The sequence below is a fragment of the Actinoplanes sp. ATCC 53533 genome, from assembly GCF_003947245.1.
In genome coordinates this window covers 1-55,922 of record NZ_QHHV01000115.1, presented here as the reverse complement: position 1 = coordinate 55,922, position 55,922 = coordinate 1, and the positions used below count along the sequence as shown (strand labels likewise).

The window sequence follows — 55,922 nt, the reverse complement described above, 5'->3', positions numbered from 1 at the left end:
CGAGCATCAGGCCGGACAGGGCCTGGATGACCTCGCCGTGCGACATCTTCCCCGCACTTTCCGCGGGCACCGGGTCGTCGGCTACCTCGGCTTCCAACTGGGTCGCGGCGGTGTCGGGTTCCTTTTCGGGCGGCATCAGACTTCCTCGTTCGTAGGGGCGGCCAGGCCGGTGGCGAGCACGCCGAAGGCCTCGTGCACTAGCTCGGTAAGGGGTCGCACGCCGTCGGCCGCGCACCAGCGCATCATCGCCACGCGCAGGGCGGCCGCGGTGACAGCGGCCACCACCTGCGGAAACGCCGAGGTGGGCGCGGTCGCGGTGCGCTCGGCGAGCGCCGCGACGAACTCCCGCTCGGCGGCGGCGCCGCGGGCCATCAGGGTCGGCAGCAGGGCCGGGTTCCGCTCGATCACCCGCATCCGGATCAACCACACCTCCCGGTCGGCCTGCAGCTGCGCGATCGCCGGTGCGAGCGCCAGCAGCAGCGCGGCGATGATCGGGGTCTCCGCCGGAACGGCGGCGAGCCGATCGCGCATCTCCTGGGGCTCCACCAGGGGATCACCGATCAGCGGGTCGTCCTTGCCGGCGAAGTAGTTGAAGAACGTGCGCGGGGAGACGTCGACAGCCGCGCTGATCTCCTCGACGGTGACCCGTTCCAGGCCGCGCTCGTCGACCAGGTGCAGCGCCGCGGCGATCAACGCCTCGCGGGTCTGCTGCTTCTTGCGATCCCGGCGACCAGGCTCCCGTCGCGGGGGCACGGGCTCGACGTCGATCACCGCGACAAGCTACGGCCTAACTTGCAGCCACTGCAATCTTTTTATCCGTCGTCTACCGTTGGCGGATCATGGTGCGGCGGCTGACGGTCACGATCTTTTTCCTGTATGCCGTGAGCGTCGTCGCCATCACCGTCTTCCCGATCCGGGTGCGGCCCGCCGACTACTGGGCCGGCGAGCCGTGGTGGACGGTGCTGCGCTGGATTCCCGGCGACGTCGACGCGCCCAGCTTCGTGCTCAACGTCATCATGTTCATTCCGCTGGGCGTGCTGCTCCCGCTGCTCCGGCCGGCCCTGGACGCGGTCCGCCGGCTCGCCGCGCACGCGGTCGTGGCGAGCCTGGCCATCGAACTGACCCAGCTCACGCTCGGGCTGACACTGGGCAGCCGCCGCACCGTCGACGTCAACGACCTGATCGCCAACCCCGCCGGAGCGTTGCTCGGGCTGCTCATCCTGCGGCTGGCGGTCCCGTCACGGCAGCACCGCGCAAGGTACGGCGCAGGAAGCTCGCCGTCGCCGATACCGCCTGGCTGACGTACGGCTCCCGGTCGTACAGGTCGATGTGCTGCCCGGCGTCCAGCCAGACGATCTCCCTGTCGCCGGGGGTCTCGTCGTGCATCCGGGTGGCCAGTTCGGGACTGCAGTAGTCGTCCTTGCGGCCGTGCACGATCAGCAGCGGCGTCTCGGCGAGCAGGGCCGCCCGGCCGAGTGCGTCGAAGGTCAGCAGGGCGTGCAGGGACCCGCGGGTCACCCTGTTCTCCCAGCTAGCGGCGGTGGAGCGGGCAGTGCCGTAGTAGGACCACGGCTCGTCGCCGGCCATCGCCGCCTCGCCGCCTCCCGGCGCCACGGCCGGCAGGAAGTCGTCGTAGGAGTCGATGAAGCCCCGGAGCCCGGCGCGGTAGCCGGCCGGGTCGCGGGCGAACCAGGCCGGGCTGTTGTAGGCGCCGGCGATCCCGGCGACCGCGCGTACCCGGGGATCGGTGGCGGCGGCGCTGACCGCGTACCCTCCGCCCAGGCAGATGCCCACCAGGCCGATCCGTTCCGCGTCCACTTCGGACCGCGACCGCAGCAGGCTCACGGCCGACCGCAGGTCGGCGAGCTTGCCCTGGGTGTCCTCGTGCCCGCGGCGCCCCGCGCTGGCGCCGAAACCACGATGGTCGAAGGCGAGCGTGACCAGGCCCGCCCGCGCCAGCCGGTCGGCGTACAAGCCGGTGACCTGCTCGCGGACGCTGGTGAACGGCCCGGTCAGCGCGACCGCGCTGCCGTCCGCGCCGGCCGGGACGCGCAGGGTGCCGCGCAGGGTGAGACCCTCACTGGTGAAGCTGACCTCTTCGGTACGAATGTCGTCCACACGTCGACGCTAGGCTCGGCGCAGGTCGCTGCAAAGAAGGCACTTCGCGGTGCCCATCGGGCTCGGGGGTACGGACGATGACGCTGGTGATCCCGGACGTGCTCGAGGAGTCCTGCGCGACGAGGCAGGCCCTCGAACGCCTCGCGGCGAAGTGGCGGGTCCTGCTGATCTACGCGTTGCTGGCCGGGCCGCAGCGCCCGGCAGCGCTGCGCCGCAGGCTGCCGGGAATCACGCAGAAGGTGCTCACCGAGACGCTGCGCGCGATGGCCGCGGACGGCCTGGTGGAGCGGCGGGTCCTGAAGGAGGAGCCGCCGCAGCACGTCGAGTACGCCCTCACCCCGCTGGGCCGGACGCTCGAAGAGCCACTGGCCGCGATCTGCGGCTGGGCGCTGGCGCAGACCTCCGCCTGAACCGGACGCGTCGCCCGCCATGCCCCCGCGGGTCAGGCGTCGGCGCTGGTCATGCCGCTGCGGCCGGGCGTCGGCGCTGGTCATGCCATGCCACCGCGGGCCGGGCGTCGGCGCTGGTCAGACCATCAGGTCCGGCTCGACCTGGTGGATCTTGATCGGCATCCCCTCGGGCGTTTCGACGTGCAGTCGGGTGCCGAGATCACGGTCCGTGGCCACCTCGACGACGGTGACGCCGCGCTCACGCAGCATCCGCTCGAGCCGGGCGAGCGGCATCGTCGCGGTGAAGTTCAGCTCGACCGTGCTCTCACCGCGCGAGGCGTCCGGCGGCCGGGTGACCAGGCCGATCTGGGCGGTGCCGACCTGCATCAGCACCCAATCGCCGTCCCGGTCGCCGTGGTTGACCTCCCCGCCCAGCTTCTCGTAGAAGTCGACTGCCGAGGCCATGTCGTCGACGTGCACCATCGGCTGCAGTTGCAGGCCGGGCAGCATCGGGTTGACCAGCAGCGGGCGGGGCGTCGGCGCCCCGGCGACACCGGCGGTCCCGGGCCGGTGAGCGGGGGCCGGGCCGAAGGTGCGCTGGTTGCCGCCGTGGGCCTGGCCCGGCTCGGTGGGATGCGAGTTGGATCGGCCGGGTCTATCGGCGAACGTCCGGCCCGGGTCCGCCTGCGGTATCGGTACTGCGGCGGACGTCGGTCTCGGGCGCGGGGTCGGGCCGGCCGACGCTGCCGGCGCAGCGGTAGGTCCCCCGGCGGGCGGGTCGAGCGGCTCGGCAGCCGACGGGCCGGGGTGGGCCGCCGCCAGAGCCGCTTCCTCCGCCGGCGGCGTGCGCCGCGGACCCGGCATCGGCCGACCGGGAGTCCGGGCTGGTGGCGTCGCGCCGGCCGCTGCGGGATCGACCGGCTGGTGGTCCGGACCGGGCCGGGGGACAGGGGCCGGGTGTTGCGTGAACGGGGCCGCGATGGGGCGTGGGTCGGACGGGTCTCCCGAGGACGGCCGGCGGGGGCCGGGCGGCGCGGCCTCTTGGCGTGCCGGGTTGGCCGGTAGGTCCCGGGCGTTCGCCGACTTCCTGCCACCGGGCGGGACCGGTCGTTGTCTGGCCATGGCGAGCTCCTGTCGAGCGGGCTTTCGGCGCCGGCGAGGTACCGCCGCCGAAGTGCTCAACGACCCGTGGCGCTCATCGATACATCCCCGTCCTCGCGGCCGGGACCCGGACGACGCCGCAGCCGGCGCAGGACGAGAAGCCCGCCGACCCCCGGCACGACCGCCGTGAGCCGGCTGCGCAGATCCCCGGTCACCTGCACGGTCGCCCCGATCACGAGCAGGTACGCGCCTCCGTGCACCGGTCCGAGCAGCGCCGCGACGGGCGCCCAGTGCACCGTCGCGAGGTTGGCCAGCAGCAGGATCAGGCTGGCGAGCTCGGCCAGCGCGGCGGTACGCAGCAGCCGGAGGGACATGGTCACGCCCCCGTGGTCGAGCCCGGCCGGACGATCATCAACACGACGACCACCGCCCAGAGCAGGTTGAAGATCCCGGTGACGATTCCGAGCCGGGCCGCCGCCCGCCGTCCCCGGATCGCCCCGTCGGGTGACCGACCTGGGCCGCTGGCCGGGTGCTCGCTGGCCGGGTGCTCGCTGGCCGGGTGCTCGCTGGCCGGGCGTTCGTCGGCCGGGCGTTCGTCGGCCGGGCGCCCGTTGGCTGGGCGTTCGTCGGTCGGGCGCCCGTTGGTCGGGCGTTCGTTGGTCGGGGGTTCGTTGGCCAGGTGTTCGTCGGCCAGGATCGCTGCCTGGCCGGGCAGGACCAGGATGATCAGCACCGCGGCCGCGCCGACCGTCACGATGATCGAGGTGATCAGCCAGGCGTCGCCCAGGACGTCCAGGCTGCGGGCGGTGGCCAGGCCGAAGACCGGGACCAGCACGCCGAGGGCCGCGTAGACCCGGCAGATCCGGTGCAGATTCCGCAGGACGGCCACACCGCGGGGGTCTGCCGGCTCGGCCAGGGCGCGCCGGGTCGCGGCCGGGAACATGCTGGCCGCCACCGTCACCGGCCCGATGGCGACGATCGCGGCCAGGACGTGGATCGACAGGAGCAATTTTGTCACGGTCGATGACGCTATGCGGGCCGGCGACCGGCGCACAGTGGCTGGAATGCCATATCCCAACGGAATCTCGCCAGGCCTGCGTTAGGCTTCCCGGTCATGCACATCGTGGCCGTGCTCGCGCTCGACGGGGTCATCGCCTTCGACCTCTCGACACCCCTGGAGGTCTTCGCCCGGACCCGGCTGGCCGGCGGTGCCGCCGCCTACGAGGTGCGTGTCTGCGCCGTGGCTCCGGAGGTCGACGCCGGCGCCTTCGTGTTGCGGGCGCCGTGGGGGCTGGAGGCGCTCGACACTGCCGACACGATCATCCTGCCGGGGCTCGCCGACCCCGCCGCGCACGTACCGGAGGAGGTGGTGGCCCGGCTGCGCTCGGCCGCGGGGCGCGGCACCCGGATCGCCTCCATCTGCGTCGGCGCGTTCGTGCTCGCCGCGACCGGGCTGCTGGACGGGCGGCGGGCGACCACCCACTGGCTGGCCGCCGCCCGGCTCGCCGAGCGGTTTCCGGCGGTCGACGTCGACCCGGATGTGCTCTACGTGGACAACGGGCAGTTCCTGACCTCGGCCGGCGCGGCCGCCGGGCTCGACCTCTGCCTGCACCTGATCCGCCGGGACCACGGCTCGGCGGTGGCCGCCGACGCGGCCCGGCTCTCCGTCATGCCGCTGGAACGCGAGGGCGGACAGGCGCAGTTTGTCGTGCCGGAGCAGCCACCGGCGCCGCTGGGCTCCACGATGGAGCCCCTGCTGCGCTGGCTCGGCGAGAGCGCCGGACGCGACCTGACCATGGCCGACATCGCGGCGCACGCGGGGATGAGCACCCGCACGCTCAATCGTCGCTTCCGGGAGCAGACCGGGACGACACCGCTGCGGTGGCTGCACCGCGCCCGGGTCCGGCAGGCCCAGCACCTGCTGGAGAGCACCGCCGAGGGGGTGGACCGGATCGGCGAGCGGGTCGGCTTCGGCTCACCGACCGCCTTCCGCGAGCGCTTCAAGCAGATCGTCGGCACCAGCCCGCACGCCTACCGGCACGCCTTCCGCTCGACCCGCTGAGCCACCGGAGAAGGCCCGGTCAGTGACCGGCAGGCCCGGCTCTCGCCAAGGCGATGGCTCGCCAGGCCTCGGCCTGCGACAAGACGGCGAGGGTCAGCGGGATCGGGCCGGCGGCATGACCCCGCACCCTAGTCATTGAGCTGGGCTCTCTCGATCTCGCCGAGCGCCATCGTCATCAGCTCCGGCAGCGCCCGCGCGCCGAGCAGGTGGGCGATCAGCAGCGTCGAATGCCGGGCCAGCGCCTCCGGTTTCAGCGCCGGCTCCTCGTCGTCGTGCACGCCCAGCGCGCCCGCCAGCAGGACCAGCACGACGTGCGGATCCACCTCGGGCTGCCACGCGGCCGCCGACCGGACGCTCTGCTCCAGGACCGTGCGGATGTCGTCGCCGTCCAGGCCGTCCGGGTGCGTCAGCTCCAGCAGCAGCCGCACCGTCGTGCCCAGGATCAGGCCCACCTGGGCCTGATCCTGCGCGGCCAGCTCGCCGATCGCCGAGGTCAGCGCCTCGGTGTCGTGGTCGCGCGCGGCCACGACCGCGGCGTCGGTGGCCGCGGCGATCGGCCGTGCGGGTGCGGGCAGGTGCCGCCACTGATTGGTCACGAGCCGACGTTAGCCCGGGGGTCCGACAAGACCGCGGAGCCCGGGAAGCGGTCGATGTTGTCGACCACCCAGTGCCTCAGCAGCGCCAGCGGCTCGCACGCGTCCCTGCCCAGGTCGGTCAGCGAATATTCGACGTGCAGCGGCACCGCGGGGTAGACCGTGCGGTCGATCAGGCCGTGCTCCTCGAGCCGGCGCAGGGTGGCGGTGAGCACCTTCGGGCTCACCCCTTCGAGCTTCGTGCGGATGACGCCGAACCGGCGCGGGCCGTCCTCCAGCGCTCCCAGCGCCAGCGCGCTCCACTTGTTGGCCAGCAGATCCAGCATGTCGCGGCACGGACACGCGGCCGCGTAGACGTCGTGCGGCTTGCCGCAGGAGGTGGTCGCCATCGGGCCATCGTAGTTCCCATCGGAAACCAGTATCCGTTGACGGTAACTAGGGTCTCAGGCATAGCGTCGTTGACATGGCTGAACTCATGCGCGCGGTGGGCTACCGCAGGAATCTCCCGATCTCCGACCCGGCGAGCCTGGTCGACCTCGAGCTGCCGGTGCCGGTGCCCGGCGAGCACGATCTGCTGGTCCGGGTCGAGGCCGTCTCGGTCAACCCGGTCGACGTCAAGGTCCGGGCGAACAGCGACCCGGGCGGGAAACCCAAGATCCTCGGGTACGACGCGGCCGGCGTCGTGGTCGCGGTGGGCGACGCGGTCACCCTCTTCCGGCCCGGCGACGAGGTCTGGTACGCGGGTTCGATCGCCCGTTCCGGCACGAACGCGCAGTTCCACCTGGTCGACGAGCGGATCACCGGCCCCAAGCCCGCGTCGCTGGACTTCGCCGCGGCCGCCGCCCTGCCGCTGACCACCCTGACCGCCTGGGAGGCGCTCTTCGACCGGCTCCGGCTCACCGACACGAGCACGGGCACCCTGCTCGTCCTCGGCGCGGCTGGCGGCGTCGGCTCGATCCTGGTCCAGCTCGCCCGAAGCCGCACCGACCTCGAGATCATCGGTACGGCCTCGCGCCCCGAGTCGCAGCGGTATGTCCTCGACCGCGGCGCGCACCGGGTGGTCAACCACCACGAGGACCTGGCGGCGGCGCTGCCCGACGGTGTCGACTACGTCTTCTCCCCGCACTCCGCCGGGATGGTCGACACGTTCGCGCGGATCGTGCGCCCGTTCGGGGCGATCGTGGCGATCGACGAGCCCGCGGGGCTGGATCTGCGGCCGCTGAAGTCCAAGAGCATCGCCTGGCACTGGGAGCTGATGTTCACCCGCGCGCTGTTCGACCCGGCGAGCACCGCGCAGCACGACATCCTGCGGCAGGCCGCCGAACTGGTCGACAAGGGTGTGCTGCACACCACACTGACCGAGCGGATCGACGGCGTCAACGCCGCCAACCTGCGCCGGGCGCACGGCATCGTCGAGCGCGGCTCGGCGATCGGCAAGACGGTCGTCGCCGGGTTCTGATTTTTGTCGGCCCCGAATGGCAGGGTGTCGGTCATGCAGACCTCTTCGGTGCGGCAGACGATGGCGGCGCGGGTCGAGCGTGGCGAGTTCCCCGGCATAGTCACGCTCGTCGCGCGCGGCGACGACGTCCGGGTCGAGGCGATCGGCGCGACGGCGTTCGACGGCGGCGTGCCGATGCGCCGCGACACGATCTTCCGGATCGCGTCGATGACCAAGCCGATCCTCGCGGCCGCCACGATGATCCTGGTCGAAGACGACGTGATCGACCTTGAGGAGCCGGTCCACAAGGTGCTGCCCGAGCTGGCCGGCCAGCGGGTGCTCGCCCGCGTCGACGGCCCGCTGGCGGAGACCGTCCCGGCGCGCCGGCCGGTGACGGTGGAAGACCTGCTGAGCTTCCGAAACGGCTTCGGCACCCTCCTCGAGCCGACCATCGACCCGCCCTTCCCGATCGTCGCGGCCGCCCAGGAGCTGCACCTGGAGCTCGGGTCGCCCTATCCACGCACGCCGCACACCCCCGACGAGTGGGTCCGGCGCTTCGGCACCCTCCCGCTGATGTATCAGCCCGGCGATCGCTGGCAATACAACACCGGCACCCAGATCCTCGGCGTGCTGCTCGCCCGGGCGGCCCGGCGGCCGCTCGGTGAGCTGCTGCGCGAGCGGCTGTTCGAGCCGCTGGGCATGGCCGAGACCGGCTTCTGGCTGCCGGCCGAGCGGGCCGCGCAGCTCCCGGTCCACCTCATGACCGACTCCGCGACCGGCAAGCTCACCGAGCAGCCGACCAGCGACTGGAGCGACCCGCCGGTCTTCCCGTCGGGCTCGGGTGGCCTCGTGTCCACCGTGGACGAGTTCCACGCGTTCGCGCGCATGCTGCTGCGGCGCGGCGTGCACGGCGGCACCCGCCTGCTGTCGGAGCAGTCCGTCGAGCTGATGACGACCAACCGGCTCACCCCGGAGCAGATCGCCAGCGGCGGCATGTTCCTGGGCGGCAGCGGCTGGGGCCTCGGCATGGCCGTGACCGTGACTCCGCAGCCACCCGCCGTCCTGCCGGGTGGCTACGGCTGGTCCGGCGGCTACGGCACGACCTGGCTCAACGACCCGCACGAGGAGCTGACCGCCATCGCGCTGACCCAGGTCAGCGACTTCCTGTGGAGCGGGGCCCTGACCGAGTTTCAGCAGTCGGCCTATGCCGAGCCGGCTCGGTAGGCTGACGACGTGGTTCCCGCGGAAGGGGAGACGCCATGACCAGCCTCGACGCCGTCACCGCCTGGGTGCGAAACTACCGGCGAGCGTGGGAGTCCAACGACCCCGAGCACATCGGCGGGCTGTTCGCCGACGACGCGGCATATTTCACCGAGCCGTTCGCCAAGCCCTGGCTCGGCCGGGACGAGATCGTGGCGCAGTGGCTGCGGCGGCGCGACGAGCCGGGGGATGCGACCTTCGAGTGGCACCCGATCATCGTCACCGAGGATCTCGCCGTCATCGAGGCCACCACGGTCTACCGCGAGCCACCCCGGACGTACAGCAACATGTGGGTGCTGCGGCTGGACAATCTTGGTCAGGCCCGGCAGTTCACCGAGTGGTGGATGAAACACCCGCAGCCGAAGCCCGAGTAGGCCGCGCGGACGGGTCGTACGTGAATATTCTCCTCATCTGCAAGTTTTCCTAGTGATCAGCCGCTCACTTTCCGATTTGAGCGCTCTGTCACCGGCGCGAGGCAACGTGAGCCGCGCTTATCGGCGGAGCACTGTGCGAATCTGCGTCTTTGCAGGCAGACTGCCTCGGATGGAGGTTCAGCAGCAGATGCTCGGCGGCCGCTACACGCTGCTGGACGAGCTCGGCCGGGGCGGCATGGCCGTCGTCTGGCACGCCCGCGACGAGGTGCTCGGCCGCTCGGTGGCGGTCAAGGTGCTCGCCGGCCGGTATGCCGGGGACGCGCAGTCCCGCGCCCGGATCCGGGACGAGGCCCGCGCCGCCGCCACGCTGTCACACCCCAACATCGCCCAGGTCTACGACTACGGCGAGTCCGACGAGCACGGGCGCCCGGTCCCGTACGTGGTCATGGAGCTCGTCCACGGCATCACGCTGCAGCAGCGGATGCAGTCCGGGCTGATCCCGCCGGCGCAGATCTTCCGGATCTGCGGCCAGGTGGCGGCGGCGCTGGCCGCCGCCCACGCCGACGGTCTGGTGCACCGCGACATCAAGCCGGGCAACGTCATGGTCACCCAGGAGGGCGCGAAGGTCGTCGACTTCGGCCTGGCCGCGGTCGCCGGGCCGGCCGATCCCGAGGCCGCGCTGTTCGGCACGCCCGCCTACCTGGCGCCGGAGCGGCTCACCGGCGGCCCGGTGGAGCCCGCTTCCGACGTGTACGCGCTCGGGGTGCTGATGTACCGGCTGCTGGCGGGCGAGTCGCCGTGGACCGTCGACAGCACGACGCAGATGCTGTCCGCGCACGTCTACGTCGAGCCGGCGCCGCTGCCCCGGCTGAGCGAGGTCCCGCCGCAGGTCGCCGACCTGGTCAACCGGTGTCTGCGCAAGGAGCCGGCGGAGCGGCCGAGCGCGGCGCAGGTGGCCATGACCCTGGCCCGGGCCGCCGTGCTGAAGCCGCCGTCGCCGTTGCCGTCGCCGGCCGAGTCGGTCGCCCCGATCCGGCCGCGGAAGCGCCTGGTCCTCGGCGGGATCGCGGCAGCGGTCGCCGCAGCCGTCCTGCTGTGGCTGTTCCTGCCGGAGGGGGCCGGGAACGGCGCCGACGTGGCGACCTCCGCGCCTCCGTTGATCTCCGGGCGATCGGCGACCGGTGCGGCCCCGGGCGGACCGGCCGCGACACCGACCCAGCCGGCGGCCGTCGCGCCCGACCGGAGCCGTGCTGTCCCGTCCGTGGCGGCCTCCTCCTCCGCCGCCGTTTCGCCGCCGCCCGCCGAGACCGGCGAGCCAACCGTGCCCGCGACGGGGCCGAACCCGACGACCGAGCCGACCCCGGCGGAGCCGATCGCCGACGTGCGGACTTTCACGTCTCGCGGCGGAACGATCGACGCGCGCTGCGTCGCCGGCCGGGCCGAGTTGGTGTCGTGGACGCCGACGGACCCGTACGTCGTGCAGAGGGTCAATCAGGGGCCCGCGGTCGCCGCGGTGATCGTCTTCAAGAAGCCCGCGAGCCGCATCCGGATGACGGTGACCTGTGTCGCGGGCGTGCCGACGGTGGTCACCCTGCCGTTGTGACCGCCTCCGCCTCGAAACCCTGACCCTCGCCGCCTCGCCGCCGTGCCGCATCACCGCCGCGCGGCCTCGCCGCCTCGCCGCCTCGCGGCGTTGCCGCGTTGCCCGGCTGCCGCAGGACGGCGGGCCATGGCTGGTTCCCCACGCGCCGTAGTCGAACGCGCCCAAGGCGCGGCTCGCCGCGCGTCACAGGTGTTTCGGGCGTTGACGAACCAGTGACATATCTGAAACATTGAATGCCCCGCGCCGCAAGAACTTGGCAGACACCACGTAATTTCCGTGGAGCAGGCCGAAATATCGTGGCAGTCGTTCATCCGCCCTTCCCCTCAATGCGCGGTCATCCCTCTGTCGTTCTCACAGAACAAGGACGCCATGAAACGGAAGCAGCTCAGAAGACGGCTGTTCAGCAGCCTCTTCGCGGCCGGCCTGGTCGTCGCCGCCGCGCTCGTCCCCACGCCCGCCCTCGCGGCCGGCGGTCCCAACCTCTCCGTCGGCAAGCCGGCCTCGGCCAGCGGCGCCAACGGGCCCTACACCGCGGCCAACGTCACCGACGGCAACGCACAGACCTATTGGGAGGGCCCGGCCAACGCGTTCCCGCAGTGGGTGCAGGTCGACCTCGGCGGCGGCGTCGCGGTTGATCAAGTGGTCCTGAGGCTGCCGCCCGCGACCGCGTGGGGCGCGCGTACCCAGACACTCAGCGTGCAGGGCAGCACCGACGGCAGCAGCTTCGCCGTCCTGTCCGGCTCGGCCGGACGGATCTTCGATCCGGCCGCGGCCAATACCGTGACGATCAACTTCTCCGCGTCGACCGCCCGGTATCTGCGGGTGACCATCACCGGCAACACCGGCTGGCCCGCGGCGCAACTGTCCGAACTGGAGGTCTACGGCGTGGCGGGCGGCGAGGACCCCGGCGATCCGGGTGACCCGCCGACCGGCACGAACCTGGCGGGCGGCAAGCCGATCGAGGCGTCGTCGTCGGTCTTCGCGTTCGTGCCCGGCAACGCCAACGACAGCAGCCCGACCAGTTACTGGGAGTCCAACGGCTTCCCGGCGTCGCTGACCGTGCGGCTCGGCTCCGACGCCGATGTCACCGCGGTCGTGGTCAAGCTCAACCCCGACCCGATCTGGGGTACGCGTACCCAAAGCATCCAGGTCCTCGGCCGCGCCCAGGCCGCCACCGAATTCGTCTCGCTGAAGGCCCGGGCCGATTACGTCTTCAATCCGGCGACCAACCAGAACTCGGTCACCATCCCGGTCGCCGGCCGCGCCGCGGATCTGCGACTGCAGATCTTCAGCAACACCGGCGCGCCCGGCGGGCAGGTCGCCGACCTGCAGGTGTTCGGCGGCTGGGCGCCCAACCCGGACCTGGTCGTCACCGCGGCGACCTGGACGCCCGCGGCGCCGAACGAGGCGTCCCCGGTCACCCTCGCTTCCACGGTGCGAAACCAGGGCACCGCGGCCGCCGCCGCGACCAAGGTGGACTTCCGGCTGGGCGGCACCGTCGTGGGCAGTGCCCCGGTGGGCGCGCTCGCCGCCGGCGCGTCGGCCACGGTCTCCGCGAACGTCGGGGCGCAGCCGATGGGCAGCTACAGCGTGGCGGCGGTGGCCGACCCGGCCAACACGGTCGCCGAGCAGAACGAAGGCAACAACACCTTCACCTCGGCCACCCAACTGGTGGTCGGGCAGGCGCCCGGCCCGGACCTGGAGGTCGCCGGCATCACCTCGAACCCGGCGAACCCGGCCGTCGGCGCGGCGGTCTCATTCAGCGTCGCGGTCCACAACCGCGGCACCTCCGGCGCCGGCGCGTCCACCACCCGCCTGGTGGTGGGCGGCAGCACGCTGAACGGCACCACCGCGGCGATCGCGGCGGGCGCCACCGCGACCGTCGCGGTCAGCGGCACCTGGACCGCGACCAGCGGCGGTGCCACCCTGACCGGCACGGCGGACGCGACGAACGCGGTCGCGGAGACCAATGAGAACAACAACACGCTCGCCCGGTCGATCGTCGTCGGCCGCGGCGCCGCCGTGCCGTACGTCGAGTACGAGGCCGAGGCCGCCCGCTACCAGGGCACGCTGCTGGAGGCGGACGCGCTGCGGACGTTCGGGCACACCAACTTCGCCACCGAGTCCTCGGGTCGCAGGTCGGTGCGGCTGACCGGCACGGGCCAGTTCGTCGAGTTCACCTCGACCAACCAGGCCAACTCGATCGTGGTGCGCAACTCCATCCCGGACGCGCCGGGCGGTGGCGGTCAGACGGCGAGCCTGAGCCTGTATGTGAACGACACGTTCGCGCAGAAGCTGACGCTGTCGTCGCGGAACAGCTGGCTCTACGGCACGACCGACGACACCGAGTCGCTGTCAAACTCGCCGTCGGCCGACGCCCGCCGGCTCTTCGACGAATCGCAGGCGCTGCTCGCGCAGTCGTACCCGGCCGGCACGAAGTTCAAGCTGCAGCGGGACGCGGGCGACAACGCGGCGTTCTACATCGTCGACCTCATCGACCTGGAGCAGGTGGCCCCGGCGGCGAGCAAGCCGGCCGACTGCACCTCGATCACCACCTACGGCGCGGTGCCGAACGACGGTGTCGACGACTCGGCCGCGCTCCAGCGGGCGGTGACCGACGACCAGAACGGCGTGATCAGCTGCGTCTGGATCCCGGCGGGGCAGTGGCGCCAGGAGCAGAAGATCCTCTCGCCGGACCCGGCCCGCGGCCAGTACAACCAGCGGGGCATCCGCAACGTGGTGATCCGCGGCGCGGGCATGTGGCACTCGCGGCTCTACACCGACACCGAGCCGCAGAACGTCACGGGCAACATCAACCATCCGCACGAGGGCAACGTCGGCTTCGACATCGACGACAACACCCAGATCTCCGACCTCGCGATCTTCGGCATGACCACGAACCGGGCCAACCGGGGCCACGGCCTCAACGGCCGGTTCGGCAAGAACACGAAGATCAGCAACGTCTGGATCGAACACGTCAACGTCGGCGCGTGGGTCGGCCGCGACTACTCGGACACCCCGGCCTACTGGAACCCGGGCGACGGCCTGGAATTCTCCGGCATGCGGATCCGCAACACCTACGCGGACGGGATCAACTTCTCCAACGGTACGCGGAACTCGAAGGTCTTCAACTCGTCGTTCCGCACCACCGGCGACGACTCGCTGGCGGTCTGGGCCAACCCGTACGTGAAGGACCAGGCGGTGGACATCGCCCACGACAACCACTTCCTGAACAACACGATCCAGCTGACCTGGCGCGCCAACGGCGTGGCGATCTACGGCGGCTACAACAACTCGATCGAGAACAACCTCGTCTACGACACGATGAACTACCCGGGCATCATGCTGGCGACCGATCACAGCCCGCTGCCGTTCTCGGGCACCACGCTGATCGCCAACAACGGCCTGTACCGCACGGGCGGCGCCTTCTGGAACGAGGACCAGGAGTTCGGCGCGATCACCCTGTTCCCGTCCACGAAGGACATCACGGGTGTCACGATCCGCGATACGGACATCGCCGACTCGACGTATGACGGCATCCAGTTCAAGAACGGCGGCGGCAACATGCCGAACGTCGCAATCACCGGCGTCACCATCGACAAGTCGAACAACGGCGCGGGCATCCTGGCCATGAGCGGCGCCCGAGGAAACGCGACCCTGTCGAACGTGACCATCACGAATTCGGCCGACGGCGACGTCGTGATCCAGCCGGGCTCGCAGTTCACGATCGCGGGCGGCTAGCCATTGTCAGCAAGGGCCTCGGCCGGAGCGCCGGGGCCCTCCGGCTGCGCGGCGGTTCATACCTGACAGGCATCCACAGCTGGCGCACAGCCGCGCGATAGCCGGTTGATAAGCGCCACTCATACGTTTCGTCCGTCTTACGCTGCGAGTTTTGGGCGGTTCTCTGCGGAAAGGACGAGATGTTCGATCACCATGAAGGGCAGCGGGTCAGCCGGCGAGCGATCTTCGCCGGGATCAGCTCGGTCGGGCTCGGTTCGCTGCTGGCTGCCTGCAGCAGCGACCAGCCGACGGCCGTGACCACGTCGACCGGCGCCTCGGTCACGCCGCAGGCGACCACGTCGGCCGATCTGACGTCACTGTTCGAGGGCACGAACACCTGCACCCTCAGCCCCGCGGTGACCCAGGGGCCGTACTACTTCGACGCTGACAAGATCCGCAGCGACATTCGCGAGGACCGGCAGGGCACGCAGCTCGTCGTCGCGATCAAGGTGATGGACAGCGAGGCCTGCAAGCCGCTGACCAACGCCGTCGTCGAGATCTGGCACTGCGATGCCGCCGGGCTCTATTCCGGTGCCGAGTCGGCGTCCCAGGGTGGTGGCGGCGTACCCGGTGGTGCCCCGCCGTCCGGCGGACCCGGCGGACCCGGCGGCCCACCTCCCTCGGGCGGACCGGGTGGGCCCGGCGGCACGCCACCCTCCGGCGGACCCGGGGGCGCCAACCAGGCCGCGGCGGACCTCGTGCCGACCGACGACAAGCGCTACCTGCGTGGCGCCCAGGTGACGAACGCGGACGGGATCGTGCAGTTCACGACGATCTGGCCGGGCTGGTACCGGGGGCGCACCGTGCACATCCACGCGATGGTGCACGTGAACAACGACCGGGTGCTGACCACTCAGATGATGTTCGACGAGAAGCTCAACGACGAGGTCTTCGCCGCGGCGCCGTACAACACGCACACCGGCCGGGACACGACGAACGCCAACGACACGATCTTCGTGGACAGCATGCTGATGAAGGTCACCAAGGACGCGAACGGCTACGTCAGCGCGATCGTCATGTCCGCCGACGCGGACCAGAACGGCAAGTAACCGCACCGGCCCCGTCCCGCCCGCCGACCCCCGTGCCCTCGGGTCGGCGGGCGGGACGGCCCTTTGTGGACCTACTGCGGCAGGGCCCCGTTTCCGTCGCCTACCGGTGGACCCCGCCGTCTTCCTCGCCGTGCTGGCCGCGACCTGGTGGCGGCCGTCGCACCCGGTCCCGCAGGGCGGCGGCGATCTCGCCAGCGGCCGCGAGTTGTTCGGGGGTGAGGGCGTCGACGAACAGCTCCCGGATAGCCCGCAGGTGCGGGACCGTGGCCCCGCGGAAGGCCTCGGCGCCGGCCGGCTCCAGCACGACCTCCGCGCCCCGGTTGTCGGTGGCGCACTCCTCGCGCCGGATCAGCTGCCGCCGCTCCATCCGGCCGAGGTGGTGGGAGAGCCGGCTGCGTTCCCAACTGATGCGCGCGGCCAGCTCGGACGAACGTATCCGGCCTCCGGTGGCCTCACTCAGCGCCAGGAGCACGGCATAGTCACCCGGCGAGAGCCCGGAGTCGCTGTGCAGGCGCGCCGAGAGCATCCCGCGAAGTGCCTCGGTGGTCTCGATGAACTCACGCCACGTGCGCAACTCGCCGCGGCTGGGAAGCTTCCGGCTGCCGGGCATAACGGCCCACCCTTCTGCGTTTGACACGTCAACTATATATGAGTGACACGTCAATTATTTGAAGGGCAGTGCCATGACCGATCTCGTGCTGGGTCTCGACACCTTCGGCGACGTACCGGTAGATGACACCGGCGTGCCGGTCTCGCACGCCGCGGCGATCCGGCAGGTCGTCGAGGAGGCCGTGCTCGCCGATCAGCTCGGCGTCGACGTCATCGCGCTCGGCGAACACCATCGCCCGGAATACTCGATCTCCACCCCGGAGACCGTGCTGGCCGCGATCGCCGCCCGCACCTCACGCATCAAGCTGGCCTCCGGGGTGACCGTGCTGAGCTCCGACGACCCGGTCCGCGTCTTCCAGCGCTTCGCGACCGTGGACGCGATCTCACACGGCCGCGCCCAGGTGATCCTGGGACGCGGCTCGTTCACCGAGTCCTTCCCCCTGTTCGGCTACGACCTGAGCGACTACGACGTGCTGTTCGAGGAGAAAGCCGAACTGTTCGTGAAACTGCTCGACGAGAAACCCGTCACCTGGACCGGCACCACCCGCGCCGCACTCGACAACGCCGACGTGTTCCCCAAGACCGAATCCGGGCGCCTGGACACCTGGATCGGCGTCGGCGGCTCCCCACAGTCAGTGGTACGCACCGCGAAATACGGGCTGCCACTCATGCTCGCCATCATCAGCGGCTCACCGGAACGCTTCGCACCCTACGTCGATCTCTATCGCCGGGCCGCCGACCAACTCGGCACCCACGCACACCCGGTCGGCATGCACTCGCCGGGCTTTATCGCCGACACCGACGACGAGGCCAAAGAACTGTTCTACCCGGCCCACAAGGTGATCTGGGACCGGATCGGCGCGCTACGCGGCTGGCCCCCACTGCAGCGCTCGCAGTTCGACGCCGACGTCGCCCACGGCTCGCTGTACATCGGCTCACCCGAGACGGTCGCCCGCAAGATCGCCAAGGCCGTCCAAACCCTCGGCGCCGGCCGCTTCGACCTCATCTACACCGTCGGCGCCCAGCCGGTCAGCGCCCGGATGCGCACCGTCGAACTGTTCGGCACCAAGGTGATGCCCATGGTCCACGACATCCTGGCGGGCTGAGCGATGACCACCACGATCGGCATCCTCGGCGCCGGCAAGGTCGGCACCGTGCTGGCCCGGCTCGCCGTGGCGGCCGGCTATCGCGTCCTGGTCGCCGGCTCCGGCGACCCGTCGAAGATCTCTCTCATCGTCGAGATCCTCACGCCGGGCGCGGTCGCGGTGACCGCGGCCGAGGCCGCCGGGCGGGCGGACATCGTCATCCTCGCCCTCCCGCTCGGCAAACACCGCACGATTCCGGTGAACGCGCTACGCGGCAAGCTCGTCGTCGACGCCATGAACTACTGGTGGGAGGTCGACGGCGTCCGCGACGACCTCACCGACCCGCGCACCTCCTCCAGCGAGATCGTCCAGGCGTTCCTGCCCGGGTCCCGGGTCGTCAAGGCGTTCAACCACATGGGCTACCACGATCTTGAGGAGGGGGCGCGGCCCGCCGGATCAGCCGGGCGCAAGGCGATCGCGGTCGCCGGTGACGACCCGGGCGACGTCGCCGCGGTCGCGGCTCTCGTCGACGCCCTCGGCTTCGACCCGGTCATCGCCGCGACGCTCGCCGACGGCGTACGCATGGAGCCCGGCACCGAACTGTTCGGCGCGAACACCGTCGCCACCGAGGTCAACGCCATGCTCGACCGCTTTCCCGCCTCGGAACGCGGCCGCATCGTCGCCGAGGCCCGTGCCCTGTATCGCTAAAGTTAGAGTGCTCGTCATGGCCGACGAGGTCCAGGAACAGATCAGCGTGGCGGTGCCACCGGACGAGGCGTACGCGGCAGTGTCGGACGTGCGGCGCATTGCCGGGTGGAGCCCCGAGTGTTTCGCCGTCTGGGTGTGGCGGCGTCAGGGATCCCAACCGGAGCGGTTCATCGGCTGGAACCGGCGCGGCGGCTACCTATGGTTCACCACCTGCCGGGTGGTGACGGCCGAGCCCGGCAGGGAGTTCGCCTTCGACGTGACGACCTTCGGCCAGCCGGTGTCCCGCTGGGGATATCGGCTGGCGCCGGCGGACGGAGGCACCCTGATCACCGAATACTGGCAGGATCGGCGCAATCAGGCGGCGGCAACGCTGGGACGGGTGTTCACCGGCAGCGTCGCGAGGCAGCGACCGCAGGCCAACCGCGCGGGAATGCGCCAGACGCTGAGCCGCATCAAGGGCGAACTCGAGCGGCGACCGGGGTGACCGGGCCGTTCGCCGGCCACCGCTGAATTAGGCATAGAGATGGATCACTGGCGTCCCGCACAATCGCATCCATGAGTGCCCGAATAGCGACCGTGCGGGAATACGACCTGTTCGCTCCGGAGGCGATGACCGATCAGAACGCCTTCCTGCGGCGCGTGCGCGCCGAGAGCCCGCTCGCCTGGCTGCCACAGCTCGACGCCTACCTGCTCACCCGGCATGCGGACATCATGGCCGCGCTGCGGGACAAGCGGATGGACACCGCGAACATGGCCCGGGTCCTGCAGCGGCTCACGCCCGAGGAGCAGGACGAACTGCGCCCGGTCAGCCGGTCCATCGAGATGTGGATGGGACACACCGTTCCGGCCGACCACGTCCGCATGCAGCGGCTGCTCAAGCGCTACTTCAGCCCGGCGACGGTCGACCGACTCCGGCCACGGGTGCGCGCGTTCACCCACGAGCTGCTCGACGCCGTCGCCCCGAAGGGCCAGATGGACGTGGTACGCGACCTGGCCTACCCACTGCCCGCGAACGTGATCGCCGAACTGCTCGGGATGCCGACCAGCGACCGCGAGCAGTTGCAGGCATGGTCGCGCGACATCCTGCCGATCTTCGGCAACGGCGACATCCAGCAGATCCGCCGGGCCCAGGCCAGCATGCTCGACATGCACGACTACCTGCGGACCATCGCGGCCGAGCGCCGCCGCGCCCCCCGCGAGGACGTGCTGAGCATGTTCATGGCGGCCGAGGCCGAGGGCGCCCTGACCGAAGACGAAGCCGTCGCCAACTGTGTGCTGCTGCTCTTCGCCGGCCACGAGACCACCGCGAACCTGATAGCCAACGGCCTCGTGCTGCTCTTCGCGCACCCCGACCAGCTGGCACTGCTGCGCGCCAACCCGAACCTGATGCCGCTCGCCGTGGACGAGATGCTGCGCTGCGACGGCCCAGCCGGCGTGATCGGCCGCGTCACGACCGAGCCCGTCGAGCTGGCCGGGCACACCGTACCGGGCGGCAAACACATCTATCTGGCGCTGATGGCCGGAAACCGCGACCCGGAAGCCTTCCCCGACCCGGACACCTTCGACATCACCCGCAAGCCCAACCGGCATCTCAGCTTCGGCATGGGCGCCTACTACTGCCTGGGCGCGGCGCTCGCCCGGATGGAGACCGACGAGTGCCTGCGGATCCTGCTGAACCGCTGCCCCGACCTGCGGCCCGCCTACCAGACCCCCGACTGGCTGCCGTCCCCGCCGTTCGGCCATCGACTGGGGTCGCTGCAGGTCACCTTCTGACCCAGGTATCGATGTCCGGCGCCCGCCCGATCCTCCGGTCGGGGTATCCGTGCAAATGGCCAAGACAGGCTGCACCCTGTATTGCATCCGCGTCGGATACCTGCGCTGAGGCGCCATCGCGAGCCCCGCGGATGGGCGGTATGAGAGTTCATCCGATATCAATCGTTTTGTAGACCGGTTGCGGCTGTGGGCCGTAGCCGAACCGGCATGGGGAAATATGGGTTGTCGTGGGTTACAGTTGTTTCGGATATCATCGGCGCAGGGAGGCTGAGATGGCGCGTTCGAGCGTTCTAGGTGCGGCGACCCGTGTCGAACCGACCTCGGATGATCGTGATCGTGCGGCTGCCGTTAGCCGCGCAACGGCCGGGGTTTCCGAGGCGACCCTCCGGCTGCCCAGCGGGGAGGAGATCACGTTGCCCAAATCGCTGGTAGCCGTGCTGATCGCTTCCGCCGGCCAGCTGTCGCAGGGCCATGGCGTCACCGTGCTTGCTACCGAGGTCCTTCTGACCCCGGCCGAAGTCGGGGAACTGCTCGGGTTGTCCCGGCCGTTTGTGGCTCGGCTGCTGGACGTCGGCGAGATCCCTTCGGAACGACTACCCGACAGCAGGCACCGGGTGGTGCGCCTGGCGGACGTGCTGGAGTTCCAGGTTCGCCGGGAACGCCGCCGGGCGGGACGCCGCCGTATCGCTGACGCGGTTCAGGCCGCGGACCTTCCCTACTGATCCGTCGGTGCTCACGATGACCAGAGTCTTCGTCGACACCAATGTGCTGTTCCCATTCTCGGTAATGGATCTCATGCTGGCGTTGACCGAGGACAGCGTGCACGAGGTGCTGTGGACAAATGCTCTGCTGGCCGAATGGGAACGGGTCATCGTGCGCGAACAACGGCGATCAGCCGCCTCCGCCGCCGCGATCACCGCCGCGATCCGCGAGTACTTCACCGACAGCGAGGTACTCGAAGCTGAGTATGCACACCTGATCGAGCGGATGCCCGGCACAGACCCTGATGACCGGGTGCACATGGCCGCTGCCATTGCCGGTGGCGCCGACGCGATCGTTACCTGGAACCACGCCGACTTTCCCGCCGAGGCGCTAGCCTCCCACCGAGTGCGGGTCTGCACACCGGACGACTACCTGTGCGAGCTGCTCGAATCCTGGCCTGACGAGGTGCTCGACACTGTAGTCCGGGTGGCTGGCGAGAAGCGCCGCCCGCCGATGACTCCGGAGGGCCTGACCATTCTGCTCGCTAAGGCCGGCGTGCCAACGTTCGCCGACCAACTCCAGGTGAAGCTGGCCGACCGGAATCGAGACTGAGGTCCCTTCCGTCGTATCGGAGAGGCGCGGCATCCTGTGCTGCTGGAGCTGCCGTCTGGGTCGGCGTAGTTGCCGTGTGCCCGGGAATGCCGCTGATTCCCTTGGCGCATTTGGCGTGGACGGCTGCCGAGGGCCGGTCCGGCCCTGTGCAACCGGACATACAAGAAAGGCCACCGACCGGCTCTCGCCTGGTCAATGGCCTTGTTTGCGCTGCTAAGCCTAGGGTGCCCCCGGCAGGATTCGAACCTGCGCTTTCGCCTCCGGAGGGCGACGCTCTATCCCCTGAGCTACGGGGGCTCAGCGAGATTGAGCCTAGCAGGCGCCGCGGAGCCATCGCCAATCGGTTCCGCGGCGCGCCGCCAGTCAGCTCGTCTGTAGTTGCTTGAGCATCGAGTCGATCAGGTTGATCTCGCCCTGCTGGCCCCGGACCTGGGATTCCGCCAGCCAGGTCACGTCGTCGTTGTCCGACTCCTGGAGGACCTCCTGGGCCATGTGGATGCCGCCCAGGTGGTGTTGGCGCATGAGGGTCAGGAACTGCACGTCCAGCGTTTTGCCGGTGGCCTTGCGCAGGTCGGCCATCTGGGCCGGGGTTGCCATGCCCGGCATCAGGCCGTTCTGCACCGAGCCCGATGAGTCCTTCATCCAGGCCATCGGGGCCGCCGAGCCGGTCGGGCTCAGGTGCCATTCGCTCAGCCAGGCCTGCATGTAGCCGATCTGGCCGTGCTGGGTCAGCGCGATGTCGGCGCTGAGGGTGACGACGCCGGGGGTCGTCGAGTTTGCGTGGGCGATCATCGACATCTCCACCGCCTGGGCGTGGTGGGTGCTCATGTCGCGCAGGAAGCCCGCCTCGACCGAGTCGTCGCCGGGGGTGGCCAGGCGCGGGCCGAGCAGGCCGATCGCCAGCCCTACGAGCAGGCCGAACACCAGCACCGCGGTGAGCCACACCGCCCCGAAGCGGCGGCGGCCGGCCGGGGTGGTGTCGTCGCTCGGTGCGCCGGCGTCGGCCGGCGCGCTTGATTCGGTCGAGACGGACATCAGTTGCCCGCGGGTGCCGCGGCCGCGACCGGGCCCGTCGTCGTGTTGCCGCTCGAGCAGGCGGCGTTCGGCTCCAGCGTGGCCTTCAGGCGGAGGGCCTGGATGAACTCGTCGATCCGCTTGTCGTCGGCGTTGTCGACCTTGAGCTGGTAGCCCCAGGCCTGCAGCGAGATGTTCTTGTCCAGGTTTGCGATCGGGCTCATGAACATGTAGTCCCGGCCCTGGACCTTCTCCTGCAGCTTGCTGACCTGGTCGGCGGCGAGGCCCTGCTTGTAGGTCACCCAGACCGCGCCGTGCTCGAGGCTGTGCACGGCGTGCTCGTTGGCGATCGGCTGGGGGTAGACGTCACCCATGCAGTTCTGCCAGACCGGGTTGTGCGCGCCGCCCACCGGAGGATTCGTCGCGTAGGTCTGCGGGCCTTCCTTGTGCTCCTGCGAGTTGATCGCCGGGTTGTTCTGGGCGCGGTAGTTGACGATGCCCTCGATCCCGGCGGCCTTGTCTTCCCAGGACTCGCTGCCCTTGATCGACGCGAACACGCCGTACCCGATGATGCCCACCGCGATCAGCACGACCACGCCGGCCACCGCGATCGGGCCCCAGTTGCGGCTGCCGCTGACCTTGACCGGCGTGACCGGCTTGCGGCCCTTGCCGCCCTTGCCCTGCGGCCGGGAACCGGGGCGCGCGCCGGGCTTGGCGCCCGTAGACTTCGAGGCGGGGGGCTTGCCCTGGCCCGACGTCTTGTCGACCTTCACGGTGGACGGGACCCTGTCGGGTCCCGGGGTGCTCATGCTCATCGTTCCTCGTCAATCCGATGGAAAGGTCGGGCCGGGCCCGCGAGCAGGCCCCGGTACGCCGCCGGGCGCCAAAGTCTACCCGGATAGCATGGCTCGGTGACTCCCGCTGACCTCGCTGCCACCGTTCTCACAGCTGCCCGTGCCATATTCGTCACCCGCGGCCTGGATGTCTCCCTGCTCCCGGAGACCACGACGGTGGAGCGACCCCGTAATCCCGAGCACGGCGACTACGCGTCGACCATGGCCATGCAGCTCGCCAAGAAGGCCGGTGTCGCGCCGCGTGAGCTGGCCGGGGCGCTCGCCGACGAGCTCAGCAGCCGGCCCGGCATCAAGTCGGTGGAGATCGCGGGGCCGGGCTTCCTGAACATCCGCCTGGACGCGGCCGCCGCTGGCGTGCTGGCGCGCGACGTGGTGCTGGCGGGGCAGGCGTACGGCCGCACCGACCGGCTGGCCGGCCAGCGGATCAACCTGGAGTTCGTCTCCGCCAACCCCACCGGTCCCGTGCACATCGGCGGGGTGCGCTGGGCGGCTGTCGGTGACGCCCTGTCCCGGCTGCTGCGTGCCGCCGGCGCTGACGTCGGCACCGAGTATTACTTCAACGACGCCGGTTCGCAGATCGACCGGTTCGCCCGGTCGCTGTATGCCGCCGCGAAGGGCGAGCCGGCCCCCGAGGACGGGTACGGCGGCGCGTACATCGCGGAGATCGCCACGGCCGTGCTGGCGGCGGCCCCGGACGCGCTGAAGCTGGGCGAGGACGAGGCGCTGGAGGTGTTCCGGGTCGAGGGCGTCAAGCTGATGTTCGCCGAGATCCGGGCGTCGCTGGACGAGTTCGGTGTGCACTTCGACACGTACTTCAACGAGAAGGACCTGCACGACCGGGGTGAGCTGCAGGAGGCCCTGGACAGGCTGCGTGAGCAGGGGCACGTCTTCGACGCCGACGGCGCGACCTGGCTGCGGACCACCGACTTCGGCGACGACAAGGACCGGGTGCTGCGCAAGTCGGACGGCGAATGGACCTACTTCGCCGCGGACTGCGCCTATTACCTGGACAAGCGCAAGCGCGACTTCGACCGGGTCGTGATCATGCTGGGCGCCGACCACCACGGCTACATCGGCCGGATGAAGGCGATGGTGGCCTGCTTCGGCGACGACCCGGAGAGCAACCTCGAGATCCTCATCGGCCAGCTGGTCAGCCTGGTCCGCGACGGCGAGCCGCTGCGGATGAGCAAGCGCGCCGGCACGGTCGTCACGCTGGAGGACTTCGTCGAGGCGCTGGGCGTCGACGCCGCCCGGTACGCCCTGGCCCGCTACTCCTCGGACTCGCCGATCGACATCGACATCGAGTTGTGGACCACCGCCAGCCGCGAGAACCCCGTCTACAAGGTGCAGTACGTCGCCGCCCGGACGGCGGGTGCCAACCGGCAGGCCGCGGCGGCCGGCCTGACCCGGGGCGAGGCGGCCGACTTCCGCCCCGAGCTGCTGACCAACGAGAAGGAGAACGACCTGCTCAAGGCGCTCGGCGAATATCCGGCCGTGGTGGGCGGCGCGGCCGAGCTGCGCGAGCCGCACCGGGTCGCCCGCTACCTGGAGGAGCTGGCGGGCGCCTACCACCGGTTCTACGACGAGCCGGGCTGCCGGATCGTGCCGAAGGGCGACGAGCCGATCACCGACGCCAACCGGGCCCGCCTGTGGCTGAATGACGCCACCCGAACGGTGATCGCCAACGGTTTGGCACTGCTGGGCGTCTCCGCGCCGGAGAAGATGTAGTCATGCGGGCACATGAGGCCGGGGCGCTGCACGGCGACATCGGCAATCGGGGACCGGCCTGGCTGCGTACCCCGCAAGACGTGAACGAGCTCATGCCGCAGCTCTGGCCGCGGACCGTGACCCGCGCCGAGGCCGGGGCCTTGGAGATCGGCGGCGTGAGCGTCCTCGATCTGGCAGCGGAGTACGGCACGCCGGCGTACCTGCTGGACGAGGACGACCTGCGGTCGCGCTGCCGCGATTTCGCGGCGGCCTTCGCCGGCGCGGACGTCTACTACGCGGGCAAGTCGTTCCTCTGCAAGGCCGTCGTCAAGGTCATCGACGAGGAGGGGCTCTTCCTCGACGTCTGCTCCGGCGGCGAGCTGGCCGTCGCGCTGGCGGCCGGCTTCCCGGCCGAGCGGATGGGCTTCCACGGCAACAACAAGTCGCTGTCGGAGCTGACCCGGGCGCTGGAGGCGGGCGTGGGCCGGATCATCCTGGACTCGTTCCAGGAGATCGACCGGCTCACCGCGCTGGCCCGGGAGGCCGGCAAGCGGCCCAAGGTGCTGATCCGGGTGACGGTGGGTGTCGAGGCGCATACCCACGAGTTCATCGCGACGGCGCACGAGGATCAGAAGTTCGGCTTCTCGCTGGCCGGTGGCGCCGCGTTCGCCGCGGCGATCCGGGTGCTCGACGAGGACGTGCTCGACCTGCACGGGCTGCATTCGCACATCGGCTCGCAGATCTTCGACACGTCCGGCTTCGAGGTGGCCACCCGGCGGGTGCTGGCGCTGCAGGCGCAGATCCGCGACGCGCGCGGCGTCGAGCTCGCCGAGCTCGATCTCGGCGGCGGCTTCGGCATCGCGTACACGACGCAGGACGACCCGTCGCCGGCCGGCGACCTGGCCAAGCGGATCAACAAGATCGTCGATGCCGAGTGCGCGGCGGAAAACCTCAGCCGGCCCAAGCTCTCGATCGAGCCGGGCCGGGCCATCGTGGGACCGTCCGTGTTCACCCTGTACGAGGTCGGCACGGTCAAGGACGTCGACGGCATCCGGACGTACGTGAGCGTGGACGGCGGGATGAGCGACAACATCCGGACGGCGCTCTACGACGCCTCCTACTCGGCCACCCTGGCCGGGCGGAAGTCCGACGCGCCCCCGTTGCTCGCCCGCGTCGTGGGAAAGCATTGTGAATCCGGGGACATTGTCGTGAAGGATGAATTCCTGCCCGCTGACGTGCAGCCCGGAGATCTTCTTGCCGTGCCCGGTACGGGCGCGTACTGCCGGAGCATGGCCAGCAATTACAACCACGTGCCCCGACCGCCGGTGGTCGCCGTGCGCGACGGCGCGTCTCGCGTGATCGTCCGCCGGGAGACCGAAGATGATCTGCTCGCATTGGATGTGGGATGAGTTCTGACAAGGTTCGGCTGGCACTGCTCGGTTGCGGCACTGTCGGCAGCGAGGTCGTACGCCTGCTGCACGAGCAGTCCGCCGACCTGACCGCCCGCATCGGTGCCCCGCTGGAGCTCGTCGGGATCGCGGTCCGCCGCCCCGGCCGGCAGCGCGGCGGAGACATCGACCCGGCGCTGTTCACCACCGACGCGCTCGGACTGGTCAAACGCGACGACGTCGACGTGGTGATCGAGGTGGTCGGCGGCATCGAGCCCGCCCGCACCTGGCTCACCGAGACCCTGCGGGCCGGCAAGAGCGTCGTGACGGCCAACAAGGCCCTGCTCGCCGAGGACGGGGCGGCCCTGCACGACGCCGCCGCCGAGGGTGGCGCCGACCTCTACTACGAGGCCGCCGTCGCCGGGGCGATCCCGCTGCTGCGCCCGCTGCGGGAGTCGCTGCACGGCGACAGGGTGACCCGGGTCACCGGCATCGTGAACGGCACGACCAACTTCATCCTGTCGTCGATGGACGCCACCGGCGCCGGCTTCGGCGAGGCGCTGGACGAGGCCACCGAGCTGGGATATGCCGAGGCCGACCCGACCGCCGACGTGGAGGGTTTCGACGCCGCCGCCAAGGCCGCCATCCTCGCCTCGCTCGCCTTCCACACCCGGGTCACCGCCGCGGACGTGTTCCGCGAGGGCATGACCGCCGTGACGGCCGCCGACATGGCCAGCGCCAAGGAGATGGGCTGCACGATCAAGCTGCTCTGCATCGCCCAGCGCGGCCCGGACTCGGCCGGCACCGATTCGGTCAGCGTCCGCGTGCACCCGGCGATGATCCCGCGCAGCCACCCGCTGGCCGGCGTCGGCGACGCCTTCAACGCGGTCTTCGTCGAGGCCGAGGCCGCGGGGCAGCTGATGTTCTACGGCCGGGGAGCCGGGGGCACGCCCACCGCCAGCGCCGTGCTCGGCGACATCGTGGCGGCGGCCCGCAACCGCCTGTCGGGCACCCGCGCGCCGAGCGAGAGCTCGTACGCCCACCTGCCGATCCGGCCGATCGGTGAGGCGGTCACCCGCTATCACATCAGCCTCGACGTGGCCGACCGGCAGGGCGTGCTCGCCACCGTGGCGGGCGTCTTCGCCAAGCACGAGGTGTCCATCGCGACCGTCCGGCAATCCGGCCGGGAGGAGGACGCCACGCTGGTGATCGTGACCCATGGCGCGCCGGACGCGAACCTGGCCGCCACCGTCGAGGACCTCCGCACGCTCGACATCGTCCGCTCGATCGCCAGCGTGCTGCGCGTCGAGGGCGGGGTGTGATCCCGCTTCGTGGACGGGCGGTCCCGGTTTTCGCTGGGTACGGCATGCTTGCACAGTTGACGACGAAGGGGCAGGGCCATGTGGCGGGGTTTGATCGAGGCGTACCGGGATCGGTTGCCGGTTTCTGACACCACCCCCGTGGTCACGTTGCACGAGGGCAACACGCCGCTCGTGCCCGCTCCCGTGCTCTCCCGGCGGACGGGCGCCGACGTCTACCTGAAGGTCGAGGGTGCCAACCCGACCGGCTCCTTCAAGGACCGCGGCATGACCATGGCCGTGTCCAAGGCGGTCGAGGAGGGTTCGAAGGCGATCATCTGCGCCTCGACCGGCAACACCAGTGCCTCCGCGGCCGCGTACGCCGCCCGGGCCGGGCTGACCTGCGCGGTGCTCGTGCCGCAGGGCAAGATCGCGCTCGGCAAGCTGGCCCAGGCGCTCGTGCACGGCGCCAAGCTGCTGCAGGTCAACGGCAACTTCGACGACTGCCTCGCGCTCGCCTCGAAGCTGTCCCAGGACTTCCCGGTCTCGCTGGTCAACTCGGTGAACATCTTCCGCCTGCACGGGCAGAAGACGGCCGCCTTCGAGATCGTCGAGGCGCTCGGCACCGCCCCCGACGTCCACTGCCTGCCGGTCGGCAACGCGGGCAACATCTCGGCGTACTGGATGGGCTACCAGGAAGACCACGCGGCCGGCAACAGCAAGGTCGTGCCCAAGATGTACGGCTTCCAGGCCTCCGGCGCGGCCCCGATCGTCAACGGCCGGGTGGTGCCGGAGCCGTCGACGATCGCCACCGCGATCCGGATCGGCAACCCGGCGAGCTGGACCAAGGCGCTGGACGCCCGGGACGCCTCCGGCGGGCTGATCTCGGCCGTGACCGACCGGGAGATCCTGTCGGCCTACCGGCTGCTGGCCCGCGAGGTCGGCGTCTTCGTCGAGCTGGGCAGCGCGGCGAGCGTGGCGGGGCTGTTGCAGCAGGCCGAGGCGGGCATGATCCCGGCCGGCGGCACGGTCGTCTGCACGGTGACCGGCCACGGCCTCAAGGACCCGGAGTGGGCGATCAGCACCGCGCCCTCCCCGACCACGATCAAGAACGACGTCATCGCCGCCGCCCAGGCCCTCGACCTCGCCTGACGCCTGACGCCTGACGCCTGACGCCTGGGTGACGCCCGAGGCCTGACGCGATCAGGTCTGGGCCGCGTCCGGGACCGGCGTGCAGGCGCCGACCTCGGCGTCCTCGCTCGCCACGCGGACCATCGCGGTCATGGCCTCCGCGACCGTGCGCAGTTCGGCGTCCGTCAGGCGCCGCAGCAGGCGGGCCTGCTTCTCCGTGCCCGCGGTGATGATGTTGCCGATCATCTCCTTGCCGGTGCCGCTCAGCGTGATCCGGCGGACCCGGCGATCGTGCGGATCCTCGGCCCGGGTGACCAGGTCGTGCGCCACCAGGCGGTCGACCATGCCGCTCATCGTCGCCAGGCTCACGCCCATCAGGCCCGCCAGTTCGCGCCCGGACGTGTCGCCCAGCCGGTACAGCAGCAGCAGGATCTTGAGCTGCGGCATAGTGAGCTGGGACGCGAAGAGCGGATCCGACCGGTCGTAGGCGAACAGGTGCTGGAGCCGCTGCTGCGCGCCCATAATGTCGGCGATGAGTCGTTCGTTCTCGGCCACCGCACCTCCTGAGTTGCGCGCCGATGGCCGGAGCGCGTCCTGATTGCGACGAAACGGTATCAGTGGACCCCGGCGAAAAACATTTGTTCGCGTCGGGCAAACTATATGCCTAGGCCGAACCTTCACGGGGGAGCACATGTCATTCCTGACCAAGCTCAGTCTCGCTAACCGGGGGCTCGTCGCCCTCATCGCGGTGGTGATCACCGGCTTCGGCATCTACACGGTGCCGTCCCTGAAGCAGCAACTGCTGCCGTCACTTGAGTTCCCGGGCGCGTTCATCGGGGTGGTCCTGCCGGGCGCGAGCCCGGAGATCATGGAAGAACAGGTGACCAAGCCGATCGAGGACGCCGTCAAGGGCGCCGACGGCCTGGACACGATCACGTCAACGACCCGCGAGGGCTCGGCCACCATCCAGGTCCTCTTCGAGTTCGGCACCGACCTCGACAACGCGGTCAACCAGCTGACCACCTCGGTCAACCGGATCCAGCCGACGCTGCCCGACAACGTCGAGCCGACCATCTTCGCCGGCAGCACCGACGACATCCCGGCGATCATCCTGGCCGCCTCCGACGGCGGCAAGGACCAGGCCGCGCTGGCGAACAGGCTTCAGCAGACGGTCGTGCCCGAGCTCAACGCCATCGAGGGCGTCCGCGAGGTGGCCGTCACCGGCACCCGCGCCCAGCAGATCGTGATCGTGCCCGACCGGGCCAAGCTCGCCGCCGCGGGCGTCGATCCGCGCGCGATCGCCACCCTGCTGCAGAACAACGGCATCTCCATTCCGGCCGGCGCGGTCACCGACGGCACCCGCTCGCTGAGCGTGCAGGTCGGCGAGCCGATCGACACCCTCGACGAGCTGAAGGGCCTCTACCTCACCGGCAGCAAGGGCCCGGTCACGCTGGCCTCGGTCGCCGCGGTCACCCAGCAGCTCGCCACGGCCACGTCGTTCACGCGTACGGACGGCGTCGAGAGCCTCGGCATCGCGGTCACAGCGTCGCCCGACGGCAACCCGGTCAACATCTCGCACGAGGTCCGCGACAAGCTCGCCGAGCTGGAGAAGTCCTCGAACGCCAAGCTCACGGTCATCACCGACCAGGCGCCGTACGTGGAGAAGTCGATCGAGAGCCTGACCACCGAGGGCCTGCTCGGCCTGATCATGGCCGTGATCGTGATCCTGGTCTTCCTGCTGTCGGTGCGCTCGACGCTGGTCACGGCGGTGTCCATCCCGCTGTCCGTGGTCATCGCGCTGATCGCGCTCAAGCTCGGCGACTACTCGCTCAACCTGCTCACCCTGGGTGCGCTGACCATCGCGGTCGGCCGGGTGGTCGACGACTCGATTGTCGTGCTGGAAAACATCAAACGGCACCTTGGGTACGGCGAGGCGAAGGTGCACGCGATCACCTCCGGCGTCAAGGAGGTGGCCGGCGCGGTCACCGCCTCCACGCTGACCACGGTCGCGGTGTTCGCCCCGATCGCCCTCGTCGGCGGCTTCGTCGGCCAGCTGTTCGCCCCGTTCGCCATCACCGTCACGGTCGCGCTGGTCGCCTCGCTCTTCGTGTCGCTGACCGTCGTACCGGTGCTCGCGTACTGGTTCCTGCGGCCCGCCGCCGGCGGCTCCGAGTCCGAGGAGGTCCGCAGGGCCGCCGAGGAGAAGGAGTTCCGCAGCCCGCTGCAGCGCGCCTACCTGCCGGTCATCCGCTGGGTCACGCGCAGCCGGGGCACCCGGTGGAGCACCGTCGCGATCGGCGTGGTGATCCTCATCGGCACGCTCGGGCTGGCCAGCCGGCTGGAGACGAACTTCCTCGACGAGTCCGGCCAGGACACCATCGCCATCACCCAGGACCTGCCGGTCGGCACCGACCTCACCACGACGAACGAGGCGGCCAAGAAGGTCGAGGCCCTGCTCGCCGCGCGCAGCGACGTCAAGAACTACCAGGTGACCGTCGGCAACGGCGACTTCAACCCGTTTGTCGGCTCCGGCGGGGCCAGCGGCGCCAGCTTCAACGTGGCCCTGGCGGAGGACGCCGACGCCGCCAAGATCTCCGACGAGCTGCGCGAGCAGTTCAAGGGGATGACCGACGTCGGCGAGGTCACCGTCGGCAGCGACAGCGGCACCGGCTTCGACGGCAGCGCCCTGGCCGTCGTCGTGCAGGCCAGCGACCAGGAGGCGCTGGCGGCCGCGACCAAGCAGGTGCAGGACGCGATGGCCGGGACGCCGGAGGTCACTGACGTGAGCAGCACGCTCGCGGCGAGCATCCCCCGGCTGGACGTCAAGGTCGACCGGGCCGCCGCCGCGGCCCGCGGTCTCACCGAGGCCGCGATCGGCCAGTCGGTCGCCGGGGCGTTCCGCTCGGCGCCGGCCGGGCAGATCAGCATCGACGGTGTCGGCCAGGACGTCGTCGTCGCGCTGGGCGCGCCGCCGGCCAGCGCCGACGCGTTGCGCAAGCTGCCGCTGACCGCTCCCGCCGGCCAGATCGTCCCGCTCGACTCGGTCGCCGACGTCACCGAGGTCGGCGGCCCGGAAGAGGTCACCCGGATCGACGGCAACCGCAGCGTCACGGTCAACGGCACGGCGACGGGCTCGAACGTCGGCAAGACCACCACGGAGCTGACCAAGAAGCTCGACGCCCTGCAACTGCCGGCGGGGGCGAGCTTCGAGATCGGCGGCGTGAGCCAGGACCAGGCTGACGCGTTCGCGGACCTCGGCCTGGCCGTGCTCGCGGCGATCGCGATCGTCTTCGTCATCATGGTGGCGACGTTCCGCAGCCTGCTGCAGCCGCTGCTGCTGCTCATCTCGATCCCGTTCGCGGCGACCGGCGCGATCGCGCTGCTGCTCGCGACGGGCACCCCGCTCGGCGTTCCGGCGCTCATCGGTGTGCTGATGCTGGTCGGCATCGTGGTCACCAACGCGATCGTGTTGCTCGACCTGATCAACCACTACCGCCAGGCCGGCATGGGAGTGCAGGAGGCGGTGGTCGAGGGCGGCCGGCACCGGCTGCGCCCGATCCTGATGACGGCGATCGCGACCATCTTCGCGCTGCTGCCGATGGCCCTGGGCCTGACCGGCGAGGGCGGCTTCATCTCGCAGCCACTGGCCATTGTGGTCATCGGCGGCCTGGTGAGCTCGACGCTGCTCACCCTGGTCCTGGTGCCGACGCTCTACACCATGGTGGAGAACACCAAGCTCAAGGGCCGCACCCGGCGCGAACGGCGCCGGGCCCTGAAGGCAGTGAAGAACAGCGGTACGCCGGAGACGCCGAGGCACGCGGCGGACGAGCCGGACGCGGTGGTCGCGGCGGACTCCCCGGCACCGGCATCGAGCGGCGGCGCGCACGAGGCGCCGGAGGACTCGCCGGCCGGACAGCCGGCGCGGTTGACAGCCGAGCCGCCGAGCGGGGCGCTGCGCGGATACACGGACCAGTTCGAGGTCCTGCGGATGCCGCGTCGCCCGGCCACCCCGCCGCCGGCCTGATGCTGGGCCATCGGCAGCGATAATCGCATGCGGCGGTCGGCCCCCTGACGGGGTCGGCCGCCGCGTCGCGTTCCCCGCCGGGCGGCCGGTAGATTCCGGTACGTGGTGACTCCCTTCTCGGTCCTTACCCGTAACCGTGACTTCCGGCGGCTGTTCGGGGCCGAACTGGTCGTGTTCGGCTCCGACTGGTTCGTGATGGTGCCGCTGCTGGTGCTGCTGCCCGAGCTGACCGGCAGCGGGGTGTGGGGCGCGCTGGTGCTGGCCGCCGACACCGGGATCAACGCGTTGCTGCTGCCGTACACGGGGACGATCGCGGACCGGGTCGACCGGCGCACGATCCTCATCGCGGCCAACGTGGCCGCGCTCATGGCGACCCTGCTGCTGTTCTTCGTGCGGTCCGCCGCCACCGCACCGCTCGCCCTGGTGGCCATCGGCGCCGTCGCGATCGCCAAGGCGTTCTACTCCCCGGCGGCCTCGGCGGCGCTGCCGAACGTGGTCGAGCCGGCGGATCTCGCCGCGGCCAACTCCGTCGCGGGCTCGGCCTGGGGCACGATGACCATCGTCGGCGCCTCGCTGGGCGGCATCGTCAGCAGTGTCTTCGGCCCGTACGTCAGCTTCGCGGCCGCCTCGGTCAGCCTGTCCGTGGCGGCGGTGCTGACGGCCCTGATCCGCCGGCCGCTGCAAGCGCCGCGGGATCCGGACTTCATGCCGCCCCGGGCCTGGCACGCCCTGATCGAGGCGCTGCGCTACATCGGCGCCCGGCCGCGGCTGCGCGCCCTGATCACGGTGAAGTCCGCGGTCGGCCTCGGCAACGGCGTGCTGACCGTCTTCCCGCTGCTCGCGGGCCTCTACGGCGTCGGCGCCCTCGGCGCGGGCCTGCTCTTCGCCGTGCGCGGCGCCGGGGCCCTGGTCGGCCCGCTGGTCATGCGCCCGGTCCTCAACCACCGGTCGTGGCTGCTGCCGGGGCTGGCACTCTCGATGAGCCTGTACGGCCTCGGCTATATCGGAGTGGCCTTCGCGCCCTGGTTCCCGCTCGTGCTGGCGCTGGTCTTCGTGGCGCACTTCGCGGGCGGCACGAACTGGGTGCTGTCCAACTACGCGCTGCAGGGCGAGGTGCCAGACCGGCTGCGCGGCCGGGTCTTCGCCACCGACATGATGCTGGCGACGCTGGCCATCTCGGTGAGCCAGCTCGGCGCGGCCGCGTTCGTGGACCGGGTCGACGAACGGGTCATCCTGATCGCCTGCGGCCTGATCACCCTGGTATACGCGATCGGCTGGCGCATCGCGACCCGCCACCTGTCACTGGCCGGCCCGGCGGACGCCGATGCCGATGCCGATGCCGATGCCGATGCCGACACACGGTGGCATGGGCCGCTCGGGACAGCGACTCCCGACCCCGCTGGTCCTGCGGCGGCACGCGGGCCGGCGGCAAACGGTTCGGCTGGGGTTCATGGTCCAGCCGCGGTTCACGGCCCGGCCGCGGTTCACGGCCTGGCTGGCGCTGATGGCCTGGCCGACTTCGCGGGGCCTGCTGGCGAAGGGCAGCGCAGTGAGCCGGCCCCCGACCCCAAGCTCTAGCTGCCGTCGATGCCTGACCCAACCGCGAAGGACTAGATGATCTGCACCAAGGGGCGCGATGCTTGGGCGGATCGTGGGGATCTTGTGGCGCTCCGGCGCGGAGGGCGCTCGATCCGCTAAATCGTCGTTACTTGAAACTTATCGACCACTTTGATAAATCTTGGCGGTTTTTGGCGTCGCTGGAGACGGTGTCTCGCTGTGAAGTGCCCGAGTCGTGGGCGTTATGCCCGGTACTTCTGGCCGCGGCGCCGAGCAGGCCCGTGCGCGTGATCGCCTCATCGGGGTATGGCGATCGATCGGCGACCCAGTCACGCGAAGACTCTCTGAGGGCCATTGGTTGCCAAGGTCCCAATGCGGCGCCCTCGTTTGAGAGGTTAGCGGGTGGGGCCTAACGGCGACGCCGACGGATCGATTCCGACGACCTGGTTCGCGTTAGGGATCCCTTGCGCTGAACGCGCAACCGACCCTGCCGGTGTCGGCGCCCCAACCACAGCTGCTCGGAAACAGCATTGACGTCGCTGTTCGGACCACCACCGTCACCCCTGGGGGCCTACGACCATTTTCCCCCTCGGAATAGCTCGTCCAGGCCGGAGCCACCAACTTCACGTCGGTCAATTCGGCGTGATTCCGGACCCGGGCGGTCGCCGCGGCTAAGCGAACGGCGGCCCGGCAGGCTGGTCACCGGCCCCGAAGGGCTGCCCACCCTGGTAAGGATGGCTGCCCTGGTGGGGCGGGCCGCCTTGGTGGGGCGGCCCGTCAGTGGGTGGCGGGCCGGCTTGGTAGGGCGGGCCGGCGAAGGGCGGCCCGTCAGTGGGTGGCGGGTCGGCGAAGGCCGGGCCGGGGCTCCGGGTCACCACGGCGGCGATGAGCAGCCCGATCCCGGCGGCCGAGATCAGCGACGTGGCCAGGCCGCTCACGGAGAGCAGCATGCCGTATCGCATCACCGAGTAGTCCAGCGTCGAATACAGCGTCGGGATCAGCATGGTCCAGGCCAGCTGGAGCACGGTGCAGAGCGCGAGGGCGCCCAGCCCCAACCGGGCCAGCAGCACGCTGCGCGGGCCGAGCCACGCGCGGCGGGTCGCGATCAGGACGAAGCCCGCGATCAGCACCGCCAGCAGCGGCAGATGGCCCAGCACGCCCGAGAACAGGTATCCCACGCTCATGCCCGCGACCCTAATGCCCGGGTGCGACATCCTCCGGTCGCGGCGGTGACGCGTGGGTAATGATCAACGCCTAGCATGAGGCGATGGGCCTCACCTTCGTCTCCGAGCCGGTGCAGGTGCGTACGCCGGCCACCAGCGCCAATCTCGGTCCGGGATTCGACACGCTGGGTCTGGCGCTCACCCTCTACGACGACCTGAGCGCCCGGGTCACCGGCGACTCCTGGCGGGTCTCCGTGACCGGTGAGGGCGCCGGCGAGTTGCCCACCGACGAGAGTCACCTGGTCGTCCGGGCCATGCTGGCCACCTTCGATGAGCTCGGTGCCCGGCCGCCGGGCGTGGCCGTGGAGTGCGTCAACCGGATCCCGCAGGCCCGCGGCCTCGGCTCGTCGTCGGCGGCCATCGTCGGCGGCGTGCAGTTGGCCCGCGCGCTGGTGCGGGAGCAGTTGGACGACGAGGCGGCCCTGCGGATCGCCGCGCGGCTGGAGGGGCACCCCGACAACGTCGCGCCCTGTCTGCTCGGCGGCTTCACCATCGCCTGGACCGAGGCGTCCGGTTCCCGGGCCGTGCGGCTGGACGTCGCTGACGGCGTACGGCCGACGCTCTTCGTTCCGCAGGAACGCGGCCTGACCGCGACGGCGCGGGCCGCGCTGCCCCCGGCCGTGCCGCACGCGGACGCCGCGTTCAACACCGGCCGGGCCGCGCTGCTGGTGCACGCGCTGACCAGCGACCCAGAGCTGCTCTTCGCGGCGACCGAGGACCGGTTGCACCAGGGTTATCGGGCGGTGGCGATGCCCGGTTCGGCCTCCCTGGTGGCGTCGCTGCGTTCTGTCGGGGTTGCGGCAGTTATCAGCGGTGCCGGCCCGACGGTGCTGGCCCTGAGCCCGGTACCAGCGGATTTCCGACCCGGAGCCGTGTGGCGCGCCGAGTCGTTAGGCGTGGATAGCGGCGGCGCTCTTGTCAAAGGGAGTATGGTGGAACACGCCGAGCGGGGCCCTGTTGCCGCAGGTCGTAAGAGTTGACTACGCTCAAGACCTAGCACAGCCGCGAAGCAAGCGATCTCTGCGGTTCGGCGCGCACCCGAGACTCACGGCATTCTGCCGGTCTCAATTCTCATCAAGGCACGTCGCCGAGCAGCGGATCCTCAGATCGCTGCACTCGCCGAGACCTATCCGTCAACGTCTGACGGGTCGGGAAACCGTCGAGCTGCCGTGCTGCAAACTCCCGCGCCGCAGTTGCGAAGCGGGTTCCGAGGGCACCCGGCCACCAGGCCGCAGACCCGGGTGGACTTGGTTTTTTCGACGGAAGGAATCCATTGAGCGACACCACCGACGTGACGTCGGGTGTTTCTGACGTCGCTGACGACGGCGCCACCACCGCTGCTGTCACCAAGCGTCGCCGTGGCGGCACGGGGCTGTCGGCGATGCTGCTGCCCGAGCTGCAGAGTCTCGCCGCTTCGCTCGGCATCTCCGGCACCGCGCGGATGCGCAAGGGCGAGCTCATCACCGCCATCTCGGAGCGGCAGAACGGCGGGGCACCGGCGGCGCCGGCCAAGGCCACCAGCACCCCACGCCCGCGCACCACGAACCGCTCCGGCGCTACGGCGGCCGAGCCGGTCGAGACCGCGCCTGCCGCTGTGACCAAGGCCACTGCTGCCCAGGCCGCGGCGACCAAGGCTGCCGCCGCTCAGGCTCCGGTGGCTCAGGCTCCGGTGGCTCAGGCTCCGGTGGCTCAGGCCCCGGTCGCTCAGGCTCCGGTGGCTCAGGCTCCGGTGGCTCAGGCTCCGGCGCCCGAGGCGCAGGCCCCCGCGGCCGCTCAGCCCGCCGCCGCGCAGTCCGCGGCTCCGGCAACAGAGCAGCCCACGACCGAGGCCGAGCCCGTCCGGCGCAGCCGCCGTGACCAGGGCAGCCGCGATCAAGGCAGCCGCGAGCAGACCGGCCGCGAGCAGACCGGCCGCGATCAGGGTGGCCGCGATCAGGGCAGCCGCGAGCAGGGCGAGAGCCGCCGCGACAGCGCCCCGGTCGAGGGCCAGAGCGACGGCGAGCGCAACGACCGGGGAGACCGCCCGGAGCGTGGCGAGCCCCGCAACCGGGACCGCCAGCGCAACCCGCAGCGGGCCGAGGTCGGCGAGCGCAACGACCGCAGCGACCGCGGCAGCGAGCGTCCCGACCGCGGCAACGACCGCAACGACCGGGGCCCGCGCACCGACGGCCCGGACGACGAGGACGGCGACAACGGCGAGGGCGGCCGGCGTAGCCGCCGCAGCCGGTTCCGTGACCGCCGGCGCGGACGCGACCGTGACGGCGAAGGCGGTGCCGGTGTCGGCCGCGAGGGCGGCCGTGACGGTGGCCGCGAGGGTGGTGGCCGGGACAGCGGTCGCGACACCGGCCGCGAGCCGCACGTCAATGAGGACGACGTCCTCGTGCCGGTGGCCGGCATCCTCGACGTGCTGGACAACTACGCGTTCGTCCGCACCACGGGCTACCTGTCCGGTCCCAACGACGTCTACGTCTCGATGTCGCAGGTCAAGAAGCACGGGCTGCGCCGCGGCGACGCGGTCACCGGCGCCGTGCGGGCCGCGGCCCGCGACAGTGGCGGCGGCGACCAGCGTCGGGACAAGTACAACCCGCTGGTCCGGCTGGACACCATCAACGGCATGGAGCCCGAGGAGGCCCGCCGGCGTCCCGAGTTCTACAAGCTGACCCCGCTGTACCCGCAGGAGAGGCTGCGTCTCGAGACCGAGGCGCACATCCTCACCACCCGGGTCATCGACCTGGTCATGCCGCTCGGCAAGGGCCAGCGTGCCCTGATCGTCTCGCCGCCGAAGGCCGGTAAGACGATGGTGCTGCAGGCGATCGCCAACGCGATCACCCACAACAACCCCGAGTGCCACCTGATGGTCGTGCTGGTCGACGAGCGGCCCGAAGAGGTCACCGACATGCAGCGCTCGGTCAAGGGCGAGGTCATCGCGGCCACGTTCGACCGGCCGCCGCAGGACCACACCACGGTCGCCGAGCTGGCGATCGAGCGGGCCAAGCGCCTCGTCGAGCTGGGGCACGACGTCGTCGTGCTGCTCGACTCGGTGACCCGGCTCGGCCGGTCGTACAACCTGGCGGCGCCGGCCTCCGGCCGCATCATGTCCGGTGGTATCGACTCGACCGCGCTCTACCCGCCGAAGCGGTTCCTCGGCGCGGCGCGCAACATCGAGAACGGTGGCTCGCTCACCATTCTCGCGACGGCGCTGGTGGAGACCGGCTCGATGATGGACACGGTCATCTTCGAGGAGTTCAAGGGCACGGGCAACGCCGAGCTCAAGCTCGACCGGAAGATCGCGGACCGGCGGACGTTCCCGGCGATCGACATCCACCCGTCCGGCACCCGCAAGGAGGAGATCCTGCTCGGCAAGGAAGAGCTGGCGATCGTCCACAAACTGCGCAAGGTGCTGAGCTCGCTGGAGTCCTCGGCGGCGCTGGATCTGTTGCTCGACCGGCTCAAGCAGTCCCGGACGAACATCGAGTTCCTGATGCAGATCGCCAAGTCCACGCCTGGCGAATAAAGGCCCGAAAACGGCATAAAGGGGCAGTCACCGCGAGGTGGCTGCCCCTTTGTCGCACAGTAGGTGCGTTTGCTCCCGGAGGGGGTCATGCGAACCTCCCGTGACACCTCAGCTCAACGTGGGGAGCACCCGATGGTCGTTCCTGGATACCGGGACCACCCGACCGAGAGATGGGATCCGATCGCACCGGTCGATCCGGGCGAGGCCGAGGATTTCCTGCGGCAGTGCTACGTCGAGAACCCCCGCCTCGGGCCGGTCGAACCGCGGCTGGCCATCGTGCGGGCGCAGATCGCGGCGACCGGCGGCTACGTGCACACCACCGAGGAGTTGGCACACGGCGCCAGGATGGCCTGGCGCAACGCCAGCCGCTGCATCGGCCGGCTCTACTGGCGCAGCCTGGTGGTGCTGGACCGGCGCCGGGCCCGTACCGCCGACGAGATCTTCTCGCTGCTGGTGCACCACCTGCAGATCGCCGGCGGCGGCGCCGACCGGCCCGGCATGATCCGGCCGGTGATCAGCATCTTCCCGGCGGCGCTGCCCGGCCAGCCGTACGCGCGGGTGTGGAACGAACAGCTGATCCGCTACGCCGGCTACCGCACCGAGGACGGCAGCCCGGTCGGGGACGCACGCAACGAGCAGTTCACCGCCGCCATGCGAGGCTTCGGCTGGCAGGGCAAGGGCGAGGCCTTCGACGTGCTGCCCCTGGCGATCGAGACCCCGGGCGAGGGCCTGCGCCTCTACGAGCTGCCCGAACGCGCCATCGTCGAGGTGCCGCTGACCCACCCGGAGTTCGGCTGGTTCGCGGAATTCGGCCTGCGCTGGCACGCCGTCCCGGCGATCGCGAACATGCGGCTCACCATCGGCGGGGTGCAATACCCGCTGGCCCCGTTCAACGGCTGGTACATGGGCACCGAGATCGGCGCTCGAAACCTCGCCGACCCGGACCGCTACAACATGCTGCCGATGGTCGCCGCCCGGATGGGACTGGACACGAGCCACGAATCGACGCTGTGGCGAGACCGGGCCCTGGTGGAGCTGAACCGGGCCGTCCTGCATTCCTTCGAGGCGGCGGGCATGAAGATCAGCGACCATCACACCGAGTCGGCGCGCTTCCTGACCCACCTGCGCAACGAGGAGAAGGCGGGCCGCCTCGTGCCGGCCGACTGGAGCTGGATCGTGCCGCCGATCTCCGGCGGGATCACCCCGGTCTATCACCGCTACTACACCGAGCTCGACCTGCGCCCCAACTTCTACCTCGACCCGGAGGCGCAGTCGTTGGCACAGAACGGAACCCGCTGCCCCTTCACCGGCTGAGGAGGAACGTTTCCTGTCGTTCTTGGTTCCCGGGTCCCGGCCGCGCATAGATCAAGGTCAAGTTCATGTCGTGCCTGGTTGCCTGGCCCTGACCGGCGCTCCCGCCGAGGTCGGGCGAGGGCGGCTGTTCGCCCTCCCGTGCTTCGTCCGCCGAAGGTCAGGCGAACTCGTTCAGGGGGAAGTCATCGCGGTGGCGCCAGGCGGCGTCGGTGCGGACGTGGTCTTCGCGGACCCACTTGAGGAGGCGGTGGGAGAACTCCGTGGCCGGGATGCGGCCCGCGCTCCGGACCACGAAACCCTCGGAGCAGTCGGGGTTTCGCGACCGTGCCCAGGCCGCCCTGGCCTCGGTGAGGCTGCCGCCGCGGTACAGCACCGGGACCACCGGCAGTTCGAGGCGCCGTGCCCAGTCGACCGTGTCGTCCCAGCCGAGCAGGGTGTCCGTCTCGTCCCAGATGCCGAAGACGATGAAGACGCCCGGCAGGTCCGTGTAGGGGATGCTGCGGCGGGCCCACATGGACTCGCCGCAGACCCGCCAGTCGTCCGGGATCCGGTACGCCGTCATCGCCCAGAGGGCCTTCGCCGGGCGGTCCCACGGTTGGGTGCCGGAGTCGACCGAGCGGGCGTACATGGCGTCGCGGGTGAAGGTCAGATTGCCGCCGTCGAGTTTCTCCGTCACCACCAGCTCACCGTCCAACCAGGACAGGTCGCGCTGGATCCGGTCGTCGGCGGTGGCGCCGGGGGAGTCGGGCAGGTGGAAAGTCCGCGGATACTTCCCGACCCGCCCGTCCATCAGAAGTCCCCCTCCGCCACCTGGAACACCGTCAGTCCCAAGGCGCGCCACATGCGTACCACCTGCTGGCGGTCGTCGAAAACCCCGATGACCCGCCAACGGTCGCGGATCTCCTCGTCGAAGATCTCCCGCTTGACGATCGCGTCCTTGCGCGAGTCGCCCTCGGGCCGCATGAAAAGGCCCTCGTACGGCACATCCACGTAGAGATCCAGCCAAGCCTCGGTCTCCGCCCGGCACACCGCGTCGCGTCCCGAGCAGAAGACGATGGCATGCCCGGCCGCGTGCATGGCCCGGACCGCGGCGATGACGGCCGGATTCGGGGCGTCCTCGCCGACCCGGTGCCAGTCGAACGGACTGCGGCCGTTCATCAGCGCGACCGTGCCGTCGATGTCCACCAGCACCACCGGCGGCAGCTCCGGATCCGGGTCGTAGACCACACCCGGGCCGCCCGGATCGACGTACGGGATCGGCAGTGGCAGATTCTTGCCGGCCAGATACCGCTTGTGCATCCGGTGGATGTTCTCCTCGCCGACCCGTTCCTCCCCGGTGCGTTCCGCGTCGCGCCGCACGCACTCCTCCAGCGGCACGTCGGTGAAGTCGTGCACCTCGAACGACGCGTCGAAGCGGGCCGCGAGCTCGGCCCACTCCCGTACCGTCTTGGCCCGGAGATTGGTGTCGTCGACGATCACGTCGGCGTGCGCGCGCAGCAGCGCCTCCACGGCGGCCCGCTGGGCCTGCGTCACCTGGGCCTCGGACCGCTGGGTGAAGAGCCGCTCCCCGTGCAGCATCCGCCGCAGGTCGTCCCGGTTGACCCGGACGACCTGCGGTTGCAGCTTGCGCGCGAAGGTGGTCTTGCCCGAGGCGGGCAGCCCGCGCGTGATCAGCAGTCTGGTCATTCCTCACTCACCTGGTTGCCGCTGGGGGTGACGTCGCCGGCCGGGCGGACGAGCTGCCACAGGCCGGGACGGTAGTCCTTGCCGTCCAGCCGCAGGAACAGCGCGCCCCGCTGGTCGCTGCGCACGGCCCGGGCCGCGAACTCGCGCCGGCCCCAGCCCGCCGGCAGCTCCGCGACGATCGCCGCGAACTCCGCCTCGACGGCCTTGGCCAGCGTCGCGACCGCCTCGGTCAGCTCGGTCGCCACGGCCGTGACCCACGCGTGGAACTCGTCGGGCAGGGGTTCGGTCAGCGCGTCCAGGTCACCGCCGGAGACCAGCACTTCCCAGACGGTACGGGCGGAGAGCCCGGTCACGAGCCGATGCAGCCGGACGTACTCGGCGTACTTGATCTTCACGCGCTCGTCCGAGTCGGTGAAGTGCACCACGAGCCCTTCCCGGCCGTCCCGCGGCGGCGCGGCGAGCGCCTCACCCAGCGTCGCATACGCGAAGGAGTCCACGACCGGACCCGGCCACTGCGGCACCCCGGCCGGCCCGAAGGTGCGGCCGGTCGCGATGTCGACGGCGCCGAGCAGGATCAGGTCGTCCAGGCCGCCGTAGTCGAGCACGATCCGGTTCTCCGGGTAGACGATCTCGACCAGGACGGTGCGCCCCGCGGGCGGGACAAACTCCGGATACCGGCGGCGCAGCACCTCGGTGGCGTGCAGCGCCTGATCCGACGCGAACGACCCACGGGTCGCCACCGCGAGTTCGTCCCCGTCGCGGAAAATGATACCTAGCGATCCGTCTGCTTTGTCCGTTACGGTCACTGCGGATTCCAGCCGCAGTTCAGGTGCTTCGCGCTGTTCATGCCCGAAAAACTTCGGGAAAGGGCGCGCAAGCACCTCGCCGGTCGTTTCATCGACGATGAGCCCGCGGCATGCCATGGTTACCGGACTCCACGCACCCGAATACTGGCAGGCCTCTGTGTAGTTGTGAATGAGGTATGGCTGCCGTGGATGGCGCTGCAGCCGCACCAGGCCGTCCTGCACCGCCGTAGCTAGAGCTGCGGTGTCCAGGATGTCGGCGAGCGTGGTCACCGGGTGGTCGGCAGGCGTGTTCACGACAGATGCCTTTCTTGGCAAGATCTTGAGAGCGGCTTACGGTAACGCCGCTCTTGATGACCTCGCACCCTCATTCGGCGGCCGCCTTCCTCGTCTGCCACCCCAGGTTGTAGATCCGGCTGACGGGCAGACCCGTCTCGGCGGCGATCTGAACGGGGGTCTTTCCGGCCTTCATCAGCGTCAGTATCCGTTGTCGTTCGATTGCCCAGGTATGCCACTTCGGTGGATCGGTTCGCAGGAGTTGTTGATAGTGCGCGAAGGCCTGTTGCTTGGCCGACCGGATCAGGCCCGTGTCTGCGTACAGCCAGGTAGCCGCAGCCCAGGCGTGTCGGCCGTGATATCTGGCCTCCTGGAGGGATTTGCATCGGGTGATGACTCGACAGCGGCCGTGCGCTGGGATCGCGGCCATGGCGCCCTGGATGAAGGAGGGGGTGCCGACGAAGGAGAGGTGGAGCATGGGATTGCCTTGGGGGGTCGGATAGATGCCCACACAGCCATCGCCATCGACATAGCCCCGCAGAAACGGCGAAACTAGACTGGGGTCGCACGGTGGCCACTTGTAAGTGAGTGTCTTGCGAGGCGTGATGCCGTACTTGTCGCGGAGATCTTCGATCATCTTGGTCGAGCCGATCGTGATGCCGTAACTGACGTTGCCTTTCGCTGGCTGGGTCGCGCTCACGGTGCCGGTGTGGGCGGTAATGCGCCGCGCCTCCTCGATGAGGAGGCGGCCTCGGGTTCCGGACTGGGCCAGGCCGACGCGTTTCAAGTCCGGGCTGATGTTCCCGTCTGCGGCGATCAGGCCAGCCAGCCAGGCGGACTCTGCACTGGCCGTGCCGAAGATGTCGTGACGGACGCGTTTCGTTGCTTCATCGGTGATGAACCTGCCCCCGGCACCCCGTCGTGGTGACATCGGACCAGCATACCAACGTAGATACATCAAACGTTCAGGAATGTCGATCGGCTTGGGAATGCGTTGCCGCTCGGGGGCGTTGCAGCCGGTGGACCACAGAATGCCTCCGGATTTCTGATCTGGGCAGGTGACATGGCAGACTGGTCCATCGGCCAGTAAAGGTTCCGGTTCACGCTCGAGTCGTCCGCCCTAGCGGGGCGGTTCGGTGCTGACGGCGACCCGGCGACCACATCATCGAGAGGGACCGAGAAACCATGAAGAGCGGTATCCACCCGGAGTACACCTCGACCGAGGTCGTCTGCTCCTGCGGTAGCACGTTCACGACCCGTAGCACCGCCAAGGGCAGCGAGATCCGCGTCGAGACCTGCAGCGCCTGCCACCCGTTCTACACGGGCAAGCAGCGCGTGCTGGACACCGCGGGCCGCGTCGCCAAGTTCCAGGCGAAGTACGCGAAGGTCACTGCGGCCAAGAAGAAGTAGCTGCCTCGACGGCGCCCACCCCGGATTCCGGGGTCGGGCGCCGTTCGTGTGTTTGGGTTCCAGCGAAGGAGACGGCGTGAGTACCGACCGGTTGTCGACCCTGCTTGAGGAGTACGCGCAGCTCGAGAAGCAGATGGAGGATCCCTCCATCCACTCCGACCAGGCCCTGGTGCGGCGGGTCGGGCGGCGCTTCGCGGAGCTGGCGCCGCTGAACGCCGCGCACGCCGAGCTCGAGGCGGCCCGCGCCGACCTGGCCGCCGCCCGGGAACTCGCCGCCGAGGACCCCTCCTTCGCCGGTGAGGTGGAGGCCGTCGCCGCCGTGCTCGCGCCGCTGGAGTCCAAGCTCGGCGAGATGCTGATCCCGCGCGACCCGCACGACGCCAAGGACGTGATCGTCGAGATCAAGGCCGGCGAGGGCGGCCAGGAGTCGGCGCTGTTCGCCGGCGACCTGCTGCGGATGTACGGCCGGTACGCGGAGAAGCACGGCTGGATCGTCGAGGTCATCGACGCGCAGGATTCCGACCTGGGCGGCGTCAAGGACGTCTCGTTCGCGGTGAAGACCAAGGGCGTGCCCGCGGGCGGCCACGGCGTCTGGTCCCGGCTCAAGTGGGAGGGCGGCGTGCACCGGGTGCAGCGGGTGCCGGTCACCGAGTCGCAGGGCCGCATCCACACCAGCGCCGCCGGGGTGCTCGTGCTGCCCGAGGCCGAGGATGTCGACGTGCACATCGAGCCCGGCGACATCCGGGTCGACGTGTTCCGCTCGTCCGGTCCCGGCGGGCAGTCGGTCAACACCACCGACTCGGCCGTGCGCATCACCCACCTGCCCACCGGCACCGTGGTGAGCTGCCAGAACGAGAAGAGTCAGCTGCAGAACCGCGAGTCGGCGATGCGCATCCTGCGGTCCCGGCTGCTCGCCATGGCCCAGGAGCAGGCCGACGCGGCCGCCTCCGACGCCCGCAAGCTGCAGGTGCGCACGGTGGACCGCTCGGAGCGGATCCGCACGTACAACTTCCCGCAGAACCGGATCAGCGACCACCGGATCGGCTACACCGCCTACAACCTGGATCTGGTGCTGGGCGGCGAGCTCGACGCGGTGCTCGACGCGCTGGCGGAGGCCGACCGGGCCGCCCGGCTGGCCGGCGAGACGGAGATCAGCCGACGTCCGTGACGATCAGCCGGTTGTCCTGGGTCGGGCAGACCAGCAGGTCGGCCTCGTTCTGACAGCCGAAGTCGAGGGTCGGCGGGATCGCGCCGCGCAGCCACACCGCGCCGGTCGCCGGATCGAAGCTGCTGACCGAGGTGCGCCCGGGCGGCTGCGTCGTGCGGGCCACCAGGTACGGCATCGCGCGGCCCAGCGAGTCCCACACCGGCATCCCGGTGCCCAGGTCGGCGAGGCGCCGCCCGGTCGCCGCGTCCATGAGGGCGCGGCGGGCGCCGTTGTCCTCGTCGATCAGCAGCCGGCCGTTGGTCAGCGGGTAGGTGCTCGTGGACTTGGGCAGCTGCCAGATCCGCGCGCCGGTCGCGCGGTCGTGGCCGGAGGTCGACTCCCCGTCGAGGATGCACACCACCGGCCCGCAGCCGAACGAGCCACCGGACGACGTCTGCGCGGCGGCCCACAGCGGCCGCAGCGTGTCGGTGTCGTAGGCGGTGACCGTTGACCGGTCCCGTACGGTCTGGTCCAGGTAGAAACGGCGGCCCTGCACCGTGATCGTCGAGTAGTCGTTGTTTCGCGTCGCCGCCGACCAGGGCAGCGTCCCGGTCGTCACGACCGAGCCGTCGGCCAGCGCGATCACCTCGACCCGGCCCTGCGCGGTGACGGTGACCAGGCGGTCCGCCAGGGTGCCGGGTGTCGTGTCGGTCGACCAGGAGGCCAGGTCGCCGCGGTCGCGTGACCAGATCGTGCCGCCGTCACGCAGGCGCACCATCCGCAGCCGGCGCGCCCGCTCGCCGGTCTCGTTCCACTCCGCCAGCAGCACCCGGTCGCCGAGGGCGGTCGTGAACTCGCCGGGTTTCTGCCAGAGCCGCCGGCCGGTGGCGGCGTCGATCGCCACCGTGTCCCGGTTGACCTCGCGGGAGTAGCTGATGCCGTCCGGATCCTCGCCGCTGATCGTGCTGACGCTCGTCGGCATCAGCAGCACGCCGCCCTCGACGGCGGTCACCCAGCTGGAGTCCTCGACGTTCGCGGTCGACCAGCGCACCGCGCCGGTGCGGATGTCGTGGGCGGTGAGTCGCCGTTCGCCGGTCTGGCTCAGGATGTAGAGGGTGTCGCCGATCAGCCGGTATCCGTCGGCGTCCGGGCTGTAGGGGATGCTCCAGAGCTGGGTCAGCCCGCTCGGGTGCGGTCGCGCCGAACCGGTCACCGTGAGCACGCAGCAGACCGCCACCAACGCCACCAGCACGCGCCGCAGCTCGGCTCGGCGGCGCCACCGCCGGGCGGGCTCGGCCGACGGTTCGTCGCCGTGGGAGGCGACGAACCCGAGCTCGATGACGGCCATGGGGCGAGCCTAGGACCCGGGCGCCCTATGCGGGGGTGCGGTGGGAAGCGGCCGCGGCCAGGGCGGCGCTGAGGGTGCGGCCGTTCGTGCCGACCTCGGACCAGCCCGCGGCCAGCCCGATCGGCGTGCCCGGGACCAGGATCTGCCAATTCTCCCCGGCGGCCGCCGCGCTGATCCGCCGGGAGACCTCCGCCGCCTGGGTCGGTCCCGCGCCGGGCAGCACGACCACGAACTCGTCACCGGCGAAGCGGGCCACGAAGTCGCCGCGGCGCATGACCCGGTTGAGCACTCCGGCGATGCGTTGCAGCACCAGGTCGCCGCAGTGCCGGCCGTGCCGGGCGTTCACCGCGGTGAAGCCGATCAGGTCGCAGACGCCGACCGCCGCGCGCTCGCCCCGGGCCAGCATCGTCGCCACGTAGCGTTCGAGCTGGCGGCGGTTGGGCAGGCCGGTGAGCGGGTCGGTGAGGGTCTCGTCGCCGTATCGGCCCAGGTCGCGGTTGGTCTCCTCGGCGTCCAGCCGGGCGGCGACGCCGTCGAGGTAGCCGTCGCGGAGCCGGTCGATGCGCTGGGCGGCGAGGCGGAAGGCGTGCCGGTCGGCGGCGTGCGCGGCCTCGTGGTCGCCGGCTGAGGCGTGGCAGATGCTGCGCAGCCGGGCCGGTTCGGCCGCGCCGAGGATCTCCTGGGAGACCGGCACGGAGTCGAGCTTGCGCAGCGCCTCGCCCGGCTTGTCCGCCGCGATGTCGAGGCAGACGGTGCCGAGATGGCGCAGGTCGCGGGAGCGGACGCTGTCGCCGCCGCCGGTCAGCAGCGCGGCCACGTCGGTCTCGGTGGATTCGCCCAGGGCGGCCCGGCGGGCCAGCGCGTAGCCGTACACCGGCCGGGTGCTGGGGCGCAGCCGCACGTCGGCGCCGGTGGCCACATAGCGGGCCAGCTCGGCGTCGATGTCGCGGAGCACCCGCAGGCAGCCGTCGGTGTCGCCCTGGTGGTCCAGCGAGACCGCGTTGCGCAGCCGGATGCCCGGCGCGGCGAAGACCTCGCTGGCCATGCCCGCGGCGGCGCCGACCTGCCGGGCCTGCTCGATGGCGGTCAGCGCATGGCCGTGGAAACCGAGATAGCTGTACGCCATGGCGAGGTCGTGCCAGCCCCACGCCGTCTCGCTGTCGCCGGTCTGCACCGCCGCCAGCGCCCGGGACGCCTGCACGAGGTGGGTGACGCCGCGGTCCAGGGCGCTCTGCAGGTGGGCGCCGAGCGCCGCGAACGCGTGCATCTGCCCGCGCAGGTAGGGGTCGGACGTCTCCCGGACGGCATTGGCGGCCAGCGTCATCGCGGTGGCGAACTCGGCGGCCCGGCCGAGGTTGATCAGCGCGCCGAACCGCTGGACGAGCGCGTACGCCCGGGTCATCGGGTCGGCCGTGGTGGCGAGCACCTTGTCGAGGATCGACAACGCCTCCGCGGACCGGCCCACCTGCTGGAGCTTGCCGGCGCTGCGCAACTCGTCGATGGAGTCCGGAAGCTGATCCAACCACGTCATGGTGCCGCCACGGCCATCCAGGCCCCTCCTGCCGACGCCGTTCATCGACGGATGACCCGGCCGGTCACCGTCGAGAGACGACGTTCCATGATTATGCCGTGACGCCGACGTACGAACACCCCTCCGCGGGGACGGAACGGACGCGCTTGGCGCCGGTGCTGGCCAAGGCCACCGCGCGGCTGGCCGAGGCGGGGGTCGGCTCGCCCCGGGTCGACGCGGAGCTGCTCGCCGCGTACGCGCTGGGGGTGGGCCGCGGCCGGCTGCCGCTGATCGACACCGTGCGCGGCGACGAGGCGCGGCGTTTCGCCGCGCTGGTCGAGCGGCGGGCCCGGCGGATCCCGGTGCAGCACCTGCTCGGCACGGCCGCCTTCCGGCATCTCGAGCTGGCGGTGGGCGATGGCGTGTTCGTGCCGCGGCCGGAGACCGAGCTGCTGGCGGGCTGGGGGATCGAGCACACCGCGCCGGGTGCCACGGTGGTCGATCTGTGCAGCGGTACGGGCGCGATCGCCTGCTCCGTCGCCGACGAGGCCGCGCCGGGCCGGGTCATCGCGGTGGAACGGTCCCCGGCGGCGCTCGGTTATCTGCGCCGCAACGCCGAGGCGTTCGCCGCGGTGCGGGTGGTCGCGGGGGACGTCACCGATCCGGGCCTGCTGTCGGAGTGCCGGAGCATGGTCGACGTGCTGCTCTGCAACCCGCCGTACGTGCCGGACGGTACCCCCGTACCCCCGGAGGTCGCCGATCACGACCCGGCGGAGGCGGTCTTCGGCGGCGCGGACGGCCTGGTCGTGATCCGGCCGGTCATCGGCCTGGCGGCGGCGTTGCTGCGGCCGGGCGGGGTGGTCGGCATCGAGCACGACGACGTGCACGCGGCGGCCGTCCCGGAGCTGCTGCGGGCCGACGGGCGCTTCACCGAGGTCGTCGCCCACCTGGACCTGACCGGCCGCCCACGATATGCGACTGCCCGCCGCGTGTAGGGCAGTTCGCGCGCACCATGGCACACTGCATCTTGTGATGCTCTACGACTGTCGGGCCGTGGCCGAGCGCGATCGCGGCATCGCCGCGGCCGTCGAGGCGGTCAAGAGCGGTGAGCTCGTTGTGATGCCCACCGACACCGTCTACGGCGTCGGCGCGGACGCGTTCACCGCGCACGCCGTCAATGCCCTGCAGAATGCCCGCAGCACGGAGCGCCGGGTGCCGCCGCCCGTGCTGGTCGGCTCCCGGCACACCCTGGACGGCCTGGTCTACTCGCTGCCCAAGGCGGCCCGCGAGCTGGCCGACGCGTTCTGGCCCGGCGCGCTGACCATCATGGTCGAGCATTCGCCCAGCCTGCAGTGGGATCTCGGGGAGACCGGCGGTGTGGTCGCGGTCCGGATGCCGCTGCATCCGGTGGCGCTGGAGGTGCTGCGCGAGGTGGGCCCGATGGCGGTCACCACGGCCAACAAGATCGGCCAGCCCTCGCCGGTCACCGCCGAGGAGGCCCGCGACCAGCTGGAATACGCGGTCCGGATCTATCTCGAGGCGGGCGAGGCCCCCGACCCGGCGCCCAGCACGATCGTCGACGTCACCGGCGACGTGCCGCGGGTGCTCCGCAACGGCGCGGTGCCGTACGAGAAGTTGCGCGACGTGGTGCCGGACATCCTGGCTGTGGAGTCCTGACGATGCCGTTCACTGTGCTGCACGTGTGTATGGGCAACATCTGTCGCTCGCCGATGGCCGAGCGGCTGCTCGTGCTGGCCGCCACCCAGCGGCTCGGCAAGCTTGATGCCGACGCCGAGCTCGGCGACCTGCTGCGCAGTGTCAGCGCGGGCACGGGCGGCTGGCACGAGGGCGAGGAGATGAATCCGCCCGCGGCCCGGCAGATCACGCTGCGCGGCGGCAGCACCGACGGCTTCGCGGCCCGCAAGCTGACCAGCGCCCAGCTCGACGAGGCCGACCTGATCCTGACCGCGACCGCCGACCAGAGCGACTACGTGCACGCCCTGGTGCCCGGTGCGGCCGCTCGCACGTTCGTCCTCGGCCACCTGGGCCGGCTGCTGCGCGACATCGAGACCACGTCGCTGCCGCCGGCCGGCACCGAGCCGGAGACGTTCGCCGCCCGGGCCACCGCCCTGGTCGCGGCGATCAACGAGCACCGCGGCGAGGCGGAGCCGCAGTCCGGCGACGACCTCGACGACCCGTGGGGCCGGGGCGACCAGACCTTCCAGCGCATCGCCGACGACATCGACGAGGCGCTGTACGCCTTCGTGGACGCCCTGCTGCCGGGAGCGCCGAGGCCCGCGTGACGATCGTCGAACCGAACGCCGACGGCCTGCGCCGGGCGGTCGACCTGCTGCGGCGCGAGTCCGTGGTCGCGTTCCCCACCGAGACGGTGTACGGCCTCGGCGCGCACGCCTTCTCGGTGAAGGCGATCGCGGAGGTCTACCGCCTGAAGAACCGCCCGTCCTGGAATCCGCTGATCGTGCACGTGGCGAACGTGGCGGCGGCCCGCGCGCTGGCCCGGGAGTGGCCCGACGCGGCGAACGAGCTGGCCGCCCAGTTCTGGCCGGGCCCGCTGACGCTGGTCGTCGAGCGCGCGGAGCACCTGCCGCAGGTGGGGGCGCCGACTCCGACGATCGCGATCCGGGTGCCCGCGCACGAGGTCGCGCTGCGGCTGCTGGAGGCCTCCGGGCTGCCGCTGGCGGCGCCGAGCGCGAACCGGTCGGAGGGCATCTCGCCGACGACCGCCGGGCACGTGCTGCGCAGCCTGCCCGACGTGCCGCTGGTGCTGGACGGCGGCCCGGCCTCGTGGGGCATCGAGTCGACGGTGCTCGACCTGACCACACCCACGCCGACGCTGTTGCGCCCGGGCGCGCTGGCCCTGCGGGCGCTGCGCGAGGTGACCGGCGCGATCGCGCTGCCCGACGCGGTGGCCGACGGCGCGGCGCGCAATGCCCCCGGCATGAGCCGGCGGCATTACGCCCCTAAGGCGACGGTGCTGCTGGTCGATGACGTCCAGGCCGTCGACCGCGGCGGCCTGGCGGCCCCGGTCGCGGTGCTGAGCTATGAGACGGCCGACAATTTCGACGCGGCCGAGGTGCTCAGCGCCGACCCGCGGGAGTACGCCGCCGACCTGTACGCGGCCCTGCACCGGCTGGACGACGCCGGGGCGGGCACGATCATCGTGCGGACACCCCCGGATACCGAGGACTGGCTGGCCGTCCGCGACCGCCTGGGCCGCGCCGCGCGCTAGCGGGTCGCCTGGTTGGCGATGTTGCGGGCCATGCCGCTGAAGATCACCCCGTGGAACGGCAGCACGCTCGCCCAGTACGCGTGCCCGGCCAGCCCGCGCGGCACGAAGATGGCCCGCTGCCGGTAGACGCTGGTGCCGTCCGGGCCGGGCTCCGCCGACATCTCCAGCCAGGCCCGGCCCGGCACCCGCATCTCGGCGCGCAGCCGCAGCAGCTCACCCGGCCTGATCTCCTCGACCCGCCACCAGTCCAGCGCCTCGCCGACCAGCAGGTGGTCGCGGTCGCGCCGGCCGCGGCGCAGGCCGACCCCGCCGACCAGCCGGTCCAGCCAGCCACGCACCGTCCAGGCCAGCGGGAAGGAGTACCAGCCGTGCTCGCCGCCGACGCCCTCGATCACCCGCCACAGCGCCCGGGGCGGCGCGGCGACCTCGCGGGTGCGCTCGTCGACGTAGACGCTGCCGCCGGACCACTCCGGGTCGCTGGGCAGCGGTTCGGCGGCGGCGTCCCGGCCGACCGCGTTCGACCAGCGGGTCTCCACGTTCGCGTCGCGGATCTTGCCGAGCGCCAGCCGCACCGATTCGTCGAAGCCCAGCAGGCCCTCGTCGGGGATGTACTCGGCGATGTCGTGCTCCCGGGCGAAGGCCTCGTGGATCAGGCTGGCGACCAGCGGCCGGGCGATCGCATTCGGCACCGGCGTGACCGCGCCGACCCAGTGCGCCGACAGCCAGGGGCTCAGCGGGCGCAGCGGCAGGATGATCCGCCGGCGCAGGCCGGCGACCTCGGCGTAGCGGCGCATCATCTCCAGGTACGTCAGCACGTCCCGGCCGCCGAGGTCGAAGCCGCGGTTGACCTCGGCCGGCAGGGTAGCGGCGCCGATCAGGTACCGCAGCACGTCGCGTACGGCGATCGGCTGGATCCGGTTCCGCACCCAGCGCGGGGTGATCATGATCGGCAGCCGCTCGGTCAGGTAGCGCAGCATCTCGAAGGAGGCCGAGCCCGATCCGATGATCACCGGGGCCCGCAGCACCGCCGTGGGCACCCCGCTGGCCAGCAGGATCCGCGCCACCTCCGCGCGCGAGCGCAGGTGGGCCGAGGGGTGTTCGCCGGGCGGCGGCTCGGGGCCGCCGAGGTAGACGATCCGGCCGACCCCCGCGGCCTTGGCGGCGACCGCGAAGTTGCGCGCCGCCTCGCGGTCGACGCGCTCGAAGTCGCGCTGCCCGAGCGAGTGCACCAGGAAGTAGGCGACGTCGACGCCCGCGAACGCGGCCGGCAGCGTGGCGGGGTCGGACAGGTCGCCCTCGACCACCTCGGCGCGGCCGACCCACGGCACGTCCCGGAGCCGGGCGGCACTGCGGGAAAGGCAGCGGACGCGGTGGCCGGCGTCGAGCAGCCGGGGAGCCAGGCGACCGCCGATGTACCCGGTGGCGCCCGTGACGAGACAACGCATACCACCACTGTGCCCGCAGGTAGGGGCCCATAAGCCATATGCTCGATTCCGGCAGCGTCGCCGGCTGAATCTGGGGGAGCGCACCATGGAGACTTTCTGGGGTCCCGACTTCGCCGCGCTCGAGCACGAGGATCCGGAGATCGCCGAGGTGATCCTCGGCGAGCTCGAACGGCAGCGCGGCGGGCTCCAGCTCATCGCGAGCGAGAATTTCACCTCACCGGCGGTGCTCGCGGCGCTCGGCTCGACGCTGACCAACAAGTATGCGGAGGGCTATCCGGGCCGGCGCTACTACGGCGGCTGCGCCGAGGTGGACCGCGCCGAGGAGCTGGCGATCGACCGGGCGAAGGAGCTGTTCGGCGCCGAGCACGCGAACGTCCAGCCGCACTCGGGCTCGTCGGCGAACATGGCGGCGTACGCGGCGCTGATCCAGCCGGGGGACACCGTGCTGGCCATGGGGCTGCCGCACGGCGGTCACCTCACCCACGGCAGCCGGGTCAACTTCTCCGGCAAGTGGTTCCATCCGGTCGGATACACCGTGCGCCGCGACACCGAGCTGATCGACTACGACGAGGTCCGCGACCTGGCCCAGGCGCACCGGCCCAAGCTGATCGTCTGCGGCGCGACGGCGTATCCGCGGCTGATCGACTTCAAGGCCTTCCGCGACATCGCGGACGAGGTCGGCGCCTACCTGATGGTGGACGCGGCGCACTTCATCGGCCTGGTCGCCGGCCGGGCCGTCCCGTCGCCCGTACCGCATGCCGATGTCGTCACCTGCACCACCCACAAGGTGCTGCGCGGACCGCGGGGCGGCATGATCCTGTGTCGTGAGGAGCTCGCCGCGCGTATCGACAAGGCCGTCTTCCCGTTCACTCAGGGTGGTCCGCTGATGCACACCATCGCCGCGAAGGCCGTCGCCCTGCGCGAGGCGGCGCTGCCCGGCTTCCATTCGTACGCCGGCCAGGTGGTCAAGAACAGCCAGGCGCTGTCCGCCGGGCTGTCCGCCGAGGGCATGCGTCCCGTCTCCGGCGGCACCGACACCCACCTGGCCCTGGTCGACCTGCGCGACGTCGGGGTCAGCGGCCGCGACGCCGAGGGGCGCTGCGACCGCGCCCGGATCACGCTGAACAAGAACGCCATCCCGTACGACCCGGAGCCGCCGGCGACCGCGTCGGGCATCCGGGTCGGCACCCCGAGCGTCACCACGCAGGGGATGCGCGAGGGCGAGATGCGCCAGATCGCCGGCCTGATCGCGGCGGCCGTGCGAGCGGACCCGGCCTCGACGGGCGGCGCGACGGGGCTGCGCGCGGTCGCCGACGAGGCGGCCGAGCTCGTCCGGCGCTTCCCGGCATACGACCGGGCCGAGGTGGGGGTATGACCGACCGCACCGGTGCGAGCCTGCGAGTGCGGGGCCTGCCAGAGAAAGGCACCGTATGACCGGCGTGAACGATTCCGCGGACCGCGTGGTGCCGGCCCAGGCCGACGGCGGCCGGGACGACCTCGACGACGACCGCCCCCTGCCCGACCTGCCGCCGCTGCCGGAGGACCCGCGCTGGCGGGTCGAGCACCTGCCCTTCCTGACGGCCTTCTCGGTGGCGCTGATGATCTGCGCCGCGTCGGTCGGCTTCCTCGCCGGCGGCGGCCTGGCCGCGGCGGGTGCGGCGGCCGGTGTGGCCATCGTGACGGTCAGCTTCACGATGTCGACCCTGGTGATCGCCTGGGCGGACACCGTGCGGCCCGCGCTGCTGATGCCGCTGGGGCTGCTGACCTACGTGGTGAAGTACTCGTTGCTCGGCGTGATCCTGGCTTTTGTGATCTCCTCGGAGTGGCCGGGTCGGGTCGCGATGGGCTGGGGGGTCGTCGCCGGCGTGCTCGGCTGGACGGCCGTGCAGATCTGGTGGGTGGCCCGCACCAGCCTCTCCAAGTGATCTTCGGCACCGGAGTTTCGACTGGTCAGTGCTGCTTTTCCGGGGCGTCTACCACGAATCGGTGACTGTCGCACGGCAAAGTTGTCCCGTTCTGGCGGCGGAGGAGTACCGTGTTGGCGAGTTGCGAGACCCCTGACGCCTGGACAACTGCGGTTGTGCGGGGGGTCCCGCTTAGCTTCGTGTTGCCGGCTGATATCGTTCGGGCCGTCATGACCGGTCAAGAACCTCCCAGCAACCCCCGCGGCGACGACGGTCAGAACCCGCCCGATACGGGCATGGGCATGACGGCGGTCAGCTATCTCCTCGGGGGCATGTTGGTCTGGGGTGGCATCGGCTGGCTGGTCGACCACTACGTCGGAACCAAGGGCATCTTCGCCGGCATCGGCGCCGTCATTGGCATCGCCGGCGGTGTCTACCTCATTGTGCGCCGTCTCGGCGCCTGACAGGAAAGGGCTACGGTGATCGGTCAGTCGACGGTCCTCGCAGCGGAGTTCCCGCCCAGCGTCGAGGACTTCTACCTGCCCAGCATCCTGCCGTGGGGCGCGCACGACACGTACTGGTTCACCAAGATCACACTGCTGGTCTGGGTGGCCGTTGCCTTGATCATCATCTACTTCCTGGTGTCGTACCGGAAGCCGCAGCTGGTGCCCACGAAGAAGCAGTGGCTCGCCGAGAGCCTCTACGGATTCGTGCGTAACAACATCTCTGTCGATATGATCGGGCCGCGCGGCGTCGCTTTCGCGCCCTACCTCACGACGCTCTTCTGCTTCATCCTGGTGATGAACTTCTTCAGCATCGTGCCGCTGATTCAGATCTCGCCGAACTCGCACATCGCTTTCCCG

At 70.9% G+C, this 55,922-nt stretch carries 53 protein-coding genes, 1 tRNA gene and 1 pseudogene (1 of these 55 running past the window's edge); 34 read left to right on the top strand and 21 right to left on the bottom strand.

From position 1 onward, the window contains the following. Together DMB66_RS33645 and DMB66_RS33640 are read right to left on the bottom strand one after the other, a co-directional pair. Positions 1-46, bottom strand: partial view of an MDR family MFS transporter gene (locus tag DMB66_RS33645; RefSeq protein WP_199752775.1) — the 5' portion only. 1,484 nt of this gene lie to the left of the window's left edge; the window shows 46 of its 1,530 coding nt (coding positions 1-46); its start codon is at positions 44-46; its stop codon lies off the left edge, out of view. Positions 47-135: 89 nt separating this feature from the next. Further along, entirely contained in the window at positions 136-771 is a 636-nt protein-coding gene (locus DMB66_RS33640) for a TetR/AcrR family transcriptional regulator (RefSeq protein WP_233625032.1), read from the bottom strand. Positions 772-839: 68 nt separating this feature from the next. Between DMB66_RS33640 and DMB66_RS33635 the strand changes: the two genes are divergently transcribed. Continuing rightward, entirely contained in the window at positions 840-1,301 is a 462-nt protein-coding gene (locus DMB66_RS33635) for a VanZ family protein (protein WP_125808150.1), read from the top strand. Here DMB66_RS33635 and DMB66_RS33630 read toward each other — a convergent pair. Further along, positions 1,216-2,118 carry an alpha/beta hydrolase gene (locus DMB66_RS33630; protein WP_125808149.1) on the bottom strand — a complete coding sequence of 301 codons (903 nt, stop codon included), beginning with the start codon at positions 2,116-2,118 and terminating at the stop codon, positions 1,216-1,218. The genes DMB66_RS33635 and DMB66_RS33630 overlap by 86 nt on opposite strands. A 77-nt stretch (positions 2,119-2,195) precedes the next feature. On the opposite strand from DMB66_RS33630, the gene DMB66_RS33625 reads away from it, so the two are divergent. Next, complete coding sequence (locus DMB66_RS33625; protein ID WP_125808148.1) at positions 2,196-2,528, top strand: helix-turn-helix domain-containing protein; 333 nt, start codon at positions 2,196-2,198, stop codon at positions 2,526-2,528. A gap of 117 nt (positions 2,529-2,645) precedes the next feature. Here DMB66_RS33625 and DMB66_RS33620 read toward each other — a convergent pair whose 3' ends face one another. The 3 genes from DMB66_RS33620 to DMB66_RS66110 form a co-directional block, all read right to left on the bottom strand. Then, positions 2,646-3,371: a VOC family protein gene (locus DMB66_RS33620; protein ID WP_125808147.1), complete on the bottom strand. Its 726-nt coding sequence runs from the start codon at positions 3,369-3,371 to the stop codon at positions 2,646-2,648. Between the two features lie 314 nt (positions 3,372-3,685). Further along, positions 3,686-3,982, bottom strand: coding sequence for a DUF3817 domain-containing protein (locus tag DMB66_RS33615; RefSeq protein ID WP_125808168.1), 297 nt, complete (start codon positions 3,980-3,982; stop codon positions 3,686-3,688). Positions 3,983-3,984: 2 nt separating this feature from the next. Continuing rightward, positions 3,985-4,626: a protease gene (locus tag DMB66_RS66110; protein WP_125808146.1), complete on the bottom strand. Its 642-nt coding sequence runs from the start codon at positions 4,624-4,626 to the stop codon at positions 3,985-3,987. A gap of 96 nt (positions 4,627-4,722) precedes the next feature. Between DMB66_RS66110 and DMB66_RS33605 the strand changes: the two genes are divergently transcribed. After that, positions 4,723-5,670 carry a GlxA family transcriptional regulator gene (locus tag DMB66_RS33605; protein WP_125808145.1) on the top strand — a complete coding sequence of 316 codons (948 nt, stop codon included), beginning with the start codon at positions 4,723-4,725 and terminating at the stop codon, positions 5,668-5,670. Positions 5,671-5,798: 128 nt separating this feature from the next. On the opposite strand, the gene DMB66_RS33600 is transcribed toward DMB66_RS33605, so the two are convergent. Both DMB66_RS33600 and DMB66_RS33595 read right to left on the bottom strand, forming a co-directional pair. Beyond that, positions 5,799-6,266 carry a hypothetical protein gene (locus tag DMB66_RS33600; RefSeq protein ID WP_125808144.1) on the bottom strand — a complete coding sequence of 156 codons (468 nt, stop codon included), beginning with the start codon at positions 6,264-6,266 and terminating at the stop codon, positions 5,799-5,801. Continuing rightward, a complete protein-coding gene (locus DMB66_RS33595) occupies positions 6,263-6,652 on the bottom strand; it encodes a helix-turn-helix domain-containing protein (RefSeq protein ID WP_199752772.1) in 390 nt (129 codons plus the stop codon). The genes DMB66_RS33600 and DMB66_RS33595 overlap by 4 nt, the downstream gene beginning before the upstream one ends. Positions 6,653-6,726: 74 nt before the next feature. Here DMB66_RS33595 and DMB66_RS33590 point away from each other — a divergent pair, with 74 nt between their 5' ends. The 6 genes from DMB66_RS33590 (at position 6,727) to DMB66_RS33565 (ending at position 15,767) form a co-directional block, all read left to right on the top strand. Next, positions 6,727-7,722 carry a zinc-binding alcohol dehydrogenase family protein gene (locus DMB66_RS33590; protein ID WP_233625031.1) on the top strand — a complete coding sequence of 332 codons (996 nt, stop codon included), beginning with the start codon at positions 6,727-6,729 and terminating at the stop codon, positions 7,720-7,722. Positions 7,723-7,755: 33 nt separating this feature from the next. Continuing rightward, positions 7,756-8,925, top strand: a complete 1,170-nt coding sequence (locus tag DMB66_RS33585; protein WP_125808143.1) for a serine hydrolase — start codon at positions 7,756-7,758, stop codon at positions 8,923-8,925. A 35-nt stretch (positions 8,926-8,960) separates the two neighbouring features. Then, a complete protein-coding gene (locus DMB66_RS33580) occupies positions 8,961-9,335 on the top strand; it encodes a nuclear transport factor 2 family protein (RefSeq protein WP_125808142.1) in 375 nt (124 codons plus the stop codon). Between the two features lie 169 nt (positions 9,336-9,504). Further along, positions 9,505-10,938 carry a serine/threonine-protein kinase gene (locus tag DMB66_RS33575; protein ID WP_125808141.1) on the top strand — a complete coding sequence of 478 codons (1,434 nt, stop codon included), beginning with the start codon at positions 9,505-9,507 and terminating at the stop codon, positions 10,936-10,938. A 369-nt stretch (positions 10,939-11,307) separates the two neighbouring features. Continuing rightward, positions 11,308-14,679, top strand: a complete 3,372-nt coding sequence (locus DMB66_RS33570) for a CARDB domain-containing protein (protein ID WP_125808140.1) — start codon at positions 11,308-11,310, stop codon at positions 14,677-14,679. Between the two features lie 179 nt (positions 14,680-14,858). Further along, positions 14,859-15,767: an intradiol ring-cleavage dioxygenase gene (locus tag DMB66_RS33565; protein ID WP_125808139.1), complete on the top strand. Its 909-nt coding sequence runs from the start codon at positions 14,859-14,861 to the stop codon at positions 15,765-15,767. Positions 15,768-15,867: 100 nt separating this feature from the next. Here DMB66_RS33565 and DMB66_RS33560 read toward each other — a convergent pair whose 3' ends face one another. Beyond that, positions 15,868-16,377: a MarR family winged helix-turn-helix transcriptional regulator gene (locus DMB66_RS33560; RefSeq protein ID WP_125808138.1), complete on the bottom strand. Its 510-nt coding sequence runs from the start codon at positions 16,375-16,377 to the stop codon at positions 15,868-15,870. A gap of 73 nt (positions 16,378-16,450) precedes the next feature. On the opposite strand from DMB66_RS33560, the gene DMB66_RS33555 reads away from it, so the two are divergent. From DMB66_RS33555 to DMB66_RS33530, 6 genes are all read left to right on the top strand, one after another. After that, positions 16,451-17,482 carry an LLM class flavin-dependent oxidoreductase gene (locus DMB66_RS33555; RefSeq protein ID WP_125808137.1) on the top strand — a complete coding sequence of 344 codons (1,032 nt, stop codon included), beginning with the start codon at positions 16,451-16,453 and terminating at the stop codon, positions 17,480-17,482. 3 nt (positions 17,483-17,485) lie between these two features. Then, positions 17,486-18,169: an NADPH-dependent F420 reductase gene (locus tag DMB66_RS33550; RefSeq protein ID WP_125808136.1), complete on the top strand. Its 684-nt coding sequence runs from the start codon at positions 17,486-17,488 to the stop codon at positions 18,167-18,169. Between the two features lie 16 nt (positions 18,170-18,185). Further along, entirely contained in the window at positions 18,186-18,653 is a 468-nt protein-coding gene (locus tag DMB66_RS33545; protein ID WP_125808135.1) for an SRPBCC family protein, read from the top strand. Positions 18,654-18,724: 71 nt separating this feature from the next. Then, a complete protein-coding gene (locus DMB66_RS33540; protein WP_125808134.1) occupies positions 18,725-19,942 on the top strand; it encodes a cytochrome P450 in 1,218 nt (405 codons plus the stop codon). A 272-nt stretch (positions 19,943-20,214) separates the two neighbouring features. Further along, on the top strand, positions 20,215-20,664 hold the full coding sequence (locus DMB66_RS33535) for a helix-turn-helix domain-containing protein (RefSeq protein ID WP_125808133.1): 450 nt from the start codon (positions 20,215-20,217) through the stop codon (positions 20,662-20,664). A gap of 16 nt (positions 20,665-20,680) precedes the next feature. Further along, positions 20,681-21,256 (top strand): PIN domain-containing protein, encoded by a 576-nt coding sequence (locus DMB66_RS33530; protein ID WP_125808132.1) that lies wholly within the window; start codon positions 20,681-20,683, stop codon positions 21,254-21,256. Between the two features lie 225 nt (positions 21,257-21,481). On the opposite strand, the gene DMB66_RS33525 is transcribed toward DMB66_RS33530, so the two are convergent. The 3 genes from DMB66_RS33525 to DMB66_RS33515 all read right to left on the bottom strand — a co-directional run bounded on the left by DMB66_RS33525 (position 21,482) and on the right by DMB66_RS33515 (position 23,085). Then, positions 21,482-21,553 (bottom strand) — tRNA-Arg (locus tag DMB66_RS33525). Positions 21,554-21,619: 66 nt separating this feature from the next. Beyond that, positions 21,620-22,291, bottom strand: coding sequence for a DUF305 domain-containing protein (locus DMB66_RS33520; RefSeq protein ID WP_125808131.1), 672 nt, complete (start codon positions 22,289-22,291; stop codon positions 21,620-21,622). Then, entirely contained in the window at positions 22,291-23,085 is a 795-nt protein-coding gene (locus DMB66_RS33515) for a DUF3105 domain-containing protein (protein ID WP_125808130.1), read from the bottom strand. Before DMB66_RS33515 ends, DMB66_RS33520 begins: the two co-directional genes overlap by 1 nt. Before the next feature lie 96 nt (positions 23,086-23,181). Between DMB66_RS33515 and argS the strand changes: the two genes are divergently transcribed. From argS to thrC, 4 genes are all read left to right on the top strand, one after another. After that, entirely contained in the window at positions 23,182-24,852 is a 1,671-nt protein-coding gene (gene argS / locus DMB66_RS33510; protein ID WP_125808129.1) for an arginine--tRNA ligase, read from the top strand. 2 nt (positions 24,853-24,854) lie between these two features. Next, positions 24,855-26,240 (top strand): diaminopimelate decarboxylase, encoded by a 1,386-nt coding sequence (lysA, locus tag DMB66_RS33505; RefSeq protein ID WP_125808128.1) that lies wholly within the window; start codon positions 24,855-24,857, stop codon positions 26,238-26,240. Continuing rightward, positions 26,237-27,541: a homoserine dehydrogenase gene (locus tag DMB66_RS33500; protein WP_125808127.1), complete on the top strand. Its 1,305-nt coding sequence runs from the start codon at positions 26,237-26,239 to the stop codon at positions 27,539-27,541. Before lysA ends, DMB66_RS33500 begins: the two co-directional genes overlap by 4 nt. 78 nt (positions 27,542-27,619) lie before the next feature. Continuing rightward, positions 27,620-28,669 carry a threonine synthase gene (gene thrC, locus DMB66_RS33495; protein ID WP_125808126.1) on the top strand — a complete coding sequence of 350 codons (1,050 nt, stop codon included), beginning with the start codon at positions 27,620-27,622 and terminating at the stop codon, positions 28,667-28,669. Between the two features lie 51 nt (positions 28,670-28,720). Here the strand turns inward: thrC and DMB66_RS33490 are convergent, their stop codons facing one another. Then, positions 28,721-29,203, bottom strand: a complete 483-nt coding sequence (locus DMB66_RS33490; RefSeq protein WP_233625030.1) for a MarR family winged helix-turn-helix transcriptional regulator — start codon at positions 29,201-29,203, stop codon at positions 28,721-28,723. Between the two features lie 136 nt (positions 29,204-29,339). On the opposite strand from DMB66_RS33490, the gene DMB66_RS33485 reads away from it, so the two are divergent. Together DMB66_RS33485 and DMB66_RS33480 are read left to right on the top strand one after the other, a co-directional pair. Beyond that, on the top strand, positions 29,340-32,672 hold the full coding sequence (locus DMB66_RS33485) for an efflux RND transporter permease subunit (protein WP_125808125.1): 3,333 nt from the start codon (positions 29,340-29,342) through the stop codon (positions 32,670-32,672). A gap of 102 nt (positions 32,673-32,774) precedes the next feature. Continuing rightward, positions 32,775-33,995, top strand: a pseudogene (locus tag DMB66_RS33480) (MFS transporter); the annotation flags it as partial. A 905-nt stretch (positions 33,996-34,900) separates the two neighbouring features. Here DMB66_RS33480 and DMB66_RS33475 read toward each other — a convergent pair. Continuing rightward, entirely contained in the window at positions 34,901-35,413 is a 513-nt protein-coding gene (locus DMB66_RS33475) for a hypothetical protein (RefSeq protein ID WP_125808124.1), read from the bottom strand. Positions 35,414-35,496: 83 nt separating this feature from the next. On the opposite strand from DMB66_RS33475, the gene thrB reads away from it, so the two are divergent. The 3 genes from thrB (at position 35,497) to DMB66_RS33460 (ending at position 40,280) form a co-directional block, all read left to right on the top strand. Beyond that, positions 35,497-36,432, top strand: a complete 936-nt coding sequence (thrB, locus tag DMB66_RS33470) for a homoserine kinase (RefSeq protein ID WP_125808123.1) — start codon at positions 35,497-35,499, stop codon at positions 36,430-36,432. A gap of 293 nt (positions 36,433-36,725) precedes the next feature. Continuing rightward, positions 36,726-38,966 carry a transcription termination factor Rho gene (gene rho, locus DMB66_RS33465; protein WP_125808122.1) on the top strand — a complete coding sequence of 747 codons (2,241 nt, stop codon included), beginning with the start codon at positions 36,726-36,728 and terminating at the stop codon, positions 38,964-38,966. 132 nt (positions 38,967-39,098) lie between these two features. Further along, a complete protein-coding gene (locus DMB66_RS33460; protein ID WP_125808121.1) occupies positions 39,099-40,280 on the top strand; it encodes a nitric oxide synthase oxygenase in 1,182 nt (393 codons plus the stop codon). A gap of 157 nt (positions 40,281-40,437) precedes the next feature. Here the strand turns inward: DMB66_RS33460 and DMB66_RS33455 are convergent, their stop codons facing one another. The 4 genes from DMB66_RS33455 to DMB66_RS33440 all read right to left on the bottom strand — a co-directional run bounded on the left by DMB66_RS33455 (position 40,438) and on the right by DMB66_RS33440 (position 43,976). Then, the gene (locus DMB66_RS33455) at positions 40,438-41,070 is read right to left on the bottom strand and encodes an RNA ligase family protein (protein ID WP_125808120.1); all 633 of its coding nucleotides are present in this window, start codon (positions 41,068-41,070) and stop codon (positions 40,438-40,440) included. Continuing rightward, positions 41,070-41,966, bottom strand: a complete 897-nt coding sequence (locus tag DMB66_RS33450; protein ID WP_125808119.1) for an AAA family ATPase — start codon at positions 41,964-41,966, stop codon at positions 41,070-41,072. Before DMB66_RS33450 ends, DMB66_RS33455 begins: the two co-directional genes overlap by 1 nt. Then, a complete protein-coding gene (locus DMB66_RS33445) occupies positions 41,963-42,889 on the bottom strand; it encodes an RNA ligase (RefSeq protein WP_233625034.1) in 927 nt (308 codons plus the stop codon). Before DMB66_RS33445 ends, DMB66_RS33450 begins: the two co-directional genes overlap by 4 nt. Positions 42,890-43,136: 247 nt before the next feature. After that, a complete protein-coding gene (locus DMB66_RS33440) occupies positions 43,137-43,976 on the bottom strand; it encodes a hypothetical protein (protein WP_125808118.1) in 840 nt (279 codons plus the stop codon). A 254-nt stretch (positions 43,977-44,230) separates the two neighbouring features. On the opposite strand from DMB66_RS33440, the gene rpmE reads away from it, so the two are divergent. Continuing rightward, entirely contained in the window at positions 44,231-44,455 is a 225-nt protein-coding gene (gene rpmE, locus DMB66_RS33435) for a 50S ribosomal protein L31 (protein ID WP_125808117.1), read from the top strand. A gap of 76 nt (positions 44,456-44,531) precedes the next feature. Continuing rightward, complete coding sequence (prfA, locus tag DMB66_RS33430) at positions 44,532-45,623, top strand: peptide chain release factor 1 (protein WP_125808116.1); 1,092 nt, start codon at positions 44,532-44,534, stop codon at positions 45,621-45,623. Here prfA and DMB66_RS33425 read toward each other — a convergent pair. Together DMB66_RS33425 and DMB66_RS33420 are read right to left on the bottom strand one after the other, a co-directional pair. Next, entirely contained in the window at positions 45,607-46,950 is a 1,344-nt protein-coding gene (locus tag DMB66_RS33425) for a PQQ-binding-like beta-propeller repeat protein (protein ID WP_125808115.1), read from the bottom strand. The two genes, prfA and DMB66_RS33425, sit on opposite strands and share 17 nt — an antisense overlap. A gap of 25 nt (positions 46,951-46,975) precedes the next feature. Further along, on the bottom strand, positions 46,976-48,481 hold the full coding sequence (locus DMB66_RS33420) for a diguanylate cyclase domain-containing protein (protein ID WP_125808114.1): 1,506 nt from the start codon (positions 48,479-48,481) through the stop codon (positions 46,976-46,978). Between the two features lie 98 nt (positions 48,482-48,579). Between DMB66_RS33420 and prmC the strand changes: the two genes are divergently transcribed. The 4 genes from prmC to DMB66_RS33400 are packed head-to-tail and all read left to right on the top strand — an operon-like array spanning position 48,580 to position 51,710. Continuing rightward, positions 48,580-49,455, top strand: a complete 876-nt coding sequence (prmC, locus tag DMB66_RS33415; RefSeq protein ID WP_125808113.1) for a peptide chain release factor N(5)-glutamine methyltransferase — start codon at positions 48,580-48,582, stop codon at positions 49,453-49,455. 37 nt (positions 49,456-49,492) lie between these two features. After that, complete coding sequence (locus DMB66_RS33410; RefSeq protein ID WP_125808112.1) at positions 49,493-50,137, top strand: L-threonylcarbamoyladenylate synthase; 645 nt, start codon at positions 49,493-49,495, stop codon at positions 50,135-50,137. 2 nt (positions 50,138-50,139) lie between these two features. After that, a complete protein-coding gene (locus DMB66_RS33405) occupies positions 50,140-50,763 on the top strand; it encodes a phosphotyrosine protein phosphatase (RefSeq protein ID WP_125808111.1) in 624 nt (207 codons plus the stop codon). Continuing rightward, positions 50,760-51,710, top strand: coding sequence for an L-threonylcarbamoyladenylate synthase (locus DMB66_RS33400; protein ID WP_125808110.1), 951 nt, complete (start codon positions 50,760-50,762; stop codon positions 51,708-51,710). Before DMB66_RS33405 ends, DMB66_RS33400 begins: the two co-directional genes overlap by 4 nt. Here DMB66_RS33400 and DMB66_RS33395 read toward each other — a convergent pair. Further along, positions 51,707-53,155: an SDR family oxidoreductase gene (locus DMB66_RS33395; RefSeq protein WP_125808109.1), complete on the bottom strand. Its 1,449-nt coding sequence runs from the start codon at positions 53,153-53,155 to the stop codon at positions 51,707-51,709. The two genes, DMB66_RS33400 and DMB66_RS33395, sit on opposite strands and share 4 nt — an antisense overlap. A gap of 85 nt (positions 53,156-53,240) precedes the next feature. On the opposite strand from DMB66_RS33395, the gene glyA reads away from it, so the two are divergent. From glyA to DMB66_RS33375, 4 genes are all read left to right on the top strand, one after another. Then, the gene (gene glyA, locus DMB66_RS33390) at positions 53,241-54,530 is read left to right on the top strand and encodes a serine hydroxymethyltransferase (RefSeq protein WP_125808108.1); all 1,290 of its coding nucleotides are present in this window, start codon (positions 53,241-53,243) and stop codon (positions 54,528-54,530) included. A gap of 64 nt (positions 54,531-54,594) precedes the next feature. Beyond that, the gene (locus DMB66_RS33385; protein ID WP_233625029.1) at positions 54,595-55,080 is read left to right on the top strand and encodes a hypothetical protein; all 486 of its coding nucleotides are present in this window, start codon (positions 54,595-54,597) and stop codon (positions 55,078-55,080) included. 209 nt (positions 55,081-55,289) lie between these two features. Next, entirely contained in the window at positions 55,290-55,523 is a 234-nt protein-coding gene (locus tag DMB66_RS33380; protein ID WP_233625028.1) for an AtpZ/AtpI family protein, read from the top strand. Between the two features lie 15 nt (positions 55,524-55,538). After that, the coding region (locus DMB66_RS33375) for a F0F1 ATP synthase subunit A (protein WP_158647462.1) at positions 55,539-55,922 on the top strand (384 nt) is incomplete at its 3' end.

Bases quoted from the DNA above. Each gene is read 5' to 3' on its own strand.
- DMB66_RS33635 (WP_125808150.1), top strand. From the start codon at position 840: ATGGTGCGGCGGCTGACGGTCACGATCTTTTTCCTGTATGCCGTGAGC.
- DMB66_RS33625 (WP_125808148.1), top strand. From the start codon at position 2,196: ATGACGCTGGTGATCCCGGACGTGCTCGAGGAGTCCTGCGCGACGAGG.
- DMB66_RS33620 (WP_125808147.1), bottom strand. From the start codon at position 3,371: ATGCCGGGTCCGCGGCGCACGCCGCCGGCGGAGGAAGCGGCTCTGGCG.
- DMB66_RS33615 (WP_125808168.1), bottom strand. From the start codon at position 3,982: ATGTCCCTCCGGCTGCTGCGTACCGCCGCGCTGGCCGAGCTCGCCAGC.
- DMB66_RS33605 (WP_125808145.1), top strand. From the start codon at position 4,723: ATGCACATCGTGGCCGTGCTCGCGCTCGACGGGGTCATCGCCTTCGAC.
- DMB66_RS33595 (WP_199752772.1), bottom strand. From the start codon at position 6,652: ATGGCGACCACCTCCTGCGGCAAGCCGCACGACGTCTACGCGGCCGCG.
- DMB66_RS33590 (WP_233625031.1), top strand. From the start codon at position 6,727: ATGGCTGAACTCATGCGCGCGGTGGGCTACCGCAGGAATCTCCCGATC.
- DMB66_RS33585 (WP_125808143.1), top strand. From the start codon at position 7,756: ATGCAGACCTCTTCGGTGCGGCAGACGATGGCGGCGCGGGTCGAGCGT.
- DMB66_RS33580 (WP_125808142.1), top strand. From the start codon at position 8,961: ATGACCAGCCTCGACGCCGTCACCGCCTGGGTGCGAAACTACCGGCGA.
- DMB66_RS33575 (WP_125808141.1), top strand. From the start codon at position 9,505: ATGGAGGTTCAGCAGCAGATGCTCGGCGGCCGCTACACGCTGCTGGAC.
- DMB66_RS33570 (WP_125808140.1), top strand. From the start codon at position 11,308: ATGAAACGGAAGCAGCTCAGAAGACGGCTGTTCAGCAGCCTCTTCGCG.
- DMB66_RS33565 (WP_125808139.1), top strand. From the start codon at position 14,859: ATGTTCGATCACCATGAAGGGCAGCGGGTCAGCCGGCGAGCGATCTTC.
- DMB66_RS33560 (WP_125808138.1), bottom strand. From the start codon at position 16,377: ATGCCCGGCAGCCGGAAGCTTCCCAGCCGCGGCGAGTTGCGCACGTGG.
- DMB66_RS33555 (WP_125808137.1), top strand. From the start codon at position 16,451: ATGACCGATCTCGTGCTGGGTCTCGACACCTTCGGCGACGTACCGGTA.
- DMB66_RS33550 (WP_125808136.1), top strand. From the start codon at position 17,486: ATGACCACCACGATCGGCATCCTCGGCGCCGGCAAGGTCGGCACCGTG.
- DMB66_RS33545 (WP_125808135.1), top strand. From the start codon at position 18,186: ATGGCCGACGAGGTCCAGGAACAGATCAGCGTGGCGGTGCCACCGGAC.
- DMB66_RS33540 (WP_125808134.1), top strand. From the start codon at position 18,725: ATGAGTGCCCGAATAGCGACCGTGCGGGAATACGACCTGTTCGCTCCG.
- DMB66_RS33535 (WP_125808133.1), top strand. From the start codon at position 20,215: ATGGCGCGTTCGAGCGTTCTAGGTGCGGCGACCCGTGTCGAACCGACC.
- DMB66_RS33530 (WP_125808132.1), top strand. From the start codon at position 20,681: ATGACCAGAGTCTTCGTCGACACCAATGTGCTGTTCCCATTCTCGGTA.
- DMB66_RS33520 (WP_125808131.1), bottom strand. From the start codon at position 22,291: ATGTCCGTCTCGACCGAATCAAGCGCGCCGGCCGACGCCGGCGCACCG.
- DMB66_RS33515 (WP_125808130.1), bottom strand. From the start codon at position 23,085: ATGAGCATGAGCACCCCGGGACCCGACAGGGTCCCGTCCACCGTGAAG.
- lysA (WP_125808128.1), top strand. From the start codon at position 24,855: ATGCGGGCACATGAGGCCGGGGCGCTGCACGGCGACATCGGCAATCGG.
- DMB66_RS33500 (WP_125808127.1), top strand. From the start codon at position 26,237: ATGAGTTCTGACAAGGTTCGGCTGGCACTGCTCGGTTGCGGCACTGTC.
- thrC (WP_125808126.1), top strand. From the start codon at position 27,620: ATGTGGCGGGGTTTGATCGAGGCGTACCGGGATCGGTTGCCGGTTTCT.
- DMB66_RS33485 (WP_125808125.1), top strand. From the start codon at position 29,340: ATGTCATTCCTGACCAAGCTCAGTCTCGCTAACCGGGGGCTCGTCGCC.
- DMB66_RS33475 (WP_125808124.1), bottom strand. From the start codon at position 35,413: ATGAGCGTGGGATACCTGTTCTCGGGCGTGCTGGGCCATCTGCCGCTG.
- thrB (WP_125808123.1), top strand. From the start codon at position 35,497: ATGGGCCTCACCTTCGTCTCCGAGCCGGTGCAGGTGCGTACGCCGGCC.
- DMB66_RS33460 (WP_125808121.1), top strand. From the start codon at position 39,099: ATGGTCGTTCCTGGATACCGGGACCACCCGACCGAGAGATGGGATCCG.
- DMB66_RS33455 (WP_125808120.1), bottom strand. From the start codon at position 41,070: ATGGACGGGCGGGTCGGGAAGTATCCGCGGACTTTCCACCTGCCCGAC.
- DMB66_RS33450 (WP_125808119.1), bottom strand. From the start codon at position 41,966: ATGACCAGACTGCTGATCACGCGCGGGCTGCCCGCCTCGGGCAAGACC.
- DMB66_RS33445 (WP_233625034.1), bottom strand. From the start codon at position 42,889: ATGGCATGCCGCGGGCTCATCGTCGATGAAACGACCGGCGAGGTGCTT.
- DMB66_RS33440 (WP_125808118.1), bottom strand. From the start codon at position 43,976: ATGTCACCACGACGGGGTGCCGGGGGCAGGTTCATCACCGATGAAGCA.
- rpmE (WP_125808117.1), top strand. From the start codon at position 44,231: ATGAAGAGCGGTATCCACCCGGAGTACACCTCGACCGAGGTCGTCTGC.
- DMB66_RS33425 (WP_125808115.1), bottom strand. From the start codon at position 46,950: ATGGCCGTCATCGAGCTCGGGTTCGTCGCCTCCCACGGCGACGAACCG.
- DMB66_RS33420 (WP_125808114.1), bottom strand. From the start codon at position 48,481: ATGACGTGGTTGGATCAGCTTCCGGACTCCATCGACGAGTTGCGCAGC.
- DMB66_RS33410 (WP_125808112.1), top strand. From the start codon at position 49,493: ATGCTCTACGACTGTCGGGCCGTGGCCGAGCGCGATCGCGGCATCGCC.
- DMB66_RS33405 (WP_125808111.1), top strand. From the start codon at position 50,140: ATGCCGTTCACTGTGCTGCACGTGTGTATGGGCAACATCTGTCGCTCG.
- DMB66_RS33395 (WP_125808109.1), bottom strand. From the start codon at position 53,155: ATGCGTTGTCTCGTCACGGGCGCCACCGGGTACATCGGCGGTCGCCTG.
- glyA (WP_125808108.1), top strand. From the start codon at position 53,241: ATGGAGACTTTCTGGGGTCCCGACTTCGCCGCGCTCGAGCACGAGGAT.
- DMB66_RS33380 (WP_233625028.1), top strand. From the start codon at position 55,290: ATGACCGGTCAAGAACCTCCCAGCAACCCCCGCGGCGACGACGGTCAG.